Below are 57,671 nucleotides of genomic sequence, written 5' to 3'. Positions count from 1 at the left end.
ACAATGCAGCGATCAAAGTTAGTATTATTCTGGCTGTGGCTAGTTTGATTGTCTTGGGGTTTAGAATTTTTTGGGACTGGCGTTATAGTCGTCTGGCAAAACAGCTATCTACCAATGTTACTGTGCAACCAGAAAGAGCAGAGATAATTCAGGTTTTACGTATTGGTCTGTCAGTAAGTTTCTTAGGGTTAATCTTAGCTTTTTTGGCTTCTGAAACTACGGTAATAACTATCATTGCCGAAGCGATCGCTCAACCGCAAGGAGGAAGAATATACGAGCCACAACAGGCAATTGAAACAGCCGATTTATTTTTAGATTTTGTCAACATCACAATTTTGGGCGCACATACATTAGGAGCTATTAATTCTTTGGGACTACTTAACTGGATTACAAGGGAATAAATCTTATATGTAAAAACATGAATAAATCAGCAACATCAAAATTACCCGATAAAAGCAAATTCGCCAACACTTTTCGCATTTTAAGCCGTATCAGCTATTGGATTCATATACTTCTAGGTTCTATATCAGGAATTACGCTCTTGCTCGTCTTTTTTAGCCGAAGCGCAACCAATAATGGGGCTGGGGTAGGTATTTTTATTGCGCTCTTTAGCTTGATTGCTTTAGGTTTTCGAGTTTATTGGGCTTATCGTTACCGCCAACTAGCTAAACAATTACAGCGGGTTAATCCAGATGCACAACCAAGTAGAACAAAAATTATTCAGTTTCTCCGTATCGGCTTATTAGCAAGTTTAGTCGGTTTATTGTTGGCTTTGGTCGCTTCAGAGATTAGTTTAGTTGCTTTGGTAGCCAATGCGATCGCCAGACCTCAAGGGGTTGCTGTATATGAAAGAGAACACGTAATAAGAAGTGCAGACTTATTCTTAATCTTGGCGCAGCTTAATATTTTGGGCGCACATTTTTTTGGTAGTATTAACTCTCTAGGATTGCTCAGTTGGATCTCAAAGGAAGAAGTATAGTTATAGTTTTTTTATTATTCCGTATCAATTAAATAAATATTAGACAAAATTTGTAGAGGGCAATAACTATACACCTCTACATATACATACAATTTCAATTGGCAACCAAAATTATGGTGTTTGCCAAATACGTTGATGGTAATCTTCTAACTTGGCATAGGGGTCATTGCTACCATGATGGTGTCCATGATGGTGTTCGTGTCCGTGTCCATGTCCGTGTCCATGTCCGTGCATATCTGCGGCTGCAAGACGAAACTTACACATTTCGCAGTTCATGGCTACTTGACCCAACTGTGCCTCTATCTCTCTGGCGCGAAATACCTCTAACAATTGAGTAGCTATACCCATCTCTGGTAAACAAGCAAAATCAACTTCGGGATGTTGTTCTTCTTGTTGAGCAGTAAGATCAAATATCTTCTCCATTAATGTGCCAGTAAACAAAAAATAGGGCAGGACAATGACCCGTTTTGCCTGATGCAGATATGCTCGACGAAAACCCTCTTCTAGACGGGGATGAGTAATACCAACAAAACAAGTTTCTACTGTTTTGTACCCACTACCTTCCCACATAATTCGAGCTAGTTTGCAGACATCTCCATTAGCATCAGGATCACTAGAACCTCGACCAACAAATAGTAAGACTGTATCTTCACGGGAAATATTACGAGGATTATGTTGAGGCTGATCTAATTCCTGTAGACGATCGCGCCAGAGTTCAATAATTTTAGGTGTGATGCCAAAGTGACGACCATAACTAAAGTTGATCTGAGGATAGGGAGATCGCGCACTATCTAGTGCGTTGGTTACATCAAACTTATTATGTCTAGCAGCAAACAATAAAATTGGCAGGGCTGTAATATCTGTATACCCTTGTTGGACACAAGTTTCAACACCCTCTTTAATTGTCGGTTCAGTCAATTCTAAAAAACAGGGAATTACAGGACGAGAAGTGTCTAATTTTTGATAAATCTCAACAAAATCAATGAAAGTTTGTCTGCCGCGATCGTTTCTTGTCCCGTGACCAATTGCCAGTAAAGGTCGTTGATATGGTAAGGACGGTAATTGTAGAGAATTAAGATTGTCTTGAACTAAAGCGTTGACCATGATTATCTGTACCTCGCAGAATTAATTTAGTGAACTATGGCGATCGGTGGGCATCCTGACTGAGAGATAACTTGCGTTATCTCATCACAGTTGCGGGACAGCGTTGGACTCACACCAAACTTTCCCCATTATTTCTAAATACTTAATTTAGAACCGAATTATAGCTATGCTGGTAATGTTAACCGATCTCCAGCTTACTTCTGCCAAAAACTTAGCTTTAATTTAGATAACCAAAGAATTTACGCATTTTGGGCTAAGGAAGTAAAAAATTTGCTTAATTTTAATTGGTTAAAATTAATTCTTTTGGTAGACACTTGATTTTGATTATTAAGGCATAATTAGCTAAAAATATCTCCAACTGCTTTGTTGAGTAGCTTTGATTTTAATTGTTTAGTATTTTATCTTAGAGCTTATGAATCGTTCAGCCTGTTTAATCTTCAATCCTGTTGCTGGACAAGGCGACTCAAAACAAGAGTTAGCCACGATAAAACGTATTTTAGACCCAGCATTTGATCTCGATATTCAATACACTACCCCAGAAATTAGTGCAGGAGAATTAGCCTTGAAAGCGATCGCGAACAATGCCGAGATAATTATTGCCTCTGGGGGAGATGGGACGGTTTCAGCCGTAGCTGAAGCTTTAATTAATAGCAATATTCCCTTGGGGGCGATCGCCAGAGGTACAGCCAATGCTTTTGCCAACGCTTTGGGCATTCCCGACACTATTGAAGCGGCATGTAAGGTAATTGTTGATGGTGCGACTAAAAAGGTAGATGCAGCAACCTGTAATGATAAGCCGATGATTTTATTGGCAGGAGTGGGTTTTGAAGCCGAAACCGTAGAAGATGCCGATCGCGAAGCGAAAGATCGCTTAGGAATGCTAGCCTATGTTCTGTCTGGATTAAAGCAGCTAAGGGAATTTGAGAAGTTTACCACCACAATTGAAACCGATGATAAAATCATCGAAGTTGAAGCTAACGCCGTGACAGTTGCCAATGCTGCGCCACCTACTTCAGTCTTGGCTCAAGGCGCAGCCGGAGTAGTTTATGATGATGGGTTATTGGATGTTACCATTATCGCTGCCCAAACTAGAGCAGGAGCGATCGCCATTTCTTATCATCTGCTTCAAACCGCCAGCAACAAAGAAGCAGCCGAACGAGACGATGTTGGCTATTTACGCACTAAATGGGTCAAAGTTACTACCAATCCACCACAAAAAGTAGTTTTGGATGGAGAATTGATTGGTTCAACTCCCATAGAAGTTAAGTGTATTCCTGAAGGCTTAACCGTATTTACTCCTATTGATCAGGTTCTACAAGCACAAGAAAGACTCGATCATCTGCCTGGGATTAAAATTACCACCAAACAACCTGTTGTGGAAGAACAACCTCAGTCGTTGAGTACGATGATCAAGGATGGAGTAATAATAGAGGGCGAAGAGTTTATTGATGGTAATTAAAGACCAATAGTTAGATGTATATTACGAAAGGTGGCTTTGTTGACTCACATTGACTAGATTAAAGCTAAAAACGCCAAAAATTCTTAAGATAGGCATCAATTAGAGCATCACCAAAAAACAAGCTTAATACGCCACCTAATGCCAAAAAAGGACCAAAAGGCATAGGCTGTTTTTTACCAATAATTCTCAAAGCGATCGCGCCACCGCCGACAATTGAACCCACCCCACAGGCAATAAAGCTAGATAGCAAGACATATTTCCAGCCAATCCACGCACCAATAGTTGCCATTAATTTACCGTCTGCATCACCCATTGCCTGCTGTCCCATGATCATTAGACCGATGAGGGCAATAATTTCTAGCAACCAGATGCCTGCAACTGCCCCCCCAATACCAAACATCAAACCATTGGCGACACCTTGCCCTTGACTCGCTTCCCAGCCGATAACCACCTGAAAAACTAATCCCAAGACTAAACCTGATTTAGTTAGAGAAGAGGGTAAAGTCATGGTATCCAAATCGATCAGTGACAATGACAATAACCAGGACAAAAAGAGACAGTAGCCAACAGTTTCTAGACTGTAGCCAAAACGCCAAAAAACTGCCATGAAGATCAAGCCCGTGACTGCTTCGACAATTGGATAACGACTGGAAATTTTAGTTTTGCACCAACGGCAGCAACCTCGAAGCCATAACCAGCCAAGCACAGGAACATTTTCTGTAACTCCTAATGGATGCAGACATTGAGGACAACGAGACGGGGGATAAATTAGAGATAATTTTGCGGGAATACGATATATAACTACGTTGAGGAAACTACCAATACATACGCCAAAGGTCAAAGCTGTGGCAAATCCCATTGCCATCACCAGTGTTTCCATAATTTAATTTACATTAATTTGTAGTTTAAATAAATAAAAATAATTAGCAATAATTCAAGTTTTTTAATATACTTCTGCTTCAATTTGCTTGAGAGGAATAAAACACTCTCTAGGCAACAATATGGGCTTAGCATTAAACGCTAATTGACCTCGATGGTTATCTCGATTAATTACTATTCCCCTTGGTTTATTTTCCGTAGCAACATTCAAATTACAGTAACTACGATAAATATTTCTGGCGGCTTTAATCAAGCTTGGATCGAAAAATATCGTATTCGTTTGAGTGTTAACTGAATCCTGATTGCGCGTTGATGATTTCAAATTCACAGAAAGATCCCTCAAAAGACAACTCCAAATTTAACCTAATTTTTTCCAGACGGAGAGGAGAATAAATAAATTTTTGTTACGAATATTGGCAATTGTTTAGTTGTCAAGAGTAATAACCAGTTAATACAAATGAACTTTTTGGCTGACTGCATATTTGATCTGACTTTAAATCTATAAAGATGAGCAAGCGATCGCTATTACCAAAAAGTCTTAATCTCAACCTTTTGTTTAGCAATATTACAAGTTGCTTTGATTACATTAAGTAAATCGGTTGGGTTATCGTTGTCTGCATTAATTTCTAGCAAGCCGACACTGGTATTAATCGGATATTCATTACCTTGCCACTGAAATGAAAATTTATTTAAATCTTTTCGTAGTTTGTTAATTGATATAGATGCTTGGTCTAAGGAACAGTTAAGTACTAATGTGACCAATTCGCGATCGCTTAGACGAGCTACATAATCTGATGATAAATGCAACTTAATTTTAGCTGCAATCTGATACATCAAAATTTCACTAAGTCGAGGATCTTGTTGTAAGTTAGAAGTTGCTTCTGAGTTAAAGTCTATAGTTAAATCGTCAATAACCAAACAGCAGATGACGTGATGGTAATCGTTTTGAGCAATCTGTTCTAAAGTCAATTCCAAAATTTCTGCTAATTCTGGTTCACTTAACAAGAAAATTGTATCTTGACTGCTATGATTTAATGAATGCTCTGAATTGACTAAAATTTGATTTAAATCATAAAGCTGACGAATTATAATCAATACTTCCGCCATCCCAATAGAACTAATTCTTGCTTCGTAATATTGTCGCCCACCATTATCTAAAGGTAGATCAAAGCGGTGGGAATGAGTTAAACCAGATTTTAAAGATAGCTGAGCATACTTGATAAACCGTAAGGCTATTTTAGGATCTAAAAACTCATTAATATGTTTGTCAATGATTTCTCCTCTGATTATAAACGAGTTAGCGTCTTTAGCTGGAATATAGCTTAAACAAATTCCGCCTTCGGTTATTCGCAACATAGAATCAGGAATAGCTCTAAGTATAGTCGCACTTTCACTTTCAGAGTCTTCAAGTTGAGGCTGAATTTCTTGCTGTTCTTGCCACTCTTGAATTAGTCGTTCGGCTATAAACAAAGCAGGAAGAGTGAAAACAATAACAACAATTGATAATGAAAGTAAAATTGTTGATGTTGCCAAAGAAAGAATAACTAGAAATATTAAGGAGAAAATTATAATTACATTACGGATTTTTTTTCGCAGCAGTGCAATATTATCTAATAAAGTTAGAGGAGATTTAAATGCTTGTTCAACTGGAATCAAAGAAGAAATCAGTTCATTTTGAGATAATGATGTTTGAGCAGTAATTAAACTAGTTTCCACACCTATGATAGATAATAAAATTAAGCTAAAACCCGTTACTAATGTATAAGAGATTCCAAGAATCGTTGTCAATGGAGTTCCTGTGTGTAGAGACAAAAATATTGCTGTTTGTTGACTAGTTAGATCTAACCAATCTGTTCCCAATCGATAAGCTACACCAGTCTCTACACAAACACCTAAAGGAAAAACTACCATTAAAGCTATAATTTTGTAGATATTAACGGCAAGGGATTTAGTTCTTTTAGATATGAGAATATCTCTAACTTTAATGAGAATGTTTAAACCAATTATCAGCACTCCTAAACCTAGAAATAAAACATAATAAGGAGTTATTTTTTCACCTAAAAATTTGCCTTGATGAATTACCAAGAGAGCATCAATCACCACTGTCGGCAAAATTCCTAGACGATTACCTAAGCCTAGAATTATTCCTGTTAATGCAGTTATTAACAGGGGAAACAAAAGTATTGGAGCAATCTGGAGGTTAAGTTTGCGAAATACTCTATTCATATTTGGGTATGTATCTTTATTAGTAGAAAAACTTTCGGCAACTTTTTTTAAAAAGTCTAAAAACAAAAGTAATTTTTAATTAAAATTAATAAATATTAATGTTTAATAGACTATAGGCAATCACTTACAACATAACCTCTACATACCTAATATTTGAAATGTCAACAAAATTTTGTTAATACTACACTATTTTTTGCAGACAATATTCATGCTGTAGCTATATCTGCTATTGATCGAGATAGACAATCAACTTTAAGATTCAATAACATTAGTGATCTGCTCAAAGCTGGAAATAACCCAAATACATTAAGCTCATTAATTCCTGGTGCGCCAATTTTCATCCCATTTCTATCAGGAATCAAGCATGAAGATTATCCTTCAATACCAGCAGGAGATGCAGTTCCTTGGCGGATACGATCAAAAGCTATAGGGGGCATCTCTTTTAATTTACTTGCTGCTGCAACAGCTTTTGTAATTTGTAGTAGTAATCTTTCTCTTCCCTATTTTTTTAGACTTTTTTGTCAAGCTTTTACCGTTGCCAATTTATTAATTGCTTTTTGTTCTTGGACAGATTTTTATACCTTGGCTACAGGAATAGGTGAAAATTTTTATTGTGGTAATTTTGGCTTTATTTGTCAACGTCGAAAAGATGACGAAGATCTACTTTTGTCTGAAAGGATGACAAACATTTATTATCAAATGGGGCGAGAAACGGAGATACGCGGAGAACAAGCTGGTGGGGGGTTGGTAATAGCCCAAAACCAAGACAAGCAGCTTGTTTTTGTCGGTGATAAACTTGTTAATCGTAAACGAGATAACCTGACTAATTCTCTGGAGAGAGCTTTCGCGTTGGTTCGACAAAAATCTCAAAACAACGGTATTGCCCCTTTAGAAATGACAACTACGGGAGTATGGCATTATCGGTTTGGCACTAGTGGCCCTCCTGCGATCATAGAAACTCACTGGCATGAATGGATGAGCGCTAGGGTTGAAAGAGTTTGGGAATTTACAGAAGGTCAATGGGTTTGTCGAGACAAAAATATTAATCATCGTATTACCCACAACGGAGATTTTGATGCTTGGACGCTATATAACCAAGAGGTATCTAATGAGGCGTTGGGATTGTGGTTAGAGCGGGCATTGCATACATATAATTATGCCTTGGGAGATTCCCCCAAAATTGCGGGAATGATCGATCTTTTGGTAACCAAAGGAATGTGGTATGCTTCGGCGAGATTAGCGTATCATTTGGCGGGTGCTGATTCCATCGAATCTTCCTTTGAGGGACAAACTCCCCATCGAGATGCTCCTAATACGGCTGCAACAATATTAAAACTGAGTAACTGGGCAAAAGTATTTGAAAATACTTTTATGCTGTACCGTAAATTATTGTCAGCACCCGATTCTCCTGCCTGTAACCAATACTTGTACCGTTTAGAACAAGATGTGCTCCAGGTAATTGCCAAGGACGATATGATTAGTCAATGGTCGTGGCAAAAAAGGGTCAATTTTGTGAGAACTGCAATTCACGCTTTCTTCCATAACGATCTCAATCTAGCGACTAAAACCTTCATGGCTGGAGCGATCGGCACTTTTGGCTTAGTTGTCGTCTCTACTTTAGAAAAAGAACGACTGGTGATCGGCGCAAAAGGGCAGCCAATGTCAATTGGCTTTAATAAGCAAGACAATTATATGGTTTATGCCTCCGAACCAGCTGCTGTTGATGCAGTGCTTTTAAACCTTCCACAATCTCTGCGTTTAGATTTAAACCAAAAAGAAGGAGAGATTGCTTTGGTGAGTGCTAACGAAATCAGCATCTATTCTCTGGAAAAAGGCGAAGAATTAAATTATTTGCAACTAGAAGATAGATGGATTTCTATGGAAAATCATCCTTATTTACCTCATGTAAAATATCCTACTTGCAATACCCAAGATCCGATTGCTAGCGATAATCAAGAAATTCCAGCTATTTTTGAAGAAATAAAGTTAGATTGGAAAAATCCTGACTCTCTTAATTGTCAAAGTGCAGATTATTTAGTTCAACTATTAAGCGAAAAAGCTCGTAACTTCGATCAGCAAAGGCAAAAAATGCTGAGAGCAGGATTATCTAAGTTGAGTAGACAATTGCCCACAGTTGATTTGCTAATTATTGGGATAGAAAATAGCCTTTGGCTAGGAGAGAGATTTTGCCAGGATTTAAGAATTATTTTTCCCTGGCTGAATGTTCGTAGTGTTTCCTCTAATCAAATTTTGCAGCAATTAAAACATAATTTTGGCAGTTTACAATTGGGGAAAGATTCAATCATCTTAGCTGTTACTCAATCAGGTCAAACCTTTCCAACTATTCAGGCAATCAATGCTTTAGATCAGCTATATCGTCAAGGAGAAATCAAGGAGCTTTTTCTTTTAACTGGAGAATTGGGCAGTTTTTTGGGTTCGCCTGTAATTAAAGTCAAAGAAGCTAAGCTGGAAGAACATTATCACAAAATTTTTGTTAATGGTAGTGGACGCAGAACGTCAGAACCAGCAACAGTTGCTGTGGCAGCAGCCCAGCAGACTTTGACTGAGTTGTTATTGTATTTAGCTAAAAATATTAAGCAAGCTTTGCCCAATTCAACACCACCTTTTGGCATGACTTTAACATCCCAAAGCATTGCCGTGTTAGAAAACATGAAGGATGACTTTGTTGAGGTTAGTGTAGTGCAAATTATGGGAGCAACCCCAACAGGGAAAAAAATTGATTCTTCGATTGAAAAAGAACTAATTAAAAGTGGTCGTAAGTGGGCTTGGCATATTATCGAAACTCCTACTGCTTGGGCAATACACGCTTTATATATTTTAATAACTGTGGGCTGGGCAATTCCCTTTGGCTATACAATCCCTTTAGCAAAAACACTCTTAGCAAGTTTACTTTGGCTACTTCCAATACCTCAAGATTCCTTTGTTCTTCAACTGATTAATTCTGTTGTCACTTTAATCGATATCGGAATCTATATTTTTGGCTCATGGTTATGGACTCTGGGAATACGTTACGTTCAGGGTAGAGAGCTGCTAGCCAGAATTGGCAAGAGAAGCTTGGTTATTGGCGATGTTCCCTGGGTAAATCAGCTTCTGAAGAACTATGTCAGCAAATTGTTTTCTCTCAGCTACGGCATACGGCATCGCCTCTCTTGATGTGCATGGAGCTAATCCAGAGGACGATTTGTTACACGATTTTGGACATCGAGTTGTCAGAGGCACTTTAATGTTTCTAGGGGTACCTGACGGGAGAAAAAGCGATAAGCTCAAACATCAAGAAAATGCTGTAATTATGACTGGGAAACAAGCTGATGGTGTTCGAAATATTGATGTTGGACCAGAAGTAGTGGTGATGGGGTCTAATCCTGAAATAGCTCATAAAGGTTTTACCAACGCGATTATTCTCAATAGCGATGATGAGCATTTCCATCTGCGCAATGATTCTGTCTACTTCCAAAGCGAACATAGTAAAGAGCAAAAGGCTTTAATTGAAGAGTTAAGAGAATCACGCTTTACTGCATTTGAACGACTGTTGGCAAGCTATGTTTTCTTTTGGGCATTGGCGAAGAAAGTGGCCTCTTTCCCCATCTTGGGCTATGAGCATTGGAAATCTCAAAGCCGAACTAAGATTATGACTACTGCTGCGCCAGTTTCAGGAGTGATCCAAACTCAAGCAGTTCCACAAGCAAACCAAGTCATCCAGTCACTAACTCGCCTCCAGTCAATAGCGGGAAACAATAGCAGAAATCAACAAAATAATGAACCAAATTCTGAAGAACAAGGCTAGAGAAATAATTAATCACTAATTCCCCAGTTCTTTAATTAAATTGTTAAAAAAGAAGTATTGAAACAATAATCACAACAATTGAGGACGCAAACACCAATAAATTAAAGCGCCAAATAAAGGAATAAAGGCGATCGCCTTGAGCCAGCCTTTAACTCCCCTCCGTTGCATGTCGTCCCCTAAAATAGCAGGAAATAGAAGACTGAGGAGGCAAAAATCGATACTCATGACGTGAATAAATTGACTGGTTTGCCATTGAGCAACATAGTCTGACCAATCTCCCTGGGTTAATCCCCCAGGGGCAACGCATCTTAAATTGAGCGATAGTTAGTAATTCTGAAAAAGAGCTAAAAAAGTCAAGAAAGAAGAGAAGTAGTATTCAAAGCTTCTATAGAATGACTTAAATTAAAATGAGCTGAGAAAATTCATTTTAATGATGGATGGTATGATCACTATAATTACCGAAAGATAAGGGTTTTCAATCTTGTAGTGAAATTACGCCCCAAAACCACAATAGAAGAACATTTTTCAGCGATAAAAGATCCCAGAATAGATAGAACTAAACGGCATAAGCTAATTGATATAATTACAATTACCCTTTGTCCTAAAGGATTCCTAAAGGATTAGCTCGCTTCGCTCCCGTCACCGCTCCGCATATGCGGTAATTAGCGGAGCCGAGACATGGGATGATATAGAATTATTTGGCGAATGTAAATATGATTGGTTCAAATCATTTTTAGAATTGCCAAACGGAGTTCCATCACATGATACCTTTAATCGAGTATTTGCACGTTTAGACCCGCAACAATTAGAAAAATGTTTTGTGAATTGGATTAAATCTATTAATTCGTTAATATCAGGGTCACAAATTGCTATAGATGGTAAAACTTTACGTCATTCGTATGACCATAATTCTGAACAAGCAGCAATTGTAATGGTCACTCCTAAAGGATACCGCTCCGCATATGCTTGGGCGAAAGAAAGTGGTGCGGAATGCACTGCCGCTTGCGAGCCTGAATGCATTCAGGCTCGGTCGGCAGATTAGTTCTAGCACAAAAAAAGGTAGCTAAAAAATCAAATGAAATCACAGCAGTTCCTGAATTATTAAAAATTTTAGAATTATCAGGAGCAATTGTAACCTTAGATGCAATGGGCTGTCAGACCAAAATAGTAAATCAAATAGTGAATCAACAAGCTGATTATTTGATTACATTAAAAAAGAACCAAGGCGGATTGTATAAGCGAGTAGATGACTTATTTAAAGTAGCTTTATCTGAGAATAAAAATGACTTTTTCCCTAGTAATTATATTGTATATGAATCAGGTCATGGTCGTACTGAACAAAGATGTTATCATGTTTTAAATGACATCCAAGAACTTGTAGATTCCCCAAAGAAATGGTCGAACCTAAATTCAGTTGTTCATCTTGAATCAATTCGCCAATTGAAGAATGGTAAAATAAAGCATGAGAATAGATATTTTATCACTAGCTTGTCTCAGGATGCTCAACAATTAGCTGAATATATTCGAGGACATTGGGGGATTGAAAATCAGCTTACCCTGGGTATTAGATGTAGGTTTTAATGAAGATGGTTCTAGAATAAGAAAAGATAATGCTCCTGAAAACTTGGCGGTTATTAGACATATAGCTTTGAATTTAATCAAGCAACATAAAAGTATTAAAGGCAGTATTAAAGGCAAGCGAAAAAAAGCAGGTTGGGATAATAATTATCTTCGAGAACTATTACTTAATTAGAAATATCTCATCAAAATTCAATCCAGAATGAAGAAGAAAACAACTCTTCTTTATTTCTGGTATCTCAACTTTTCTTTGTTCAGATAAAAGTAAGTCATGTTTACTATTAACGAGTTTTCATGCAGATATTAAATTTAATTTGAAGCTTAAAACTTTTTAAAGTTCTTTTTCTGTCTAGCTTTGGGGATTTAGATGCGTTGTCCCTGGTTAATCCCCAGATCATTAGGGCAATAACAGCAACGCTAGCCGCGATCGCCGTCAGGCGAGAATCTAGTATTTTGAGTAACCAATTCTTTGACTTGTTCACCGTAATATCAGTCTGACGCAAAGCAAGATAGGGCAACAGCGCAAATGCCCCCAGTCCAAATGATACAGCAGAGAAAGGGTAGGGGGAAATCTTTTGATTACTGTCAAACAAAATAAATGCTGCATAAACTACAGGGAAAATGCCCATGATATAGAAGATAGCAATAATTATTGGGTTGATTCCCGCAAATTCTCCCGTAGACAGCTTGAGAATTAACTCAAAATCTCCTTGCTGTGTTTTTGTAAAAGAAGAGGCGATCGCGTAGATGGTAAAAGCTAACCAAAGCAATCCTAAAAAAAGTTTACGCGCCATTTTGTAATTCAAAGCTCAGTAGGAGGAAAAACATTACCTTGCCCGTGCAGAGGTCAAAAAGTTAATAACTACCTCGATCAATTTAGGTTTAGTATGAAAATATATTTTATTAACCATTCAAATCTAGGGAATGTTCTTTAAGCACTTCTAGGGGAATAAAGTTCAGCATTGATTCATGAGTGGCTTCCAAATTAATGGGTGGTGCAAAGCCTGCATCTAATGCTTCTTTCCAGCGTAAAGCACACAAACACCAACAGTCTCCTGGTTTTAAACCTGGAAAATCGTACATTGGCATTGGTGTACTCAGATCATTTCCTTGTTTTTGGCTAAAAGTCAAAAACTTAGCAGTAACTTCGGCACAAACGATATGTAAACCTCGATCTTCTGCCCCAGTATCACATTTACCATTACGATAAAATCCTGTCATGGGAGAAATGCAGCATGTTTTCAATTCTCCACCTAAAACATTCTTGGCATTCATGGCTAAATTCTTCGGTCAATAGGGACTTGTAAGCATAAATAAATTTTAGCGAAATTGAGCTACAAAAAGACGCTTCCTTGCCAACACCTTGAAAATTGTTAGTTTTTATCTGTTAGTCTTTATCTATGAATTCTGCATCCCCTGCTTTGGCAATAATATCTTGTAGTATGGAAGAAAGATTTTCATTTAATTGACCTGCTCTGATAAATTCGGCATAGGTATCGGCTTCAATATCTAATAACTGCTCATTAAGCTGTTCCATAGTAAGCGATCGCAAATCATCATACTTTTGCTGCATATTGTCAATTTTTTCTTTAATGTTTTTGAGTTCTCCTTTAACCAATTCTTGTTGATAGCGATAGTATTCAGGATCAATTTCTAAAGCTAATTCATTGTTAGCTAAATAGTTTAAAACCCTCTTCATGGCTACTTTGCGAGCTAATAACTCGGAATACTCTTGACGCTGAGGCTGATCGTCAACCAGATTGAGAGTGCTTAACAGCCACTTCATACTCAATCCTTGAACTAAGAGACTAAATAGCACTACCCCAAAAACTGTATCAATAATTTCTTGTCTACTCGACAATATTTCAGGAACACTTAATGCTAGAGCAATGGATACAGAGCCTCTTAAACCACCCCACCACAGTACGGTTTGTTCTGGCAGATTAGTTTTAGTTTTACTAAATAAATTACTAATATTACCCAAAGCAAAGATCATTATTGCTCTAGTAACTGATACAGCAGCGATCGCCATGACAATTAGACCAAAATTGCTTTTAAGACTAATAAAATTTATTTGGTCGCCAATTAATAAAAAGACAATAGAATTGACAAAAAACGCCAGAAAATCCCAAAATTCCGAAACTAATTGTCTAGTACGGGGATTCATCCCAATCCGAGAACCAAAATTGCCCAAGATAATACCAGCAATCACAACCCCAATTACCCCAGATCCACCTAATTCTTCCGTGATTAAGTAGGTTCCATAAGCTGATACCAAGGTCAAAGATTGTTCTACCAAAGGTAAATCAAATCTTTGAGTTAGATAAGAAATCCCAAATCCAATTAAGCCACCAACACTAAAACCAATACCAGCAAAAGTTATAAAACTAATCGCAATGGTTGAAAGGTCAAATTCGCCAATACCCAGAGGAATATTAACCAACAGCAAAAATGCAACTACTGCTACTCCATCATTAAAGAGACTTTCTCCTTCTATGAGAATTGTTAAACGTTTACTTGCTCCCAATTCTCGCAGCAAAGCTACTACAGACACAGGATCGGTAGAAGACAGACTAGCACCAATTAAAAGAGCTGTAGCCAACGACATATCAGTAAAATAATCGAGGGGAAAGGCTACCCCAACTACAGAAATAACTACACCGACAACCGCAAACAAACTCACAGGAATCAGACTGTTCTTGAGACTGCGCCAACGTATATTCCAGGCGGCTTCAAACAGTAAAGGAGGCAGAAAAATTTCCAAAATCAACTCTGGAGAGAGACTGACTAACCGAATATCTACAAAAGCTAAACCAAGTCCGACGATCACTAGCAACAAAGTATAGGGAATTTGGCGAAACCAGCTAAAGATACGTGAAATAGTTGCCACGCTTAAAGAGACGGATAAGACGATCAAAAATTGTTCTAGATTGTCCTCGATAGAAACCTCCGTTACGCTGGGTTCTATCGTCAAAAAGATTGTTTCCATAAAGTCACTTGCGAAATACGGTTTTAGGTAGACTGCATTATTTAGTTAATCATGACGTAGATTTTCATGATGGTTATTAGAATAGAATAGACCAAATCAACTAGTTTGATTTTTCGAGAATCACCCAAAATTTTTATAGGTCGGGATAATTATTGTTATTCCTCAGCTAGACTCAAGCAAAGACTTGTATACTATTTAGAACTTATTTTAAGGTTATTGTATTTATATATAACACTACAAAAAAATCTATAATAACAGCTTTTAATCAGCGTTTTCTTGAATATTGATGCTAAATAATTAAACGAATAAATTAGAGATTGTTTAATATTTAATTACTGATTTTGATAGTTGTACAAACCTTCTTTACAAACAGTTTAAGAGTTGATATGTAATCTTTTTTTTTTCTCTCGATCTATTAAGATAATTTGAAATATAAATTGGCAACTTGCTTGGGCAAGAATATAAAAATTTAAAATTATTTAGGTATATTGAATGATTACTGTTTTATTAGTAGACGATCAAACTCTGCTCTGCGAAATCCTTAAAACTTGGCTGGATGTAGAAAAAGATATTAATGTTTTGGGTGTTGCTCATAATGGACGGGAAGCGATCGCTAAAGTAGAAGAGTTGCAGCCTGATATTGTGCTGATGGATATTGATATGCCCCAGATGGACGGATTAAAAGCTACTAAGATTATTTCCCAGCGATTTCCCAAAGTGAAAGTAATTTTTCTCAGTGGTCATGATGATGATGTTTATCTAGGCAAATCTCTGCGTTCTGGAGCAAAAGGATATTTGCTTAAAAATACCAGAGCCGAAGAACTGGTAAAAAAAATCCGTTCTGTTTACACAAATGTTAACTTATTAGAGTCATTGCAAAACCATGATTCTTTAATCCCCTTACAAGTTCAAGTAGAAGAATTAATTGAAACCTATCGTCTTAAATTAGAAGAGCTGATGGCCGCACAAAATGCTCACTATTCATCAGATAATTTGGCACAAATCGAGCAAAAATTAGAGCAACGCCTTGATGAATTAGAAGACAAAATTGATGCTAATCAGGGCAACAAATTTAATCAGCTAGAAAATAAAAATCAATCAAGCTGGAGATCGATTCGTCAAGAATTAATTAATGTTAATAGCCAATTTAATCAAGCAAGCCGTAGTTTGAGTAGCCAATTTAGTCAGCAAATTGTTAATTTGCGACAGGATCTTGAGGCTAAACTAATCGAAGCTTTAGATGATTGGTCACGTCAGCGGGCAGCACTACAGGAATGGGCAGTACAGCGAGATGAGATGCGCCCTGATTTCGAGGATTATGAGTTAAAAAATCGTCAGGAATTAATATCTGTGCTTAATCCTTTGCGAGCTTCATTAGAGGAAACAGATCAAAAGCTCAAGGCCACTCGTAATTGGTTAAGAGCTTGTGGATTATTGGCTTTATTAGCCCTAGGGGTTTCAGGGTATCTCCTGTTTCAGATTAACTCAGGGAGTTTAATTAATCCTACTAAAGGCACACCAGATAGTAATGTTGAAACCAATACCAATTCTTAAAAGCGGATTTAAGATTATTTTCAACTAATGGTATAAGTAGTCAAAAAGACCCAAGATAGGACAAGGCGGTGCCTTGCCCGTATAATTTTATTTAGCTATTTTTAACCTATTCAATTTCAATTTTTGGTGCAGTTAAAGACATCATTGAATAACTATGAGCAGAAATGCGGGTTTGTTGAGCCAAGCTGGGTACAGAAGCACGCAATTTGGCTGTGAGTTGACTGATGCTGGAATCATAAATTTGGGTAACTAATTTAGGATACAAACCAATCCCAATAATGGGAATTAATAAGCAAGCGATGATAAACACCTCTCTGGGTTCAGCATCAACTAAATTAGTGTGATCGACCAATTCTTTGTTCTCAGGGCCATAAAGCATTTCCCGTAGCATTGACAGCAGATAAATTGGCGTTAGGATAACGCCGATCGCCGCCAAGAAAATGATACACACCTTGAAAGTAGAGTTGTAAGCATCACTAGTAGCAAAGCCAACAAAGACCATTAATTCTGCTACAAAGCCACTCATGCCTGGGAGGGCTAAAGAAGCAAAGGAACAAGTCGTCCACATGGCAAAGATCTTTTTCATCTTTTGACCAACACCACCCATCTCATCGAGCATTAGGGTATGGCTGCGGTCATAGGTAGCACCCACCATGAAAAAGAGGCTAGCTCCAATCAGACCATGAGAAATCATTTGCAGCATTGCCCCACTAGTACCCAAATCGGTAAAAGAAGCAATCCCAATCAGGACAAATCCCATATGAGAGATCGATGAATAGGCAATTTTGCGCTTGAGGTTACGCTGGGCAAAGGAAGTTAAGGCTGCGTAAACAATGTTAACTACTCCCAAAATTACCAGAGCGGGAGCAAAAAAGGCATGAGCATCGGGCAGCATCCCCGCATTCATCCGTAGTAGAGCATAGCCCCCCATTTTTAACAAGATACCTGCAAGCAGCATATGGGCTGGGGCTGTTGCCTCTCCGTGAGCATCGGGAAGCCAGGTATGGAGAGGAAAAATCGGCAGTTTAACCCCATAGGCAATTAAGAAGCCAGCATAGAGAAATAACTGTAGATTAAAGGCATAATCTTTAGCAGCGATCGCCCTCATGTCAAAGGTCACGACATCCCCATAGAATGCCATGGTCAAGGCAGCGATTAAAATAAACAGCGAACCTCCTGCGGTATAGAGGATAAACTTCGTTGCCGCGTAAAGACGCTTCTTCCCACCCCAAATGGACAGGATGAGATAGACAGGAACTAATTCTAATTCCCAAACCAGGAAAAACAGCAGCATATCTTGAACGGCAAAGACGGCAATTTGTCCGCCATACATTGCCAACATGAGAAAATAAAATAGCTTTGGCTTATAAGTAACTGGCCAAGCGGCCATCATGGCGAGGGTTGTAATGAACCCTGTCAGCAAAATTAAGGGCATGGAAAGACCATCTGCCCCAACTGACCAATTGAGGTCTAGCTGAGGTATCCAAGCATAACTTTCGACTAGCTGGAGGTCAGGATTACTAAAATCGTAGTCTTGATAAAAGCCATAAACGAGGATGACGAAATCAATTAAGCCAATAACTAAAGCGTACCAACGAACGGTTTTACCTTCCTTGTCAGGGATAATCGGCAAAAATAAAGAAGCGACGATGGGAAATAAAATACAGGTAGTTAACCAAGGAAAGTGGGTCATAGAGAAAAAAGCGAAATTTTAGTGATTCTACTAGGTCGTTTTACTTATAAACTTCCTTTCTTGTTTATATGTTCTGAGGTATTTCAGCTTACCACTAGCATTCTTAACAAATTGTTTATAGGTTGATTAATTTTGGTGAGGGGATCGCTCTTGTTACTCTACAATACTTAACCTAATCCCAAGTATTCACCCCGAATTAGCCTAATTTGCGCCAGAGTAAACACAATTGGAATAACACGCCCATAATTAGTGGCGATCGCTTTCCAACCCAAATCGGCGACAAAATAGCCCCAAGCCACTGGGCCGAGGATACTAAAGATTCCTCTTGCTGTTCCATAGCGAGCCGCATTTGTCACCATTCCTTTTTTGGCTGCTTGTAATGCTAGCTGATTACCCAATCCTGCTACTGCGGTGGTGCTGCCTTTGATCAAGGCTATTTTAGCTGCTTGATAAGTCGCAAAATGAAGGGCAAACTGCCGAGCAATGTGTTTAAGTAGCCATGATTTCAGCACGGTATTAACTGTCACAATCCCTGTCCCTTTCAGCAGAATTTTCAGAGGATTGTGTTGTAAATGTACTGGTAAAGGTTCTGGAGGATGGGCTGTAGTTAGGGAATTGCCCACCTGCGCTTGAAGAGTCTTCTGTTCTTGGAAAGGCAATTTATCCCAAGCTTTGCTAACTAAATGGAGAAAAATTTCGGCTTCAATATCCGTCGTTCTCATCTGATTAGAGTAAGGAATTTTTAGATAGTTACAAACTTTAGTCAAAATATCTCGATAAGATACTTCTTGGGTTCGCCCTCGCAATACCGTCATTCCGTCTGCTGCTAAATAGCGGAATCTTTGGTCTAAAGAATCGAGCCATAAGTCCAAATCCTGACTCTGAATCTCAATTGGCTCAGGTGTCTGCCAGTAATCTAGGGGATTGAAACGACGGTTAAACAATATCTGCGTAATCTGCTGTAATTCTTCCTCGGTGGCCAAAGCTAATCCTGCCCTGAGTTCGTCCAATGCCGTCTCCTCCACAACACTGTCTAGGTTATTTAAAATGCTCTTGATTATTCCATCTTGAATTATAGCTAAGAGTCTTAAATGTGTTTAATAATTGCTAATTACTTAAGTTTAAACCTAAAGTAATGCCGATCGCGATCGCACCTAGCCAACAGCCTCCTTGAGCTAAATTACCCATTTTGCTGGGTAGCTGCGCCCAAAAGTAAGAAAGTAACAAAACTTCAGCTATGGCGATCGCGCACGAGATTGCTACAGCTGAGTTCATCCCCCAAATCAATCCACTCACAGCGACTAAGATACTCGGCATAATCACACCCAAGGCTATTCCCTGAGTTTTGGTCTGAGGATCTAAGCTAACTATTATGGCTGCGCCTAATTGAGTAATAGCGATCGCGATCGTCGCTAACATGGCGATCGCGATTGTGGTGACCCTTAATTCAACTTGACTAGTAGTAAAGCCTATTGCCCAAGTAGCAAATGTTGTAGCTACAGAAATTGCCACTCCACCAAGAATTTTCGGTTTATATGTATCCCTCGATGCAAGAGTAGCTAGATCTTTAGATGCCACGACGGGTAATTCTATCTTGAGCAAGGCATTTTTGGCAGTTTGAGCATCCGAGAAGCGTTGACTGACTTTCGCCTTGGTCATCTTTTCCAGCCAACCCAAAAACCGACGATCTAAGTCTGGCAAAAGCTGCTTGAGGTTTAGCTGATACGGATCATCAGCCGAAGTAAAAGTATGAACTGCTGTAATGTCTTTGTGGGCTAGCAAACAAACTAAGCTCACTCCTAAACTGTAAATATCCGATGCCATAATTGGTTTGACAATTTGTTCGGGAGCAATAAATCCTGGTGTCCCGCGAAAAACGCTGCTAGCAGCAACTTCCTTACTTCCTAGGCTGGCAAAGCCAAAATCGATCAGGTAGACATTTAAAGATTCATCCAGCAAAATATTTTCGGTCGAAAGATCTCGATGTAGGATTGGCGGAGTTTGTTGCTGTAAATAAATTAAGATATCGAGCATCTTTACGGCTATTTGCTTAACTTCATCTAAAGTTAAGAGTCGAAAGCTACTACAGGGAACCGCCGTAATATATTCTTGAACCAAACAAAAACCATTGTCAGTTTCAATACTGTTTAAGTACTGAGGAATGTTAGGATGGTTTAGATTTTGTAACAAGGTAATTTCTTGAGTATAAGCTTTGTATCCTGACCAGCTTGAGTTAGCTTGAGCAAAACAAAATTGTTTAACCACCACAGTTTTTTGAGTTTTGATTTCAATCGCTTTCCAAGTAATTCTGCCTCCCTCACGATTACGACCTAATTCTGCTTCGATTTGATATCCATAGCTAGTTAAATCCAAATAATCGCTCATTTTAAACTTTTTATATTAATGCTTATTTACTATTGATAACTTTAAATGAAGACTAAGTAAACTTAGGTTATTTTTGTATATTATAAGCTGGCGCTTTAAATCTAGAAGCAAACAAATAAGCTATAAACTTTACAGTATGAAAATTTAATAACTATCTTTAAAAGTAGATATTTGCTAAAAATAATACTTTTTTAAGAGTTTATCTTCTGGCAAAATTATTTTGACAAAAAAATACTCTTGAAGTCTTGCTAATGAGCTCTTTAATGTGATAAAAGATACAGAACAAGAAAAAACTGAAGTATCTAAACTGAAAATGTCCAGCTCAGAGCGTATTTTGAAAATTAAAATATTGATTTATAAATTGATTTATAAAAAAGATAAATATTATTAATAATTAGTCAATAATCACGAACTAATTTTATCAATATTAAAAATTATTTATAATAATGCCAACTAAAAATATCTTGTTAGTAGAAGATAATGCTGACGATCGCGAGTTGATGAGGCTTGCTTTCGCTCAGGGGGAAATTTCGCATAACTTAATTGTGGTAGCCGATGGAATTGAAGCTTTGAACTATCTTCAAAGACAAGCAGATAATCAAAGTCAAACAGCAGAATCAGGAAATTTAAGCATGACAACAATGCCCGCTTTAATCATGCTGGATTTAAATTTACCAAGAATCAACGGTATCGAAGTTTTAAAGCGCATCCGCGCTAGTTCTTACAGTAAAATTATTCCTGTAGTCATAATAAGCTCTTCAAATGAGCCACAAGACCTCATTGACAGTTATATTAATGGTTGCAACAGTTATATTAGAAAGCCAATTCACTTTACTCAACTCCAAAATTTTGTGAAAGAGATAAGTACATATTGGCTGACTGTCAATCAGCTTCCCACTGTTTTTGGAGTCCCAAATGAGTAAACTTCTGCGAGTCTTAATTATCGAAGATTCAGAAGACGATGCCGAACTATTAGCTATTACCCTCAGGCGTGGTGGTTATCAAGTAATTGATCAGCGAGTTGACACCAAGACTGATCTCGAAATTGCTTTGTCCACTCAACCTTGGGATATTGTTTTAGCTGATTATTCTATGCCTCAGTTTAGCGCGATCGCTGCTTTGGAGATCTTAAAAGAACGGGGATTAGATTTACCTTTTGTCATTATATCAGGAAAAATCGGCGAAGATACCGCCGTAGCAGCTATGAAGGCAGGAGCGCACGATTATTTGATTAAAGGGCAATTGTCGCGGTTGCTTCCTGCCGTGGAACGAGAGCTAAGGGAAGCTATCTTTAGAGAGGAATATCGAGCAGCCCAAAAAAGGCTTAGATATCTTGCTTACTATGATAAGCTGACTAACCTGCCCAACAGAATTTCATTTTTAGACCATCTCAACAGTGAAATCGCTCAAGAGCAAAAAGAACTCAATTCCACTCAAATTTTTGCTGTATTGCTATTGAGTATTGATCGCTTTCACAGCATTAAGCGTAGTCTTGGGTATGAAATTAGTGACAAATTGTTAATCGCGATCGCCCGACGGTTAGAAAATTATGTAGTTAATATTAATGCAAATGTAATTGCCAGAATTGGCGAAGATGAATTTGCGCTGCTAATCAGCAAACTCAATAATCAGTATGAGGTAGTTGATCAAGCTGAGGATTTATATCACGAACTAATTAAACCTTTTGAAATTAACGGTGCAACAGTTTGTTCGACAGTCAGTATTGGCATTTCCTTAAACCAAGAAAACAATCGCGAACCAGAAAAAATGTTGCGCTGGGCTGATACTGCCATGCAGTATGCTAAAGTCAACTTTGCCAAAACATCGGTACTGTTTGATGAGACAATGCAGAGTCAGGCAGTCGAGAAACTCAGGCTAGAAAACGATTTGCAAAGGGCGATCGATAATCATCAGCTATATTTGAACTATCAGCCGATTGTTTCTTTAGACACAGGCAAGATTCATTGTTTAGAAGCTCTCGTGAGGTGGAAACACGATTCTTTGGGGACAATTTCTCCAAATAAATTTATTCCCATTTGTGAAGAAACTGGGCAGATTATTGCCCTTGGTCAATGGGTATTGTCAGAAGCTTGTAGTCAGCTAGTAACCTGGCAAGAATCTTTTGTGGGTGACTCACCCTTAACAGTCAGCGTAAATCTTTCACGAATTCAGATTTATCATCCCGAATTAATTCCCCAAATAGATAATTTGCTTGAATCTTTAAATTTAAACGGACAAGACCTTAAATTAGAAATTACTGAAAGTACTCTAATGGAAAATACCTCGGCTGTTACCAAGGTTCTCGAACAGCTAAAGGAACGAGAAATTAAGCTATGTCTCGATGACTTTGGGACAGGCTATTCTTCTCTAAACTATTTACGCTATTTACCTGTTGATACGGTCAAGATAGACCGCTCCTTTATTGGGCCTGAGATCAACAACACCAATTACGATATTATTAAAGCGATTATTAACTTAGCTCACAGCTTGGGCTTAGACGTTGTTGCCGAGGGAATTGAAACCGCAGCCCAATTAAAAATACTGAAGAATTTAGGTTGCGAATATGGGCAGGGATATCTTTTTGCTCCTGCCCTGAATGCCACTGATGTCATGGATATATTGTAGCCTCGTATGAAGCTAGAAGTTAGCAGTTAGAAGCCGTAAAATATCTATGCTCATGCAGTTAAATTACTAGTAATTAAACAATGGATTCAATTCAAGTTAGTGGTATTCGCGCTTATGGTTACGTTGGTTATTTACCCGAAGAGAAAGTATTGGGACAGTGGTTTGAAGTAGATTTAACCTTGTGGATAGACTTGAGCGCTGCGGGAAAAAGTGACGAGATTACAGATACTTTAGACTATCGAGAAGCGATCGCCATTGTCAAAGAGCAGATTACTACTGCTAAATTCGATTTAGTGGAAAAGTTAGTTAGTGCGATCGCCGACAAGATTTTAAGCCTAGAAAAAGTCAATCAGGTTCGAGTCCAACTATCAAAACCAGCAGCACCGATCCCTGATTTTAGTGGTCGTATTACTCTCGATATTACTCGCAGCATAGCTTAAAATATACAGATTTTTGCTGATTTGACAACTAGTAAGAATACTGAAAGTACCTTGATCCCCACGAAAATTTTAGGCATTTCCGAGCATGGGGAATCAAAGCCAATTGGGCAAAATTAATAATATAAGGCAATTCCACAAGTTGATTAGCTCCAGTTGAATTCTGCGATTAGCTAATAGCTTAAAACAACTTTTAATTATTAATTAAGGATATTGGTTGATGAATAGAAAAATACAGCTCATTACTTTATTAATTTGGCAATATATTAACCAGCAGCTAGGTCATCAATATTCTGTTTGGAATATTAGACATTTTTGGTATTTATATCAAATCACTTTATTTAAAAGATGCTGGGAACAAGAATGTTCTCAAGAGAGCCATCCACATTGTTAATTGTTAAATAGCTTTGTTGGTCAACATTTAATCAGCCTGATGTGAAAAAAAATCTTAAAAGGTATTAGCTATTAGCTCAAAACTAGTAAACTAGAATGAAGCTAATCCACATTAGGCGTTATTCAATTTTAAACCCAAACCTTAAGATTATTTGACTAAACACGGTTTAATCTTAAAATGCTTTCTTGCAGGTCAAGATTATTCGACTTGAAGGTTCACTTCCATTTAAGCCACCAAAATCTTGAAGTTCTAGACTTCCTCCCATAGTTTCCACAAGAGTTTTTGACATCAGCAATTTCATGTTGGCAGATAAACTAATCTCTTGTAAAAGTTCGCGAATTTCTGATAAGTCATGAGTTTGAAAATTTGGCTCAGGAACAGTAGATTCTTGCCAAAGAACAGCAGGACAATCTAAATCGATTTCGATTTTAACGCTGTCGCTAGTTATTTCTGTAGTTGATAGTTTAATTACTCCTTTTTTCATTAGAGCAATTCCGCTATCAATGAGGTTAAAAATTAGCTGAATTAAACGAGAGCGATCGGCAAAGACACAAATTTGAGGATCGGGATTAACAATCTCTAAGTTTAAATTACGGTTTGCTGCCTGAAGGTAGGTAAGACGACCTATCTCGGTAAATATCTTGGATAGCTCAAGGGACTCTAAATACAGGCTATTACTCCCATATTCTGTCTTAGAAACAGCAACAATCTCGTCGATCAACTTCATCAATTTGAGAGCTGAATGATAGGCTTGAGCAATAAATTCTTTTTGTTCTTCAGGACTTTCACATAGATCGGACAAAATCAACTGATGTAACCCAATCATACTGCTAAGAGGCGATCGCAATTCATGAGAAGTTCTGGCTAAAAACCCTGCCTTAAATTGACTCATCTGCGCTGCCATTTGATAAGCAAGCTGTGCCTGTTTGAGTTCTTCCTTTAGCTCGTCGATTTCGTTCATAATTTCAGAAGATAAGTTCCAAAGCAAAGCTGACTAGAGATACTCATTGACCACTTTTATTATAGCCACTGATAGCTTCGCTGATTCGCACCTAGCGTAACACAGCATTTGTTAAACTAAGCCCACCTATCATATAAGAGACTTGGCTCTAGTGGGCAGCATGACACATTTATCTCACTGCGCCACTTTCAAATTAAGCTTTAGTTATGAATATCAGTTAGATTAAAGTGGGAAAGGGAACATAATCATTTTCCCATATCCATTTTGACTTTTCAAACTGTTTTGAAAATCTATAGCTTTCTTAAATGACTCCCTTCGTCCGCTCAATCAATTTCTAACCATTAATAACGGCTAAATTGGGCATTATTTTCATTTCTATAGGTGTATAATCCACAGGTTCTCCATCAACTACTAAAATACCTTCGTCGGTTAAAGGCTCTAGCTTAAAAGCACTGACTTTGTAATATTCCATATGGGGTAAATTGAGGTGTTTTCCTTTTCCGCAGCGTAACAAAGCCTGTAGCAATTCCCAGCGGGATGTTCCCTGGCGCATGACTAAGACATCGATCGCCCCATCGTTTAAGCTGGCATTAGGGGTAATGTTCATATCATGGGCTGCCCAAGGGGTATTCATTGCCCAGAGAAAGATAAAATCGTCTTCCATTACTTGCCAACCTGTAAGCGATGAGTTTTCCTGTTTCTGGATCTGCTCAAAATCAGGATGGGGAAGATAAGAAAATCTACCTTTGTAGGTACGCAGTAAACTCAGCAGCATGACGGCATAAACATCGAATCTTAATGCACCTAAAAACTTGAGCTTTTCTGACTCGATATCGACATCACTAATTAAACCCCAAGCGAGGGACAAAAAACTATAATACTCTTGACCATTTTGAGTAACGCTAGCTAGATCAAAACTCTGTTGTTTACCCTTGGCGATCATAAAAGTAGCAGTAAGCGGATTGTAACTCTCCCTCGCCGATTCCAATATAGACTTACACAAACCGTTGCCCGTACCCCCAGGAATTATCCCCAGAGGTAGTTTAATTGCGGTTTCGCGATCGCCACGACTCATCAAACCAGCGATCGCATCATGAATCGTACCATCTCCCCCCACAATTACTAACCCGTCTAGTGCCGATAGATTGAGATTACGCACTAGGTTTTTGGTATCCGCAGCGCTGCTAGTTTCCGTGACGGTATAGGTTAAGTTACTACGATCTAATAATGGACGCACCTGCTCAAATACCTTACTAGCTAGTTTCTGACCGCTATTCGGATTGATCACAATCTGTAACTTTCGACATTTAATATCTGCGTCGACCGCTTTACCGACTAAAGTATTATTAATTGCTTTTTGCCATTGCGATCGCTTTGGTAAATCTTCACAGGTAAAATAATATTCTCGCAATATTCGGCGCTGTTTTTTAACGAGCAGACCAACTGTTTGCTTCGGATAAGCAGACACAACGAGACAAGGACGGTTATTATCTCCCTGATTTATTAGTGTAGTACCTACTACATCATCTAGACAAAGCTCCTGTTTAATCCCCTGATGCTGCCAAAACAAATGATTTTTAGTTAAGAAACCTAATTCCGTTGCCGTCTCAGGATAGCAAGCTAGCTTGCCTTGAAAAATGACACAGTTTTTCATTCAAATCAACATAATCAGTAATTAAGTAGCTGGGTGGAATTCAATATAAAATAACGGATTCTTATTTTTCTCCCCTATCTCCAGTACTCCACTACTTCACTACCTCACATCAGTCTTTAAATTAATTATGCCTAGCTACTTGGCACGGTTCAACCGTTTATGCTCGTCATTTTGAGTACATCGAGTAATCATTTCTCTTGCCAGTTAATCCAATCTTGAGGCTTCAAAAATGTCTCATACAATTCTGCTTCAGGAGTATTTGGTTCAGGTTGATAATTATATTGCCAGCGAACTAAAGGCGGCAAGGACATTAAGATCGATTCAGTCCGCCCATTAGTCTGTAAGCCGAAAATAGTACCGCGATCATAAACTAAATTAAATTCTACATAGCGTCCACGACGGTATAGCTGAAAATCCCGTTCTCTTTCGCCATATTCTAGATCCTTGCGTCTCTCAATAATGGGTAGATAAGCAGATAAAAAGCTTTTGCCACAATCCTGAACAAAGTTAAAAATATCTGACCAACTGCGGTGATCCACTTCCCCTAACTTGTTGCTATACTCTGCGGCTGCTTTGTTTGGATGAGGTCCTTTGTATAGTTCACCTGTACCATCTTGATAGTCGAAAAATAATCCGCCTACCCCTCTAGTTTCCTGACGGTGTTTGAGATAAAAATACTCATCGCACCAGTACTTAAACACAGAATGATATTCAGGATGATGGCGATCGCAAGCTTCTTTATAAGTCCGATGAAAATGGGCAGCGTCTTCGGCAAAAGGATAGTAAGGAGTTAAATCCGCACCACCACCAAACCACCACACTGGGCCCGCCTCAAAATAACGATAGTTGAGGTGAACTGTCGGCAGATAAGGGCTGCGGGGGTGTAATACCATTGATGTACCTGTAGCATAAAACCCATGTCCTTCTGCTTCGGGGCGTTGTTGAAGGATTGAGGGAGGCAACTGACTACCCCATACTTCGGAGAAATTTACTCCACCCTGTTCTAAAATACCTCCATCTGCCAAAACACGCGATCGCCCGCCACCGCCTTCCTCTCTCTCCCAACTGTCTTCTTGAAACTTGCCACCGCCATCAACTGATTCTAAGCCAGCACAAATTTCATCCTGTAGCTGTTTCATAAACTGACTTACTCTTGCTTTAGAGTCGGCAGGAGGTTGGTCAGGTCGATTTTTGGGGAGATTAGTATTTATGGCGGTCATATAAAAGATTGGAAATTTTAGATCATAAAACTACTCAGTTTACCCTATCTTGATTAGGTGTAATCACACCAGCACTGGTAAGCAGTAGCAATTATATCTTTACTAATTCGTAAATTTTCTTAATATATATATAGCGAGCGCCAAGTTTTTAATTAGCTGATTAATTCCAATAGAAACTGAAGCCAAAGCGATCGCTAATTGATTAGCAACTTCAACTTTGATTACTTTACCTCGATTGAATAGCCACAGCGATGTTCACCATCATTGATCCACTGAGTCCTTTGCACGATACAGTCTGGCAATACCGCCGCAAACATCTCCAGTTCGTGTCCACAAATGCTGGGGTAAGATTCTGCCACATCAGAAATGGCGCAGTTATGCTCTACTAAAACAAATCTTTGCTTGTGTTGAGCAGAGGCTTGGTGTAATTCTGCCATATAGCCTTCTTCCTGTCGTAGCTGCACCAATTTGGCGATACGCTGCTTGAGATTGCCATTTCCTAAGCGATCGCGATATACTGCTGCTTTACGCTGCCACTGCTTTTCCAAAACTTTGCTAACCTGCTCTTGTCCTGCTGTTTCGGCTAGAGTATCCAAAAAACTTACGGCAAATTCACTATACTTTTGTGGACTAAGGCGATCGCGTCCTGCACTACTAAGCTGATACAAATGCTGTGGTCTACCCATACCTTGCTGTACCGAATGATATTCAATTAAGCCATCAGCTTCTAATTCATGCAAATGACGACGAATAGCTTGGGTACTAAGATCTAAATCTTGAGCTAGTCGACTTGCTGCTGCTTGACCATGCTTAAATAGAGCCTGGAGGATATTTTGTTTAGTAGACGGTAAACCAGTGGTCGTCATCGTCTTGAGGGGTATTTAAAAAATAATAGAGATTAGCCAAATTTATTTGACTTAAACAACAAATTTATTGTTAATGTAACCTACAATATACTTAAACAACAAATTTATTGTTAAACTCAGACGAAATATTTCGTCAAACCAATCTTAAGTTAATTTTACCGAAGCTGTCACAAGATTTACTGATAACAGCTCGCCAAAATTGCCGATACCACCAACAATACAGTCTATTTAATTTCTCATCATGAGTGCTAACGTCAAAACTCTAGTTAATCAGCCCTACAAATATGGTTTTACCACTAATATTGAAACGGAACAAATTCCTCGTGGTTTAAGCGAAGATGTCGTGCGTCTGATCTCGGCAAAAAAAAATGAGCCAGAATTTATGCTAGAGTTTCGTCTTAAGGCCTATCGTCAGTGGCTCAAGATGAGCGAACCAGACTGGCCTCATGTTAGTTATCCAGCGATCGACTATCAGAATATTGTCTATTATTCTGCACCAAAAAAGAAGCAGCAAAAAAAAGGTAGTCTGGATGAAGTAGATCCAGAGATCCTGGCAACCTTTGAGAAATTAGGTATTTCTTTATCAGAACAAAAAAGGCTAAGTAATGTCGCAGTGGATGCTATTTTTGATAGTGTTTCGATTGGGACAACTTTTAAAGAAAAGTTAGCTGAAGATGGCGTGATCTTTTGTTCAATTTCTGAAGCAGTAGAAGAACATCCTGAACTAATTAAGCAGTATTTGGGTAGCGTCATTCCTGTAGGAGATAATTACTTTGCCGCTTTAAACTCCGCCGTGTTTAGCGATGGTTCGTTTGTTTTTATTCCTAAAGGCGTAACCTGTCCGATGGAACTGTCTACTTATTTTCGGATTAACGACGGTGATACAGGGCAATTTGAACGTACTTTAATTGTGGCGGAAGAAGGGGCATCCGTTAGCTATCTTGAAGGCTGTACGGCACCGATGTTTGACACTAATCAACTTCACGCTGCGGTAGTCGAGTTAGTGGCGTTAGATAATGCTGATATTAAATACTCTACAGTGCAAAATTGGTTTGCTGGAGATGAAAACGGTAAAGGTGGAATTTATAACTTTGTGACCAAGCGTGGCTTATGTAAAGGAGTTAACTCGAAAATTTCTTGGACGCAAGTAGAAACAGGTTCAGCAATTACCTGGAAATATCCTAGCTGTGTTTTAGTCGGCGATAACTCCGTAGGCGAGTTTTATTCCATCGCTTTGACCAACAATAAGCAACAAGCAGATACAGGAACAAAAATGATTCATGTGGGCAAAAACACCCGCAGCACAATTATTTCTAAAGGTATCTCCGCGGGAGACTCTCAGGGTAGCTATCGTGGCTTAGTTAAAATTGGCAATAAGGCGACTGGTGCGCGTAACTACTCTCAGTGCGACTCGATGCTAATTGGCGATAATGCCGAAGCTAACACTTTTCCTTACATTCAAGTGGGTAACAATACCGCCAAGGTAGAACACGAGGCCTCTACTGCCAAAATTGGTGAAGAACAGCTATTTTACTTTGCTCAACGAGGTATTTCTGAAGAGGATGCGGTTTCTATGTTGGTAAGTGGTTTTTGTAAAGACGTGCTGAACGAATTACCAATGGAGTTTGCGGCGGAAGCAGATAAATTGTTAAGTCTTAAGTTAGAAGGAACAGTGGGTTAATTAAAAAACCAAGGTTAAAAATCTTTTGTAAAAAGCGATCGCTCTACTTTTAGAGCGATCGCTTTTTTGTAGATAATTTAATTACAGTCAATAGACTGGTTGGAAAATAGTAATCAAAACCACTGAAAAGCTTATTCAGTCTAGATTTCAAGGATTTTTGCGCTTATTACCCAACAAGTCTAATAAATGCGATCGCCTTTCCAATAAACATTAATGAGATCGGCGATCGCTCTTTGATCTTATAAACTTTCGTCCCAAGCTGATTGGGTGATTTTACCTTGAGCTTCAAATACAACTTCTATCTGTTTTTTATCAGCATTAAACTGTAATTGTTCTGCTAATTCCAAACAAAATAGTTCTAGATTCAATTTCTGTCAAATTACACTGAAAAGTATCTGATTCGGTTTGTCCAACCAACAGCACCTCATCCAAAAGCTATACCATGTTTTTAACTGGCATTGCGCAGCATTTGAAATAAAATTTTTTATCTTGATGAGTCGAGAAACGATCAAACTCTATCTCTAGGTTGACTAAACTTCATTCTCCAGACTTCATTTTCGAGAAAATCTTAGTTCAGTAAGATTGCCTATCGGCGAAAAAAGTTACGGATATTCAAACACCAAAGTAAAATGACAACATCAGTTTATTTACGCAAGTAACGTCATTATCAAAGTTTTCATCTCATTACGAGGGATTTATGAGTCGGATTAAAACACTATTGTTAATATTAATTATCGCTGCCTTGAGTATTGTATTTATTCAAAATAGAAACCCAATTGCTTTAAAGTTACTTTGTGCTGATAGTTCCCAAAGCTGCCTCTATCAGACTCCCCCCTTACCTCTAGCAGCCTGGATTGCTCTAGCCACCTTAACAGGAGCGATCGCTAATTTACTGGTACAGAGTCTTAATCGATACGGCTACAGCGATCGTAAAAAGCCTATCCTTAACGATGATTTGTATCCTAATAGTGATACAGCTTGGAACAATGATCGTCCGAGAAAGTACTCTGAAGTTGACGGCATTAGAGATTCTTTTCCTAAGCAGGTATCTGAGGGGAAAAGTTATGAAGTAAAGCAAGAACCCCAAAATGTAGAGCGTTCAGGTTCTACATATTCTTATAAATATCGAGAATCAAGCGATCGCCCAAAAGACAATCCAGACAGAACGCCAAAAAATTCATTTGAGCCTGAAACTAATTCTAGTGTGAACCGCGAATCATCAAATGAAGAAGACTGGATTTAAGAACAGTTTCTACTGGCTGCAAATATCTCTTTTGATTCTTGTCTAACTATTCCCAGCATTGTAGCCTGTTGTAAATTGATAAAGGCTTCTAAATCTTCTAGATCGTATTTGTTCTCTAGCATTTTTTTGAGCTTTTCTTCTGCTTCTAAGGTTAAATACCCCGTATTTAGAGCCTGCTTAACTATTTCGCGAATTAGTTTCATGAAACTTTACCAATGTTCTATTCGATGATTTTAAAAGGTTTTTTTTAATTATTTTTATTACTTGAGATAGAAGATCTAGATGTAAGAGATGATTTCTTAGACAAAATCATGTTTTCCTGAGATATTTACTTTAATGTAGTTAAATTTTAGATGAACTTGTGTGTTTTTTCTGTAATTTGGATCACTTTTATTTTCATAGTTTACTAGTAAATATGATGCTTTATGATGCTTTGACAAACTAGTCAGTAATTTTACTCATAGATTATAAAGAGCAATATAGACAATATTTAGCTAATTTATGACCAATATTCATTACGGAGGCTTATTTTTAAAACAATTAATGAGTTTATTTTGATTAAGATTAAGTCAGTATTTATACTGAGAAAATCGATTAAATTGAGTCAATTGGTCATCAGGATTGATAACTAACATTAGTGTAAAAATTCATTATAGATTGTACAAAACTCGTTACTCAATCATCGTGGCAATCCTTATATTTTTTGCCACTACCACACCAACAAGGTTCGTTACGCTTGGGTACTGTTCCAGGTAAGATATCCCCTTCCACATAAAACCATTGACCGTCAGTTTTAATAAACTTAGAACGTTCGTGAAGTTGTCCTGGTTCATCTAGCTGATAAACTGCTTCAAATTCCACATACCCAGTCACGTCATGCTTTTTGCCTTTCTGGGTATCAATAACTTTCAAGCCTAGCCATTGCGTATTGTTGATATTTTCAGTTAATTCTTGGCGATCACCAAATTTTCTTTGATCTGGATGTAGAGTAGCAAGGAGATAATGAACGTTACCCCGACTAAAAGCAGTGTAGCGCGATCGCATTAATTTTTCTGCTGTTTCTGGGGTCTTTTTACTAGATAAATACATCCCACAACAGTAAGAATATTGCTTTTTGCTCCCACAAGGACATAATTCTTTGGACATTTTCAGGTGATTAAACCTTCAATAGCTATATTCTAGATGTTATCTCAGATGGAAAATAAAAATCTGAAATTGGTGGTGCGATAGGATAATAATATACAGATGAGAAGATGAGCAAACCTTTAACCAAATTCAACTAGTTGAAACTGTGACCGAAGCAAAAAGCTACGAACAGCACGAGCGTCTAAGGAAACCTCAGACGACGTGTTCTTATAAAGAAACCGTAAATCTGCCCCAAACAGCATTCAATATGCGGGCGAATGCCGTGGAACGAGAACCAGAATTACAGCAATTTTGGGCGGAAAACAAAATTTACGAGCAACTGTCGCAGAATAACCCTAAAGACTCTTTTATCCTCCATGATGGCCCTCCCTATGCTAATGGTTCGTTGCATATGGGTCACGCGCTGAATAAAGTTCTTAAGGACATTGTCAACAAATATAAGTTATTGCAGGGACACAAAATCGACTACATTCCAGGTTGGGATTGTCATGGACTCCCTATAGAATTAAAAGTACTTCAGAAAATCAAATCAAAAGAGCGTCAAGAATTAACACCCCTCAAGCTACGTCAAAAAGCCAAAGAGTTTGCCATCCAAGCACAGCAAGAACAGTGTGAGAGCTTTAAACGCTATGGTGTCTGGGGCAACTGGTCACACCCTTATTTAACCCTTACGCCTGAATACGAAGCAGCACAAATTGATGTCTTTGGTCAAATGGTGCTTAAAGGTCATATTTATCGCGGCTTAAAACCCGTCCACTGGAGTCCTAGTTCTCGTACGGCGCTAGCTGAGGCAGAATTAGAATATCCTGAAGGGCATACTTCTCCGAGTATATATGTAGCTTTCCCTGTTAGTAAGTTGGGAGAAGGTGCAGCAGAATTAGAAGAATATTTGCCCAACTTAAGCGTAGCTATCTGGACTACTACACCCTGGACTATCCCTGGTAATTTAGCTGTGGCAGTCAATGGCGAATTAGAATATGCAGTAGCCCAAACCAGTGAGGGGCGATATCTAATTGTGGCTAAAGATCTGAGCCAACAATTGTCTACAACCCTAAAAACCGATTTAACCGTCAAAACTATTTTATTGGGTAAAGAGTTAGAGAATACTGTTTACCGACATCCTTTATTTAATCGCGAGAGTAAAGTAGTTATCGGTGGGGACTATATTACTACTGAATCTGGTACGGGACTAGTACATACTGCCCCTGGACATGGGCAAGAAGACTATATCACAGGACAAAAGTACGGTTTGCCGATTCTTTCCCCTGTAGATGATGGTGGCAAGTTTACCGAGGAAGCAGGTAAGTTTGCAGGTTTGCAGGTAGTTGCGAAAGGAAATGAAAAAGTTAGCCAAGGTAATCAAGCAATTATCGATGCGCTGCAAGAGGCGGGGGCATTGCTTAAACACGAGGAATACCCTCACAAATATCCTTATGACTGGCGCACAGGTAAACCGACAATCTTCCGTGCTACTGAACAGTGGTTTGCTTCGGTGGCAGGATTTAGAGATGAAGCCTTAAAAGCGATCGCCGAAGTTACTTGGATTCCCGCTCAAGGAGAAAAACGCATCACGCCTATGGTAAGCGATCGCTCTGACTGGTGTATTTCTCGTCAGCGTGCTTGGGGAGTGCCGATTCCTGTGTTTTATGACGAGGAGACAAATGAGCCTTTATTAACTGAGGAAACTATCAATCATGTTAAGGCGATCGTGGCTGAAAAAGGTTCTGATGCTTGGTGGGAGTTATCCGTAGAAAAATTGCTACCTGAGTCTTATCGTCAGAATGGACGCACCTATCGCAAGGGTACAGATACGATGGATGTCTGGTTTGATTCTGGTTCATCTTGGGCTGCGGTGGCAAAAGGTAGAGGCTTAAAATATCCCGTGGATATGTATCTAGAAGGTTCGGATCAACATCGGGGTTGGTTTCAATCGAGTTTGCTTACCAGCGTCGCTACCAACGGTATTGCACCCTATAAGACAGTCTTAACTCATGGGTATGTAGTGGATGAGAAAGGCTTTAAAATGAGTAAGTCTAAGGGTAATGGGATCGCTCCTGAGTTAATCATTGAAGGAGGCAATAACCAGAAGCAAGAACCTGCTTATGGTGCTGATGTACTGCGTCTTTGGGTAGCTTCCGTAGATTATACTTCTGATGTTCGGATCGGCAAAAATATTATCAAGCAAACTGCCGATATGTACCGCAAGGTACGCAACACGGCTCGTTTCTTACTGGGTAACTTACATGACTTTGACCCTAAAAAAGATGCTGTAGCTTATGCAGACTTACCAGAATTAGATAAATATATATTGCACCGCATGACAGAGGTATTTGCTGAAGTTACTGAGGCTTATGAAAGCTATCAATTCTTCCGCTTCTTCCAGGCTATTCAAAACTTCTGCGTGGTGGATTTATCTAACTTCTATTTAGACATCGCCAAAGACAGACTATATATCAGCAGTCTCGATTCTTTCCGTCGTCGAAGCTGTCAAACAGTGTTAGCGATCGCAATTGAAAACATTGCCAGAGCGATCGCACCAGTATTGTGTCACATGGCAGAGGATATCTGGCAAGCTTTACCCTACGACACAGGTTATAAATCCGTGTTTGAATCTGGTTGGGTAGAAATAAAAGATGAATGGCAAAATCCCGTAGGGGCGTTTCGCGCGATGCGAAGCGAGTCCTTTAGGGAAACGCCCCTACAATGGGACATAATCCGCGATTTACGAGATGAAGTAAATAAGGTCATGGAACAGGCGAGAACAGCAAAAGCGATCGGTTCTTCTCTTGATGCCAAAGTGTTGCTTCATGTTTGTGATCCAGAATTAAAAAATAAATTGGCAGCTTATAATTCATCAGATACTTTAAGTGAGAAAAACATTGATGAATTGCGCTATTTTTTCCTAGCTTCTCAAGTTGAATTGGTCGATTATCTTCCTGATTCAGAATATAAAAGTGAATCAGATATTGCCAATATTGCTGTAGTTAAAGCTGATGGAGAAAAATGTGAAAGATGCTGGAATTATTCCTTGTCTGTAGGTAGTTTTAAAGATGATCCGACAATTTGCGATCGCTGTAATGCTGCGTTAAAAGGTGAGTTTTAATTTAAGTCAGTGGGTGAATAATCAAATTATCTCAATTGGCATCATGACTAAAAGCTAAAAGCTTTCAAAATGATCTTCGGTAATTGCGATCGCCAATTGCGTTAGTGAATAATTACGGAGGAGATGCTTTCTTTAGTGCAGTCCCTCTGGTAGATTAATCCTAGCCCCAAATTTAAAATTCAGCTGAATTTATCTTTAGACTTGGGTAATTTTTTTAACTTATTTAACAAGCAATTAGGAGGAAAGTCGCAGTGGCTAAGAAGACTGTCGCGAATTTGACCGAAGCAGATGTCTCGGGAAAAAGAATTTTAGTAAGGGCCGATTTTAATGTGCCTTTAGATGATAGTGGCAATATTACCGACGATACTCGTATTAAAGCTGCGTTACCGACAATTAAATATTTAGTTGATAAAGGCGGAAAAGTAATCTTGTGTAGCCACATGGGTCGTCCTAAGGGGGAGGTGAAAGAAGAATTACGTCTTACTCCAGTTGCCAAAAGACTTTCTGAGCTATTAGGACAAGAGGTTACTAAGTGTGATGATTGCGTTGGCGACAGCGTAGCTTCTATTGTCAATGCCATGAGCAATGGGCAGGTTGTGTTATTAGAAAATCTCCGTTTTCATAACGAAGAAGAAGCCAATGACCCTGAATTTGCCCAACGCTTAGCTGCTAATGCCGACCTCTACGTTAACGAAGCATTTGGAACTGCTCACCGCGCTCACGCTTCCACTGAAGGGGTAACTCATTATTTAAGTCCTAGTGTTGCTGGTTACTTGATCGAGAAGGAATTAGACTATCTTCAAGATGCTGTAGATAATCCTAAACGTCCTTTGGCAGCGATTATTGGTGGGTCTAAAGTTTCCAGCAAAATTGGCGTCATCGAAACTTTATTAGATAAATGCGATAAGTTGCTGATTGGTGGCGGAATGATTTTTACTTTTTATCAGGCTCGTGGTTTAAAAGTAGGTAAATCCTTAGTTGAAGAAGATAAGCTTGAGCTTGCTAAGTCTTTAGAAGCCAAAGCCAAAGAACAGGGTGTAGAATTGCTGTTGCCGACTGATGTTGTGGTAGCTGATAATTTTGCTCCTGATGCTAATGCTAAAACTGTCAGCATCAATGATATTCCTGATGGCTGGATGGGACTAGATATTGGCCCTGATTCTATTAAAGTATTTCAAGATGCTCTAGCTGATTGTAACGCCGTCATTTGGAATGGACCAATGGGTGTATTTGAATTTGATAAATTTGCTGCGGGAACAGAAGCGATCGCTCATACCCTAGCAGGTAAAACCGATGCTGTAACCATTATTGGCGGTGGTGATTCTGTAGCTGCGGTCGAAAAAGTTGGGGTGGCTGAAAAAATGAGCCATATCTCAACTGGTGGTGGTGCAAGTTTGGAATTGCTTGAAGGGAAAACTCTACCTGGTATCGTCGCTTTGGATGATGCTTGAATTAGTTTTAAGCTCTAAGCTTTAAGCTGATAGAAAATAAGTAGTAGGTAAAGAAAAAACTTATAGTCATTTCAATTAATTTCAGAGATAGTTATTTTGTATTAATGATTATGGTGAATCTGAACTTGCTACTGCGATGCGAAGCGAGTCCTTTAGAGCTATTTCCTACTCGATACCGAAGGGAATCCTTTAGGGCTACTTCCTTATAAGATCGAATGGTTGCTATTTGAGATGACTATACTACCTAGTCTTAGCAGATTGATTAGTGTGTGACATCTAACATCAGTTATCTATCTAACTGCGTTAGCGCGACAGTCCCTCAGCCACAATTGAACCCCACGACCAATAATGCCGTTAGTTGTCTCTCTTGGTGGTGCAGGAGGCTGATTGTTGTCAACATTACCCAAGCGAGAAAAGAGCATCACTGTACGCCAACCGCTGTTGGTTTGAGTTAAAAATAGCCAGTGATAGGTTTGAATCTCAACTATTTTGCCCTGAATATATTGTCTTTCTAAAACTGTAAAAAAGACTTGTTCGGGATCTTGACCGTTTTGGTGATCATATTGTAGTCGAGGCAAGGTTAACGGTTCAAACTCGGCTTTACTTGCAGTGATGATATAGTTTTGAATCCCTGCTGCCTGATTAAGATTTTGAGTTCGTTGAATAATTCGATTGCTATAGGCGGGTAAGTCTTTTAAAAGTAAAGCGGTTAATTCTGGGAGATTATTTGGGCAAGTAAAGTTTTTTGGGGTTGAATTTTTTGGCTCATCAGCAACCAATATAGGCATAGAGTAGATTGGACGGCTAAACATAGGCTCAAACAGAACAATTGATAAGACAGCAGTTATGAATAGGCTTAAACGCCATTGCCCAAAATTAGGCTTCACCACTAACATCATCATTAGGAAACTAAGCGAATAAACTTTTTCTTGCCTACCTGTAGCACTTTTCCTGCTAGTTCCTCAGGGGAATTGAAAGTTAGGTTAACATCAGTTTGGCGATCGCCTTCTAGACGCACTGCACCCCCTTGAATCTGTCGGCGACCTTCACCACTGCTTTGACACAGACCACTTGCCCCCAAAATATAGAATAGCTTGGCGGGAAACTCGACTTTTGATAAGGAATACTCGCTAATATCTCCTCCTGTGGTATTACCCTGGAGTACTATCTGTTCCGCAGTTTGCTGTGCCTGCAATGCTGCCTCTTTGCCATGAAACTGAGTTGTGACTTCAATCGCCAGTAATTTTTGCGCCGATCTAGGGTTTTCGGGTATTTGGGTAAGATCGAGATTGGTTAAAAGCTCAAAGTAGTCTGGGAGCAAATTATCAGGAGTTTTTTCTAGTTTTGAGTACATAGATAGAGCATCTTCCTGTAGTCCAACGTAATTATTTAAAGACTTGGACATCTTTTGTACTCCATCAGTACCCAATAAAATCGGCAACAGCAAACCAAACTGGGTTTTTTGACCGAAGTGCCGCTGTAAATCTCGTCCGACGGCAATATTAAATTTTTGATCCGTACCACCCAACTCCACATCAGATTTAACGGCAACAGAATCGTATCCCTGCATCAAAGGATATAAAAACTCATGGAGAAAAATTGGTTTTTCTTGACTATAGCGTTCTGCAAAACCTTCTTTCGCTAACATTTGTCCCACGGTCATTGTGGCTAGCAACTGCTGGATTTGGGGTAAGTCTAGTTGACTCAACCACTCAGAATTGTAACGAATTTCCAAGCGACCTGGAGTGTCAAAATCCAAAATTGGTTTTAGCTGTTCAAGATAGCTTTGAGCATTGGCTTTGACCTGTTCTGCGCTTAATTGACGGCGCACCTCAGACTTGCCCGTAGGGTCGCCAATTTGGGCGGTAAAATCGCCAATAATCACCACAGCGGTATGACCTGCATCTTGAAAAGCCCGTAGCTTACGAAAGGGTATACTATGACCCAAATGGATATCTGTGCCTGTGGGATCGATACCTAGTTTGATTCTGAGGGGGCAGTTGCTTTGAATAATGCGCTGACTCAAGTTTTCATCTGGATTCTCTGAATCTGGGCGATCGGGAAAAATCTCGCTAGTACCTCGATGAAGCCAATCTAAATTATTATGGTTAGCCGAATCAGACATTACCCAATCACCTGTTGAAGAATTTACTGTAAGTAAGATTACCAAAGTATTAAACTCTTTGCCTTATTTTCTCTTCCCTTGCCACTGTGCATTATCTTAAAAGTCCTTTACCCTAACAAGATAAAAAGATAAAGTTAATTGCTCATTTGATCGCTGAATTATGCCTTCAGGAATCGTACACGATCGCATTACTATTAAGCTCTTACCTTGGGTAGGAGGAATTACTTACTGCTTAACTAACCGCAGCGCTGAACTAACTTTGATTTTAGCTTGTGGATATTTATTTAGCGGGATGATGTTTGGACCCGATCTTGATATTCATTCGCTGCAATATAAACGCTGGGGGATAATTCGCGGTATTTGGCTGCCCTATCGTCGCTGCTTGCGCCATCGTTCGCTCTTTTCTCACGGATTGATTATCGGTACTTGTGTCAGGCTACTTTATCTATTTTGCATTATTTCTGTGATTAGTACTCTAGGAGTGGCGATCGCTCAACTTTGTTTTGGTTTTGCCTGGAATTGGCAAGATTTTGTGCGAAATCAACTACATTTATTAATTAACAAATATCCCCACGAAACAGCAGCCTTCTTGATTGGTTTAGAAATTGGCGCTATGAGCCACAGCATTAGTGATTGGCTTAATTCTTACCGTAGGCAACGCCTGAAAACTAGACTGAGCAAAGTTAAGACCAAATCCTCAAACATGCGCCAGGCAAGAATTTACCAAAAGAAAAAATAACTAGCAATAACTTGCCGACTTTTTCCGACTTAAAAACTCCCGACTTTCCCCGACAGACAAACTACGGGAATTTACCTAAGCTGTATCTCAAGTCAGTCAAGAGGAAATAATATGGATCGAGCAACTAGAGATTTAGCGGGAGAGGTTTGTTTTCACCCTAATTTTTTTCAAACTAAAGCGAGGATTAATTATTTAATCGATCGATATTTAAGTTACGACCAATTAGGCGATCGCCTAGAAGATTTACCTCGGCAATTTGAGCATCCGCAACCCCGTAAATGGTCAATAATTAATTGGCAAGATATTCATCCAGAACAGATTGTTGGTCTTGAACTGGATATTTTTTTGTCTATTATCAAAGGTGCGTTGGATACGGAAGCACCGATCAGAGACTATACCCAAACCAGTAGACAGTATCTTGAACCAATTCATCCTAGTATGGCAAGGTTTGTCGGGGGTGTGGTGGAAGCAGACACCATCATTGAATTAGGTTTGTGGGAAAAAGAAGAGCGTCAGCATAGTCCAGCCTTAATCAAACTTTATCAACTGCTAGCCAACAAATCAGTTACGCCTCAAGCCAAAATTGCTAAAAGTTATCAACCTTGGATCAATGCCTATCAAGATTTATATCAACATGGACTACATCGGGTAATTACCGAATATGGTGCAGTTTGTTTATATCTATGGCTAATGTCTCATACGACGGGAACTATCCAACAAGTACTAGGAGAACTATTGCAGGACGAGGTAAATCACCTGACAAAATTCTGGGGGATGGGAATGTGGCTCTATCCCGATAGTACGGAGCAGTTAATTCGCTATCTTCTTAGCCAAATTCATACTATCTTGCCTGTATTCTATAAGTCGTCAACAATTAAATCTCCAGCAAATATTAAATCTACATTTCAACGTATGATGTCCGTTTTAAATTGGCAATCTTGGTCAGTTTTGGAGCGAGGTGAATTGATTTACACTTTTATGTGGATTTTAAAACGAATGTGGGATTGGAGTGGTCAATTAACTCCAGAGTATTTACACTCATGTTGCTCAACTCCAAAATTTTTTGGGAACAATAATTTTGAACGCCATCAGCCTAAAATAATTATTTCCTAAGTAGCACTACTCTTGCTTTTTAAATTTAATCTCTGATAATCTTTGAACTTAAAATAATTTTTTATGACAGCTCAATTAATCACCAAATCAACCCAAGTCAACCAAGCTAAATTGCCGAACCACGTTGCTGTGATCATGGATGGTAATGGTCGTTGGGCAAAACAAAGAGGATTACCCCGCATTGAAGGACATCGCCGAGGTGCTAATGCCCTCAAGGAAATATTGCGCTACTGTAAGGATTTAGGGATAAAAACCTTAACTGCTTATGCCTTTTCAACCGAAAACTGGGGTCGTCCCACAGGGGAAGTTAGCTTTTTGATGAGTTTATTTGAAAGGCTGTTGCAGAAAGAATTAAAGGAGATGGAAGCAGAAGAAGTCTGCATTAATTTTATTGGCGACTTGACTCCTTTACCCCCCTCCCTACAACAGGAAATGCATCACTCAATGGAGCGCACAAAGCATAATCAAGGAGTCTTTTTTAATGTGGCAATTAACTACGGTAGTCGTCATGAGATGATTCATGCCTGTAAAGCGATCGCCCAAAAAGTACAGCAGGGTGAACTATCCACCGACTCCATCAACGACCAGACTATCTCTCAACATCTCTATACTTCTGCTAGTCCCGATCCCGATCTATTGATTCGTACTAGTGGGGAAATGCGCTTAAGTAACTTTATGCTATGGCAGCTAGCCTACACAGAAATATATGTTACCGAGACTCTCTGGCCTGATTTTGATAATGACCAGCTCGATCGAGCTATAGTCGCTTTTCAGCAACGCGATCGCCGTTTTGGTAAAGTTAAGTAGTTATACTAAGCCATATGAGTACAGGTTTCAGGCGATTACTCCCAGTAAAGCGATCGCCTCTTATCTGAAAGTACCCCACTACAGTTTAGAAAGCTTAACCCAAAATATTGTTCGTCGTCGTGGTTTGGACTTGTGGTTAAATTGGTGAGCATTTTTTCATCAGTAAACAGTGACCAAGAAGTTGATGACTGATGACTGATTACTCCAGCATTAAGGCTCGATAACCTGCTTGCACAAAATGACGATCTGCTGTGAGAGCATCAGTTAAATTCTGGTCTTGCATAACTACAAAAGAAATACAATCAGTCAAACCCCAACTTTTATCGCCCCTTGAACTGTATAGTTCCAAAGCACGTTGTAAAAGTACGGTGTCAACACTGACTAATATGATGTTGGGAGTGTTATAACACTGCTGAATAAATGTGGTTGCTGCTTGGCGATTTATTGCACTTAAAGCATTGCCTACCTCTACTAAAATAGCTTCGGTTAGCCAAACTTCAGACGCAGCTTTAACCTGAGTTAGAAGTTGAAGTGCAGATTGATGATACCAATCTCGTTTGTTGAGTAAAGCCTGAATAAATACGGTGTCTAGAAAATATCTTTCGCTGGTCATTAATACAAGCTAACTAGTTTTGTTTGGGACTACCGTACAAATAGTGATCGTGTTCTATCGACCAATCGGCAGGAGCTTCTACTGTTCCAGCAAGGGCTTCTATTGCTGACCAACCGCTTTCAGGAGTCTGAGTTTCTGTTTCTGGTTGAATGGTGATTAGATAACGTTGGTTGGGCTGAAGGTCTACAGGATTATCTGGACGTAAATATTCGCCGTCAAAGGTGGCAGTTATGGTTTTAGTCATTAAATTGGTTGAAAAGCGAGCTTTATATCATCTAGGTTATCAGTTTTATTTGGTTGAGCAGTTCTAAGTTTCGGTAGAAGCGATCGCTTCTGCATACGCAACTGTGTAATCGCCTTCAAGGTCTGAGTTTTACCACTGCCCGATGCACCGATGGCGACGATATGACTGTTGGGTACGGTTTCAGGATTCCAATAGAGCCTTCTCCTAAGTAGCTTATATGATTAGTAAACGTCACAGTCTTTAATCTCTATATCGTTAATATCATCATAGCTAGTAACAGGTTTCTCTAATTCACAGATTCGGCTTGAGTATTCGCCATTATCATAAATTGCTAAACCAAAAAAACCTGAGAGTTGTTCATATTTTTTCTTAGGATCGGCGGTCATTACTGCTCCTTTTGGGCTGACATCACGAATATTGAAATCATAGTATTTACTTGATGCTACGGAAAAATTAGCGAAGAAGCATTAGAAACTAAAAAGTTGCTAGATAAACTTCAGACTAAGACAGAAGTAGGCATCAACCAAATTGAATACGGGAATTCGCTTGCAGATCTAAAATATGCTTACAAACAAATAGAGGATGAAAAAGAGAAAGAAGCCTTTGAAAAACTAATCAAAATACATGAAGTTACCTATACTTTTTGGAAAGAGTGTTATTCATCTGAATATGCTTATAACTGTCCTACTGAAGGTCAACCAATGCAACTTGTTTTAACATCGTTTCCAGAGATCAAAGATAAACAAGATGATTACACGATGTTTTTACTAGGAGCTTATCAGTGGAACACAAATAGTGTATTAAGTGAACTATGGACAATTGCCGATCGCGAACTGGAAAAAATTGAACTGTAGTTTGCATTTTATTTAATTCTTTTTACACTTGAAAAAGTATAGTAGATGTAGATACAAGCTTATTTTTTTCTATGTCTTGGGAAAACTGTAACCAAGTTTGTCTTTCTACACGTTTAGAACAATAGTGCGATGCCATGCTGAGAAAACAATGTAATGTAAAGTACAAATCTTCTATTAGATTAGTAATTTCTTGTTCTCGCTTTTCACCGTATGAGAGATAGATGGCATCGCGGTAATTAGCTTTTCCTCGAAAGCGAAACGCCTGATGAAGAAAACTAACTTTTTTCTTTTGTAGACGATAATCTCTTATTTTTCGAGCTTCAAGCTTCCGAAAGTTAGTAAATCCTTTGTTTTGAAACTCTGTACATTTGAGAATTTCGGTTTGTTTTTTTTCTCTGTACCAATCCGCAGAGCCTTTTAAAAAGGATATACAAACGCTATGAGCAGAACCTTCATCGATTGGTGACTCATGCACTGAAGATGCGTTTCCTTGCCGAAGTTTTTCTACTTCGACCTTATATTCTTTTTCTACCAAAGTTGGTAAGTACAGATTAAATGGGTAAACAATTTTCTTGGTAATTACAAAGTGTTGAGTCCAAGCATTGGCGGTGCTTGCATGGTCTTGAGGATAAGAGCCATCGCCAGCAGTAATCATCGCACTAGCTGCAAAGTAAATTCCGTAATACCAATTTATTATTGCCGACTGAATTAGATTACAGTGGTAGTCTTGATTTATCTTTATTGCTTCGAGTCCTGCCAGGTTATGAAAACTCATAAATGCTTGTTCAAAAACCAATGTGTCGGCAGTTCTATTTACCGTTCGACGCTGAACAGATTTATAAAATTCCGAAAGTTGAATTTTTTCAAAGCTATTAATTTCGCACAATAGAGCAATAGCTCGAAGCCAATTGCAGGTAGCATCAAAGGAAAATTGGGGGTTTGCACTAGGATTTTCTTTTTTTAATCGTTCGTACAACCAACGTTCTTTACTTATCTGTAATTGATTCACTTTTTACCGCTTGAACTATTTATGACACTATGCGTATAGTTCCCTATTTTTTTCAGAAGCGATCAATCAATTATAGTTACTTAATTTCTACAATCCTCACCACTAAATTCCCACTCGCATAATAATCCCTAACAGCCTCAATACTTCCTGTGAAGTAGCAGCGATCAACCGTGCATAGGCAAGATCACTGTAAACCTAATGCCTGGTTAAAATTTATAACTATACCTCCATTAGAATTAATCTAAATACTGAAAATGGCAAAAATTACCAAGATAAACACTTCAAACCATTCCACACTAATGCTAGTAGGCAATCTTAGTGTGAAAAAACTGAAGGAAAAAAGATTCTCCTGTTACTGGTTCAACAGCTTTTATTATTTAATTTTTATTTAAATTATGGGCAGATATATCTTACCTGAAGTTCCTTCTACCGTATCTTCTGAGTATAGGTTTCAGGTAATTACACCCAGTAAAGCGATCGCTTCTTATCTGAAAGTACCCCACTACAGTTTAGAAAGTTTGACCCAAAATATTGTTCGTCATCGGGGTATGGGAGTTGCTTCAGCGCTATTAAGTCGGCGTTTATTGCAAAATGCGGTGCGGGAAGTAGTTGATACTAATGATATTGAAGGAACAGCGAAAGCTTTTTTAGGCACAATTAAAGAGCTGTTTCGTAGTGGCGTTGAGTTGACGAAACTACAGACAAGTTTAGAGCCACGGATTCAGCAGTTGGGTAATCTGGCTGCTGCTTATCGCCACCAGTTGCGACAAGTTAAACGCGTTGATGCAGCAGAGTTATATTGGCAGGGTGCGATTCATATTGCTTACCAGAAAGCCTATGTTTTTTATGGTTATTTTACTCCTGGGCAAGATGAATTAGCGTTAATTAATGCGATCGCCAAACAAGATAGTATTTTAGTATTACCCTTAGATGATTTATATCCTCAAAATTACCAGGCTTTAAGTTGGTTGCAGTCTCAGGGATGGGAATTATTAGCGGGTAAGTCAGCAAATATTACAGCAATTAATCATCAGCTAAGACAGTGTTTTAGAGATTTTCAACAGACGTCGCTTCTGCCTTCAAGAGTCAAGTTAAATGTTTATCCTAATTTAGAACAAGAAGTAAGAAGTGTATTAACTCAAGCCAAAGTTTTGCAGTCTCAAGGGGTTGCTGCTCAAGATATTGTCTTGGTGACAAGAGAACCACAGTTATATGGAGAGACTTTAATTAATCTTGCCTGGGAATACAGTTTATCAGTGCAGTTATCCTATGAAGTTCCTTTGCAGCAAACTCGTCTGGGTGCTTGGATCGAGCTATTGCTGGAGGTTGTTCGAGATAACTTTCCTTTTGAAGCAACGGCTAAATTACTGTCTCACCCTTTAGCTAAGTATCTCTCGGCTCAGATCTGGAAACGAGCTAGAGAAACCCATCCTCAAGGCTTGAATGCTTGGCAGGAGTTAGGAGTAGATTTAAGCCTGCTCGATTTGAAAACTAGTCATCCTCGCAATTGGGTTAATCGTCTATTAGAAATCTTGTCGGCTTGGAATGTTTTAGAAAATGCCAAATCTTGGGCGCGAGAAATATTAGCTTACTATCGATTACAGTCAGGATTAAAAGAATTAAGCAAAAATGGATCGCATCATTCTAGTAAACAGGCTTTTTGCCAGGAAATTAGCGAAATATTAGCTTTATTGACTATTCCTGTTCAACCTGGGCAGGGAGGAATTGAGCTACATTGCCCCACATCTATATTAGGAACGCATTATTCCTATGTATTTATCTTAGGTTGTGGTGCGGGGATTTTGCCAGCAGCGATCGCCGATGATCCTATTTTAGATTTTCATCATCGTAAGCAGTTAGCTAAACAGGGGTTAAATATATCAACAGCGGTAGAGCTTGCTTCAAAAGAAACTTTTGATTTTTACAATCTGTTAAATGTGCCGACGGAGCAAATTAGCTTTTCTTATCCTGAATTAATTGAACGCAATTGTGTGATCGCAAGTCCTTATTTAGCATGTTTAGGCTTAAAACCAAGTCCAGTCGAGAATTTGCCCATAGCAAGTATCGAGCAAGCGCGTCAGCTATATCTGCGCCAACCAAATTTATGGCAGTCAGATAGCTCATGGTTAATGCCAGAAATTGCTCATGCCTTAAAAGTAGAGAATAATCGAGAAAGTGCGATCGCGCCCGATCAGTATGATGGTGTCATCGGTATTAGTATCGATCCCCAAAGTAAAATTTTCAGTGCTTCTCAATTAACCCAACTGGGGCAATGTCCCTTTAAATGGTTTAGTAGGCGCTTACTGAGGCTAAAAGAATTAATTGAAGCAGAATCAGATCTCGTGGCTGCCATGCGGGGGAATCTCTACCATCGTTGTCTAGAATTAGCTTTGACGGGGATTAAAACCGCTAGCGACTTAGCTCAATTTAATCAAGAACAATTAGCCCAAGCCTTTGCGACTAGCGAACAGGAATTAAAACTGACTGAATTATCAGGATGGAAATTTCAGCGCCAAGAACATTTAAACTTGCTTGCCCTTAACCTTGCTAGCGTCGAATTTCTACCTCCAGCCAGAGAAGTAATGGCGACTGAAACTAAGTTTGCAATGGAGTGGCATGGTTTGCAGATCAAAGGACAGGTAGACAGAATCGATCGCACTCCCACAGGTTTAACTATAATTGATTACAAAACTAGTGGAGCAACTCCCGCTGGGGTCAAAGATGCCACAGGCAAAGCTAATCTAGATATTCAACTAGCAGTCTATCAAGATGCGATCTCCCAGCGATACCCCGAAGCAGTGATTGACACAGCAGCCTACTATTCTCTGACTAAACAAAAAACCATTAGTCGTCCGCAAAAAGATCCTGCCGAATTAGCCGCTTTTGCCCAACAGGTAAAAAATCATTTGAGCCTAGGACATTATCCCATTGCCCCCGATCTAGATCGTCAAGCCTGTCGTTATTGTGATTATGACTTAATTTGTCGCCAAGGCGATCGCTTAAGCCGTAAGTAGAGCTAAACTGAGATTAATACTGGCATTAATAATTAAAATTGGTAAATTTTCTGAATCAGCAGAGGCTTTTCTGACACAATGATTCATTGCAGCAGTATCATTACCTAGTATTAATATTTTTTTATGTTCAGAAATATTTTATTCCCCATCGAATTAAGTAGAGAAGCGCGCAAAGGAATTCAACTGACGGCGGATATGGTTAAAACTCATCAAAGTAGACTAACTATTCTTTCTGTAGTCGAAACCAAAGAGGATGGCGTGATGAGTTCAGAAACGCAGGTAGCAAAACTGCTGCAAGAAGCCAAATTATTTTTTGCTAATCAGGGAATCTCTGCCGAAACTTTGGAAAGAGAAGGCTTACCCGCTTTTACTATCTGTGATGTTGCCGATGAAATCAATGCCGACTTGATTATTATGAGTTGTCGGGGTTTAGGCTTAATCGATGAAGAAGCTGCTGCGGAGAGCGTCACCAACCGCGTAATTAATCTTTCTTCTTGCCCTGTATTGGTTACAAGTTAGAATGTTCGGGATGGATCAGCTAGGTTTAGATTGACTGGTTTTACCCTCGGCTGAAAAAAGCTTTTATAGTAAAACTAGACAATGTTAGGACATTTTTTTACTAATATCTACTACCTACTACCTACTACCTACTACCTACTACCTACTGCCCTTGAGTAGCGCGATACCTAGCAGCTTTAGTTAATAAAGACTCAGCAAAGGCGATCGCATCTTCGGCGGAATGTCCTCCTGTAATTTGAGCTAACTCTTCTGCTCGTACCTGATGATTAGCTAAAGCTTTAACTCTAACCACTGTGCGAATATCCACCAGGCTATTACCATTTTGTCCTGGAGATTTGCTACCCTCTTCAATAATGGTTTTTTCGACTTTGAAATGCCCGTTTGCCATCGCAGCAATTAGTGGCTGGTGAGTGACACACAACACCTGATGCTGTTGACCAAGTTGGTGGAGTTTTTCGGCGATCGCTTGAGCCACTTTTCCCGATACTCCCGCATCAATTTCATCAAAGATTAAAGTCCCATAACTTTCTTCTGCCCCCGAAAAACAGGCTTTTAATGCCAAAAGAAAACGGCTCATTTCTCCCCCCGAAGCAATGACGGAGAGGGGCTGAATCTCTTCTCCCGCATTGGGGCTAAAGTAAAATACGATCCTGTCTGCACCCATTGCCGTTGGCGAACATTCAATCAAACGACATTCAAACACCACCTTATCCATCGCCAGGGGTTTCAATTCTTTGACTAGCTGCTTTTCTAATTTAGTTGCTGCCTTTTGCCTAAGTTGAGTGAGTTGCTTAGATGCTGTAGTAAGCTGTGCCAAAGCCTCTTGATATGCTGATTCCAAAGTGGCAATGGATTGTCCACCCCCAGTAATTAGAGCCAATTCAGACTGTAGCTGTTCGTAAAGAGCGATCGCATCACTTAAATCTGGGCCATATTTGCGACAAATACTCTTTAACTGCCTAATTCTGGCTTCAATCTCTTCTAACCTCTCTGGATCAGCCTCCAATCCCTCGCTGTAGCCATTGATTTGCTGCCCTGCTTCAACAATCTGCACTAATCCTGACTGCACCATTTCTAAAATCGGGTTTAACTCAGAATCATATTCCACCATCTCCATTAAACAAGATTCCGCCTGACCCAATAGATCCGCCCCTGCTGGTGCATCATCGTCTCCTTCATAAAGCAGTTTATAAGCTTGATTACCCAATTGCTGTAGCTCAACCACATGAGATAAGCGATCCCGTTCTTGCTCTAGTTCATCTAATTCATGCTCATCCCTCAATTCTGCTTCGTCTAAATCCTTAAGTTGAAACTTAATTAAATCTTGTCGTTGCAATAATTCCTGTTCCGACTGAATCCGCTTATTTAATTCTCGCTTTGCCTGCTGGGTTGCCTCATAAGCTTGAGCAACTAGAGTTAACTGCTTACCTATCCCCTTGCCACCATAAGCATCTAATAAATGCCGTTGCTGTTCGGCAATTAATAAGTTGACCGTTTGACCCTGGGCGGTAATTTCCACCAACCGCGATCGCAATTGAGACATTAACGGCAGATTTACCAACACTCCGTTGACGCGACTGCGGGAGCGCAAATTAGTCTTATTAATCACAATCTCGCGACTGCAAACTAAAGTATCTTCCTCTAGAGGATCGATCTCCTGCGCCGCGAGCCAAGCACTCAAACTAGGATTAATTTGGAAAGTAGCTTCAATCGTCGAGCGATCGCTACCTGTGCGAATCATACGGCTATTTGCTTTCCCTCCCAACACCATGTCAATCGCGTCAAGAATAATCGATTTACCCGCTCCTGTTTCCCCAGTCAAAACGTTTAATCCATTGTCTAAATTAAGTTCTAAGGAATCAACTAGAGCAAAATTATTAATTTTTAGATTAACGAGCATCTATATAAGGTTAGGGCTAGCTGGAACTAATAGTCAATTACTGCACCGACAAGCGGATGCAGCTTGTAACTACACCAAATGATGCGTTACGTTCGGACGATTGACAAGACAACCAAAGTTGCCACACCGCGTGGTGTCACGCCCTGCTCTTCCGACCCAAAGGTAGAAGAGAGAATTAGAGTTTTTTACGCTCACGCTAAAGTTTTTACCTGTCGGACGTATTCTTCGACAGAACCTCTAACTTTAAGTTTTCATGGTTCGACTACAATATCGTTGTTACGCCTCTGTAAGGGAGCTACCCGTCGTCGCTTACAATTCCTCTTTCCCTGTTGGGATGCCATGTATCAGAACGGACTCTTTCATTTGTAGTTATTGTATTATTTCAGATTTTGATTTTAAGTTCAAGTTCTCGATTTAAGCGGTATCCTTCGGATGTTTGTTTCCTGGTCGGGCTTTCATCTCAAGGTACAAGACGCATGAGTTTTCAGCCCGACATTAATTTATAAAAATCTTTTTTATTGATTAGATTTATTTTGCATTTGAAGATTACGCTTCAGTTTTTGCGCTAAAGCATGATTTAACTTTTTCGATGCTTCAGGATATTGAGGCTCTATTTGCAGTACTTGACTATAAGTTTTGACCGCCTTGTCCCAATTTTCCAGCTTTTCCCATTGAAGGGCCAATAAATAATATGATTCGGGATTATGTGGATTTTGCCTAATTCCTTGTTCTAACAATGCGATCGCCTGTTCGTGTTTTCCTTGCCTACTTAAAAGATCGCTTAAACGATGATATGAAGAAGAAAATGTAGGATCGAGAGTTATTACCTGATGATAAAAACCAGTTGCCTGTTGTTCTTGATTCTGCTCAACCAAGGCATCTGCCAGAGAGAATCGATCTATTGCCGTGCCAATATTGGGCTGTAAAGCCAAAGCTAGCTGCATCTCCTTAACAAATTCTTGCTGCTTGCCAGCTTTGAGTAAAGTTCTGGCTAAACCTAGGTGTGCATTAGGATATTTAAGGTTTAACTTAATCGCTTGATGATAGCAGGCGATCGCTTCAGAGAACTTATTTTTTTTAGCGTAAAGATTGCCAAGATCTGTAAAAATTTTAGGAGAGCTAGGCTGCAACTTTGCTTGCTGATGATAACGTTGAATTGCTTTGTCTAATTGACTGAAAACATCTTTTGTTTGAGGCTGCTGTGAAAACGAAGGTATTTGAGATAACTCTGGCTGATTGTGAGTTGATTTAGACGCAGCTAAAGCAGGGCGTGACATACTTAAGTTGACAGCTTGCCGATAGTATTTTGCTGCTAGTTGCCACTGGTTATTTTGCTCCAACTGCCTTGCTGCCTGACAATAAGACGCTACAGCCTCTTCAATATTATTGTGGTTGATTGCTACTAATTCTGAATTGGGGGTGTTGCTAGTTGAGCTGTCAGATAACTCCAATTCTGAAGCCCGATCAAGACTAAACTCTGCTTTCTCAGTTTCACCAACTTCTTCCCAGATTGCCGCTAGTTTGCGATGGGTTTTGGCACTGGGCTTGATAATAATCGCTTTTTGATAATGCTTGATTGCCTGCTGCCATTTTAATTGTTGAGCATAAATATCGGCAATACCCGCGTATACATCAGCTAAGTTAGGTTTCACCTCTACCGCTCTAGCATAGCAAGCCATGGCTTCTCCAGTTTGACCCATTCTTTGGAGAGCATTACCCCAAATTTTATATGCTTCTGCCATCTTAGGCATGATTTGCGTGGCTTGTTTACAAGCTAATGCTGACTGTTCCCATTCTTGCTTTTCAAGATGGTCTAGTGCTTTTTGGAAGTAAACCTGTGCCGTTTCCCAATCTATTTGTTTTGCCTGTTCAGGATTAATTGCCTTAATGCGGGGCGAAAAACTTGGAGTGGGGTCAACTACTGCTTCAAGGTTAGGCAAGCTTGGGGATAGCGATCTCACTCTAGCGATCGCCAAATTGTTAGTCAAGGGCTGAAAAGAAAAGGCAGCTTCCTTTAAACTAGCAACAGGAATTGGCGGTTTTTTGACAGGAGCAACATGAGAACCTAATAATTGATTTTTAGTATTTCCTGTTAGGGCTTTAAGACTAATTGCTTGACGATAGTAATTAGCTGCTTGTTCAATTTTGCCCTGTTTTTTTAAACTGATAGCTAATTTTTGGTAAGCGATGGCAAGATCTATCTGGTGCTTCATACGCCCTGCCAAACGCTGCTTAATTTCTGGCAGGTGAGGATGTTGTTCAATTGCTAAATCATAAATTGCCACAGCTTCGCTTATTTTTCCTTGTTCCCAGAAAGTATCCGCTTGAGCAATTTGCGCCTCCCATTTGGAGACATCAGACTTAACGATAGCCGTCTGCGTTGACTTGGCTTCGCTGGAAAAAAGATTTAGAAATAGCTTTAACATTAGCTAGTTAAAAAATATATAAATAATTTTACTTAAGTTAATTGACTGAGATTGAAAATTTACCATTCAAACAAGCTAGTATTTACCCCAAGCATTTTCTAAATTTTAAAGGAAATGTCTGTAATTTTATCTAATCTTCATTTTTCAAGGAAATTCTCTTCATAGAGGATTATTATTGTTTTTACTTTACCTACAAAAAAAGAGGTAGTCTAATCCAAAGAACTACCTCAAAATATTAAATTATTAAACTTGTGACTCATCTAATTAGATAGAGTAGCGGGCATTACATCATGCCCATTCCAGGCATACCGCCCATACCACCCATGCCACCCATGCCACCCATACCGCCCATGCCCCCAGGCATACCACCAGGTGCAGCAGCTTCGGGTTCGGGTTTTTCTACCACCAAGGCTTCGGTAGTCAATACCATGCCAGCAATAGAGGAAGCATTTTGAACTGCGTAACGAACTACTTTAGCAGGATCGATGATTCCTCCTGCAATCATGTCGACAAATTCACCAGTCAACGCGTTGTAACCAACGTTAAAATCGGTTTCTTTCACTTTTTCAACTACGACAGAGCCTTCTACCCCCGCATTGTTAGCTAGCTGACACAATGGAGCTTCTAGAGCTTTGGCAAAAATATCGGCAGCTACTTGCTCTTCCACATCTTTAAGGGTGTTTTTAAATTCAGCTAGTTTTTGAGCTAAGTGAATCAAAGTTGTGCCACCACCAGGAACAATACCTTCCTCAACGGCTGCTTTGGTAGCATTTAGAGCGTCTTCAATACGTAACTTACGATCTTTTAGCTCAGTTTCGGTAGCTGCACCTACTTTAATTACAGCAACGCCACCTGCTAATTTAGCAATCCGTTCCTGTAGTTTTTCCTGATCATAGTCAGAGTCTGTTTCTGCTAACTGTTTACGTAGCTGCTCAACTCTTTTTTTGATATCAGCACTATTGCCAGAACCAGAGACAATCGTGGTATTTTCTTTATCGATGACAATTTTGTCAGCAGTTCCCAGCATATCGGTATCAATCTTATCAAGACTTAAACCAACTTCTTCAGAAATTAGCTGACCACCTGTTAAGACGGCAATATCCTGGAGCATTTGTTTACGGCGATCGCCAAAGCCAGGAGCTTTAATCGCAGCAACATTAAGAACTCCTCTAGCTTTATTGACTACCAAAGTAGCTAAAGCTTCACCCTCAAGATCTTCGGCAATTACTAATAAAGGTTTACCCTCACGAGCCACTTTTTCTAGTATGGGAACTAAATCGGCGATCGCGCTAATTTTTTTATCGGTAATCAAAATCACCGCACTTTCAAATTCAACGAGCTGTCGTTCTTGATCGGTAACAAAATAAGGTGAGATATATCCGCGATCGATCTGCATCCCTTCTACTACATCTAACTCAGTTGCCAAGGATTTGGATTCTTCAACGGTAATTACACCATCTTTAGTAACTTTATCCATTGCCTGAGCAATCATTTTACCCACTTCTTCATCATTACCTGAAGAAACAGTAGCTACCTGAGCGATCGCATCTCCCGCCACAGGTTGGGCAACAGCAGCAATTTCCTTGATTAAAAAGGCAGTAGCTTTATCTAAACCTTTTTTTAAGGCTACAGGATTAGCTCCTGCGGCCACGTTTTTTAAACCTTCCTTAATTAGTGCTTGGGCAATGACGGTGGCGGTAGTTGTTCCATCCCCTGCATTATCTTTAGTTTTAGAGGCTACTTCCCGAATTAATCTCGCGCCAGTATTTTCTAAGGGATCTTCTAATTCAATTTCTTTGGCGACGGTAATTCCATCATTGACAATTTGCGGTGCGCCAAACTGCTTTTCTAATAGAACGTTACGACCTTTTGGTCCCAATGTAATTTTCACCGCATTGGCTAGGGCATTTACACCTCTTTCCAATGCTCGTCTTGACTCTTCATTAAACGAAACAATCTTCGCCATAGGATTTTCTTTTCCGTCTCGCTACTTTCATTTGCAAATTTAGCACTCTTCAGTAGTGAGTGCTAAAAAACATTATCTAAATTATTAAATTAATTAGTCTTGTAGGGATTACCGAAACAAGTAGCAAAATCTTGAGTCACTAAATTGCAATTAGGCAAAGCCTACGCGGATCGCATTGCCAATAAATCTTTAAACAAATCCTATTTTAATTGAAAACCAGAACACTTACGCCCACGATAAAAAAAATAATGCTGAGAAAGGTCACAAAATAGCGCAATATGTAAATTTGATTTTCCAGTTTTCTAAGAGCTTGTTTATTACCTGCAAAGAGAGTGTTAATATACCTTTGCTGTTCCAAATTACGATGGTCAATCTGCATCTCCACCTTATACATATCTGGTGCAGAACGGTTTATTTGAGAGCTTGCAGCTTCAATTCCAGTTTGTAACTGCTGACTTACCTGCGACTGGAAATTGCCTAATCCTAAGCGAAAATCTTGTTTGATATTAAGTATCTGAAGCTCTAACTCTTGATACATTTCTTTCCTTGAGGCTTCATTTTGTGCTAAAACCTTTTGCTCTAACTCGACGAGCGATCGCGCATACTTACTGTGTAAGTCGATTAAGTTCTCGGCAGCCTGTTCTTTTTCTTTAATTAAATGGGACAATAGCTTTTCAAATAATCCTGGTCCAAGTTGAAAATAACCTCGCTGTACAGCACGAATCGTATCCCCAATTTCTTGAGCTGAGGTATTTTTTAGCAGATAACCTCTTGCACCTGCCTCTACTGCAGAGTTGATCTGATCTTCATGGTCATGACTACTGAGGATGATTGCTTTAGTTTCAGGAAAACGTTCACTAAGTATTTTAGTTAGGCTTAAACCGTCCATCTCAGGCATTTCTAAATCGACAATGGTAATATCAACCCTATTTTGCTCTAAATACTTAATTGCTTCGACCCCACTAGTAGCTTTCTCCACCACTTGAAAATCTGGCTCATTTTCGAGAATTGTTTGCAAAGCTTGCCTGGTGAAGTTTTGATCGTCTACTACTAGTATCTTAATCACGAATATACCCTGAGCTTGAATAATTATAATAAATGTTGATTAATAAAAATACATATATTTTGAGCTGGAATGATTACTAAGTAAAAAATACGAACCTATAGCAATCTTATTTGAGTCCTAAAAATTTGAATAGTAGTTAAGTAACTTCAAATTGCTACACAACCAATCAAACCCTAACAATTCAAATTGCAATCAAGCTTATAATGAGCTGCATCACCAATTTAACCTAAACAAATCACTACATAACTGTAAAATATTTTACAACTTCTGTCTAGTAGATAAGTAACAAACTATTAATAATAATTAGTAATTAAAACAGTTAGTATTTTTAGATAATTAATTCTTAAAAGGTTAGATAAAGCTTAAAATTAAATACTAATCTCAGCAACACCACCATTTTTGAGATCACTCAAATTGTCAATACTACTTAATAGTTCGTTTTCCGTATATCTCATCACAACCCTGTGAGTTCTAAAGCTAAATATAATTAAGATACAATAAGATGTTTTTTTTAAACCAGTTTAAAATTGTTACTATCATATCTCTGTTAACTTTCGCTTCGATACCAGCGATCGCCCATAATGTTGAAGTATCTGAAGAGGTAGCTGCAACATTTCACATTGAACCTAATCATAATCCCCAGGTAAATCAACCAACCACAGCCTGGTTTGCTTTAACTCGTCGTGGTGGAAACAGCATTCCCTTGTCCCAATGTCACTGTATTCTTCGGGTATATCGCACTCCTCGCGCTAATGATGCCACACCTTTATTTGAACCTGCATTAATCCCTATTAATGTAGAAAAATATCGGGAAATACCTGGTGCAAAAATAACCTTTCCCCAGGGGGGAGCATACGAGCTAGAAATCAGCGGTACAGCTAAAGATCAGAGCTTTGCGCCTTTTAAATTAAGCTACACTGTAAATGTAGTGCCGTAATCTGCTTACTGCCACATAAACTTTACCGATTAAAAATTAAGCCAACAGATTTTGTCCGTGAATTGCGATCAAATATATAAAATATTATGGGTAGAAAAGCCAAGCTCAAAAAATTAAGGCAGCAAGCCACTGTTAAATCGAATAAATCTAACCAAAAATATAGTGCCACAGAGTTTGTTGAACAATTCGAACACATGGGGTACCAAGTCAAGGTAGATCCTAAATTGCAGCCAAAAACCAATCGAGGCAATATTGCTCCAGAGCTTCCTCAAACAAGAATTGAACCCCAGCTATAACAAAATATTATGCAAACTTTTGCGGCTTAATTCCCAGCTAGATACGGGTAAAACAATTGGCCAAAATAAAGACGCAATCAACAGAACACACCAAGAAATTAGATCGAGTTTAGAGGTGCTGTAATCTGAGTAAAAAAGGCTAAACCAATAGACAAAGACCATCAAGCAGATGATCCAATACCAAGTAACTATGTTTGCTGACATTATTAACAAGCCAAAGTGAAAATTTTTGACTTAATTATCATTGATAATTTTCAAAAATGTAAGGAGTAAAAATACTTAAATTAGTCGCTCAATTATTATATAGTCTCACATAATTAGCTTAATTAATCTGAATTCCCAGCCCAATTCCCAGAAAATAATTTAAATAAACTGGTTTAATTAGTTGCTCAAACAATGATTTATTTTCTCGTAATGTCACAGACAGCAGGCGCAGTATTAACTTGAATCTGCTGATGTCCAGTACTATTTAAAAGCTGTGCGATCGCTTCCTTTGCCTGAATATTTGCCTGCTCTAAAATATCTTTTTGACAGGGCGTTGCTGAATAAAAGGTGGATTAAGTAAAAATAGGGACTCGTTTAAATCTTAAGTAATGCATCAAAAGTCGAAT

At 39.0% G+C, this 57,671-nt stretch carries 50 protein-coding genes, 2 pseudogenes and 1 riboswitch (1 of these 53 running past the window's edge); of the genes and pseudogenes, 25 read left to right on the top strand and 27 right to left on the bottom strand.

What is annotated here, in order from left to right:
* Positions 1-401 carry the 3' portion of a DUF3611 family protein gene (locus C7B62_RS05825; RefSeq protein WP_233219827.1) on the top strand. Its footprint begins 169 nt before the window's first position, so the window shows 401 of its 570 coding nt (coding positions 170-570); the start codon falls outside the window, past its left edge; the stop codon is at positions 399-401.
* A gap of 17 nt (positions 402-418) precedes the next feature.
* Entirely contained in the window at positions 419-979 is a 561-nt protein-coding gene (locus C7B62_RS05820) for a DUF3611 family protein (RefSeq protein ID WP_106233676.1), read from the top strand.
* A gap of 111 nt (positions 980-1,090) precedes the next feature.
* Here C7B62_RS05820 and C7B62_RS05815 read toward each other — a convergent pair whose 3' ends face one another.
* Positions 1,091-2,083: a sirohydrochlorin chelatase gene (locus C7B62_RS05815; RefSeq protein WP_106233675.1), complete on the bottom strand. Its 993-nt coding sequence runs from the start codon at positions 2,081-2,083 to the stop codon at positions 1,091-1,093.
* Positions 2,084-2,110: 27 nt separating this feature from the next.
* Positions 2,111-2,256, bottom strand: a riboswitch (cobalamin riboswitch).
* Between the two features lie 239 nt (positions 2,257-2,495).
* Between C7B62_RS05815 and C7B62_RS05810 the strand changes: the two genes are divergently transcribed.
* On the top strand, positions 2,496-3,542 hold the full coding sequence (locus C7B62_RS05810; RefSeq protein WP_106233674.1) for a YegS/Rv2252/BmrU family lipid kinase: 1,047 nt from the start codon (positions 2,496-2,498) through the stop codon (positions 3,540-3,542).
* A gap of 64 nt (positions 3,543-3,606) precedes the next feature.
* Here C7B62_RS05810 and C7B62_RS05805 read toward each other — a convergent pair whose 3' ends face one another.
* The 3 genes from C7B62_RS05805 to C7B62_RS05795 all read right to left on the bottom strand — a co-directional run bounded on the left by C7B62_RS05805 (position 3,607) and on the right by C7B62_RS05795 (position 6,647).
* On the bottom strand, positions 3,607-4,422 hold the full coding sequence (locus tag C7B62_RS05805) for an A24 family peptidase (RefSeq protein ID WP_106233673.1): 816 nt from the start codon (positions 4,420-4,422) through the stop codon (positions 3,607-3,609).
* A gap of 63 nt (positions 4,423-4,485) precedes the next feature.
* Positions 4,486-4,743, bottom strand: coding sequence for a hypothetical protein (locus C7B62_RS05800; protein WP_106233681.1), 258 nt, complete (start codon positions 4,741-4,743; stop codon positions 4,486-4,488).
* A gap of 203 nt (positions 4,744-4,946) precedes the next feature.
* A complete protein-coding gene (locus C7B62_RS05795; RefSeq protein WP_146132050.1) occupies positions 4,947-6,647 on the bottom strand; it encodes a diguanylate cyclase domain-containing protein in 1,701 nt (566 codons plus the stop codon).
* A 153-nt stretch (positions 6,648-6,800) separates the two neighbouring features.
* Between C7B62_RS05795 and C7B62_RS05790 the strand changes: the two genes are divergently transcribed.
* A complete protein-coding gene (locus C7B62_RS05790; RefSeq protein ID WP_199194081.1) occupies positions 6,801-9,821 on the top strand; it encodes a hypothetical protein in 3,021 nt (1,006 codons plus the stop codon).
* Positions 9,769-10,452, top strand: coding sequence for a hypothetical protein (locus C7B62_RS26070; RefSeq protein ID WP_199194080.1), 684 nt, complete (start codon positions 9,769-9,771; stop codon positions 10,450-10,452). The genes C7B62_RS05790 and C7B62_RS26070 overlap by 53 nt, the downstream gene beginning before the upstream one ends.
* A gap of 69 nt (positions 10,453-10,521) precedes the next feature.
* Here the strand turns inward: C7B62_RS26070 and C7B62_RS05785 are convergent.
* Positions 10,522-10,743, bottom strand: a pseudogene (locus C7B62_RS05785) (DUF2834 domain-containing protein); the annotation flags it as partial.
* Positions 10,744-10,938: 195 nt separating this feature from the next.
* On the opposite strand from C7B62_RS05785, the pseudogene C7B62_RS05780 reads away from it, so the two are divergent.
* Positions 10,939-12,205 (top strand): annotated as a pseudogene (locus tag C7B62_RS05780) (ISAs1 family transposase).
* A gap of 106 nt (positions 12,206-12,311) precedes the next feature.
* Here the strand turns inward: C7B62_RS05780 and C7B62_RS05775 are convergent.
* The 3 genes from C7B62_RS05775 to C7B62_RS05765 all read right to left on the bottom strand — a co-directional run bounded on the left by C7B62_RS05775 (position 12,312) and on the right by C7B62_RS05765 (position 15,004).
* A complete protein-coding gene (locus C7B62_RS05775; protein ID WP_106233671.1) occupies positions 12,312-12,824 on the bottom strand; it encodes a hypothetical protein in 513 nt (170 codons plus the stop codon).
* 109 nt (positions 12,825-12,933) lie between these two features.
* Positions 12,934-13,305: a DUF2237 family protein gene (locus tag C7B62_RS05770; protein WP_106233670.1), complete on the bottom strand. Its 372-nt coding sequence runs from the start codon at positions 13,303-13,305 to the stop codon at positions 12,934-12,936.
* Between the two features lie 112 nt (positions 13,306-13,417).
* Entirely contained in the window at positions 13,418-15,004 is a 1,587-nt protein-coding gene (locus C7B62_RS05765) for a Na+/H+ antiporter (protein WP_106233680.1), read from the bottom strand.
* Positions 15,005-15,511: 507 nt separating this feature from the next.
* On the opposite strand from C7B62_RS05765, the gene C7B62_RS05760 reads away from it, so the two are divergent.
* The gene (locus C7B62_RS05760; RefSeq protein WP_106233669.1) at positions 15,512-16,573 is read left to right on the top strand and encodes a response regulator transcription factor; all 1,062 of its coding nucleotides are present in this window, start codon (positions 15,512-15,514) and stop codon (positions 16,571-16,573) included.
* Between the two features lie 106 nt (positions 16,574-16,679).
* Here C7B62_RS05760 and C7B62_RS05755 read toward each other — a convergent pair whose 3' ends face one another.
* From C7B62_RS05755 to C7B62_RS05745, 3 genes are all read right to left on the bottom strand, one after another.
* Positions 16,680-18,266: an NAD(P)H-quinone oxidoreductase subunit 4 gene (locus C7B62_RS05755; RefSeq protein ID WP_106233668.1), complete on the bottom strand. Its 1,587-nt coding sequence runs from the start codon at positions 18,264-18,266 to the stop codon at positions 16,680-16,682.
* Positions 18,267-18,433: 167 nt separating this feature from the next.
* Positions 18,434-19,276: a YaaW family protein gene (locus tag C7B62_RS05750; RefSeq protein ID WP_106233679.1), complete on the bottom strand. Its 843-nt coding sequence runs from the start codon at positions 19,274-19,276 to the stop codon at positions 18,434-18,436.
* Positions 19,277-19,373: 97 nt separating this feature from the next.
* The gene (locus tag C7B62_RS05745; RefSeq protein ID WP_106233667.1) at positions 19,374-20,651 is read right to left on the bottom strand and encodes a serine/threonine-protein kinase; all 1,278 of its coding nucleotides are present in this window, start codon (positions 20,649-20,651) and stop codon (positions 19,374-19,376) included.
* A gap of 446 nt (positions 20,652-21,097) precedes the next feature.
* Between C7B62_RS05745 and C7B62_RS05740 the strand changes: the two genes are divergently transcribed.
* The 4 genes from C7B62_RS05740 (at position 21,098) to C7B62_RS26065 (ending at position 24,107) form a co-directional block, all read left to right on the top strand.
* On the top strand, positions 21,098-21,574 hold the full coding sequence (locus C7B62_RS05740) for a response regulator (RefSeq protein ID WP_106233666.1): 477 nt from the start codon (positions 21,098-21,100) through the stop codon (positions 21,572-21,574).
* Complete coding sequence (locus C7B62_RS05735) at positions 21,567-23,276, top strand: bifunctional diguanylate cyclase/phosphodiesterase (RefSeq protein ID WP_106233665.1); 1,710 nt, start codon at positions 21,567-21,569, stop codon at positions 23,274-23,276. Before C7B62_RS05740 ends, C7B62_RS05735 begins: the two co-directional genes overlap by 8 nt.
* A gap of 80 nt (positions 23,277-23,356) precedes the next feature.
* Positions 23,357-23,716, top strand: coding sequence for a dihydroneopterin aldolase (gene folB, locus C7B62_RS05730; protein ID WP_106233664.1), 360 nt, complete (start codon positions 23,357-23,359; stop codon positions 23,714-23,716).
* 217 nt (positions 23,717-23,933) lie between these two features.
* Positions 23,934-24,107: a hypothetical protein gene (locus C7B62_RS26065; RefSeq protein WP_199194079.1), complete on the top strand. Its 174-nt coding sequence runs from the start codon at positions 23,934-23,936 to the stop codon at positions 24,105-24,107.
* 172 nt (positions 24,108-24,279) lie between these two features.
* Here the strand turns inward: C7B62_RS26065 and C7B62_RS05725 are convergent, their stop codons facing one another.
* The 4 genes from C7B62_RS05725 to sufR form a co-directional block, all read right to left on the bottom strand.
* Positions 24,280-25,068, bottom strand: coding sequence for a sensor histidine kinase KdpD (locus C7B62_RS05725; RefSeq protein WP_106233663.1), 789 nt, complete (start codon positions 25,066-25,068; stop codon positions 24,280-24,282).
* 334 nt (positions 25,069-25,402) lie between these two features.
* Entirely contained in the window at positions 25,403-26,722 is a 1,320-nt protein-coding gene (locus tag C7B62_RS05720) for a diacylglycerol kinase family protein (protein WP_106233662.1), read from the bottom strand.
* A 188-nt stretch (positions 26,723-26,910) separates the two neighbouring features.
* Positions 26,911-27,942, bottom strand: a complete 1,032-nt coding sequence (gene hemF, locus C7B62_RS05715) for an oxygen-dependent coproporphyrinogen oxidase (RefSeq protein WP_106233661.1) — start codon at positions 27,940-27,942, stop codon at positions 26,911-26,913.
* 221 nt (positions 27,943-28,163) lie between these two features.
* Positions 28,164-28,808 carry an iron-sulfur cluster biosynthesis transcriptional regulator SufR gene (sufR, locus tag C7B62_RS05710; protein WP_106233660.1) on the bottom strand — a complete coding sequence of 215 codons (645 nt, stop codon included), beginning with the start codon at positions 28,806-28,808 and terminating at the stop codon, positions 28,164-28,166.
* A gap of 241 nt (positions 28,809-29,049) precedes the next feature.
* Between sufR and sufB the strand changes: the two genes are divergently transcribed.
* Positions 29,050-30,489, top strand: coding sequence for a Fe-S cluster assembly protein SufB (sufB, locus tag C7B62_RS05705; RefSeq protein ID WP_106233659.1), 1,440 nt, complete (start codon positions 29,050-29,052; stop codon positions 30,487-30,489).
* A 697-nt stretch (positions 30,490-31,186) separates the two neighbouring features.
* Positions 31,187-31,732: a hypothetical protein gene (locus C7B62_RS05700; RefSeq protein ID WP_106233658.1), complete on the top strand. Its 546-nt coding sequence runs from the start codon at positions 31,187-31,189 to the stop codon at positions 31,730-31,732.
* Here the strand turns inward: C7B62_RS05700 and C7B62_RS05695 are convergent.
* A complete protein-coding gene (locus C7B62_RS05695) occupies positions 31,729-31,935 on the bottom strand; it encodes a hypothetical protein (protein ID WP_106233657.1) in 207 nt (68 codons plus the stop codon). The genes C7B62_RS05700 and C7B62_RS05695 overlap by 4 nt on opposite strands.
* A 472-nt stretch (positions 31,936-32,407) precedes the next feature.
* Positions 32,408-32,878, bottom strand: a complete 471-nt coding sequence (locus C7B62_RS05690; RefSeq protein ID WP_106233656.1) for a YchJ family protein — start codon at positions 32,876-32,878, stop codon at positions 32,408-32,410.
* A gap of 247 nt (positions 32,879-33,125) precedes the next feature.
* On the opposite strand from C7B62_RS05690, the gene ileS reads away from it, so the two are divergent.
* Positions 33,126-35,981: an isoleucine--tRNA ligase gene (gene ileS / locus C7B62_RS05685; protein ID WP_370303800.1), complete on the top strand. Its 2,856-nt coding sequence runs from the start codon at positions 33,126-33,128 to the stop codon at positions 35,979-35,981.
* Positions 35,982-36,232: 251 nt separating this feature from the next.
* On the top strand, positions 36,233-37,432 hold the full coding sequence (gene pgk / locus C7B62_RS05680; RefSeq protein WP_106233654.1) for a phosphoglycerate kinase: 1,200 nt from the start codon (positions 36,233-36,235) through the stop codon (positions 37,430-37,432).
* Between the two features lie 290 nt (positions 37,433-37,722).
* Here the strand turns inward: pgk and C7B62_RS05675 are convergent, their stop codons facing one another.
* Positions 37,723-38,220: a hypothetical protein gene (locus C7B62_RS05675; protein ID WP_106233678.1), complete on the bottom strand. Its 498-nt coding sequence runs from the start codon at positions 38,218-38,220 to the stop codon at positions 37,723-37,725.
* Positions 38,221-38,333: 113 nt separating this feature from the next.
* Positions 38,334-39,557 carry a tyrosine--tRNA ligase gene (tyrS, locus tag C7B62_RS05670; RefSeq protein ID WP_106233653.1) on the bottom strand — a complete coding sequence of 408 codons (1,224 nt, stop codon included), beginning with the start codon at positions 39,555-39,557 and terminating at the stop codon, positions 38,334-38,336.
* Between the two features lie 160 nt (positions 39,558-39,717).
* Here tyrS and C7B62_RS05665 point away from each other — a divergent pair, with 160 nt between their 5' ends.
* The 4 genes from C7B62_RS05665 (at position 39,718) to C7B62_RS25605 (ending at position 42,364) form a co-directional block, all read left to right on the top strand.
* Complete coding sequence (locus tag C7B62_RS05665) at positions 39,718-40,296, top strand: metal-binding protein (protein WP_106233652.1); 579 nt, start codon at positions 39,718-39,720, stop codon at positions 40,294-40,296.
* 111 nt (positions 40,297-40,407) lie between these two features.
* Entirely contained in the window at positions 40,408-41,409 is a 1,002-nt protein-coding gene (locus C7B62_RS05660; protein ID WP_106233651.1) for a hypothetical protein, read from the top strand.
* Between the two features lie 63 nt (positions 41,410-41,472).
* Entirely contained in the window at positions 41,473-42,216 is a 744-nt protein-coding gene (locus tag C7B62_RS05655) for an isoprenyl transferase (RefSeq protein ID WP_106233650.1), read from the top strand.
* The gene (locus C7B62_RS25605; protein WP_158260633.1) at positions 42,200-42,364 is read left to right on the top strand and encodes a hypothetical protein; all 165 of its coding nucleotides are present in this window, start codon (positions 42,200-42,202) and stop codon (positions 42,362-42,364) included. The genes C7B62_RS05655 and C7B62_RS25605 overlap by 17 nt, the downstream gene beginning before the upstream one ends.
* A 51-nt stretch (positions 42,365-42,415) precedes the next feature.
* Here the strand turns inward: C7B62_RS25605 and C7B62_RS05650 are convergent, their stop codons facing one another.
* From C7B62_RS05650 to C7B62_RS25600, 3 genes are all read right to left on the bottom strand, one after another.
* Positions 42,416-42,829 (bottom strand): type II toxin-antitoxin system VapC family toxin, encoded by a 414-nt coding sequence (locus C7B62_RS05650; protein WP_106233649.1) that lies wholly within the window; start codon positions 42,827-42,829, stop codon positions 42,416-42,418.
* A 13-nt stretch (positions 42,830-42,842) separates the two neighbouring features.
* On the bottom strand, positions 42,843-43,073 hold the full coding sequence (locus tag C7B62_RS05645; RefSeq protein WP_106233648.1) for a hypothetical protein: 231 nt from the start codon (positions 43,071-43,073) through the stop codon (positions 42,843-42,845).
* 221 nt (positions 43,074-43,294) lie between these two features.
* A complete protein-coding gene (locus C7B62_RS25600) occupies positions 43,295-43,459 on the bottom strand; it encodes a hypothetical protein (RefSeq protein ID WP_158260632.1) in 165 nt (54 codons plus the stop codon).
* Positions 43,460-43,555: 96 nt separating this feature from the next.
* Between C7B62_RS25600 and C7B62_RS05640 the strand changes: the two genes are divergently transcribed.
* Entirely contained in the window at positions 43,556-43,927 is a 372-nt protein-coding gene (locus C7B62_RS05640; RefSeq protein ID WP_106233647.1) for a hypothetical protein, read from the top strand.
* 22 nt (positions 43,928-43,949) lie between these two features.
* Here C7B62_RS05640 and C7B62_RS05635 read toward each other — a convergent pair whose 3' ends face one another.
* Positions 43,950-44,936 carry a hypothetical protein gene (locus C7B62_RS05635; protein ID WP_106233646.1) on the bottom strand — a complete coding sequence of 329 codons (987 nt, stop codon included), beginning with the start codon at positions 44,934-44,936 and terminating at the stop codon, positions 43,950-43,952.
* Between the two features lie 395 nt (positions 44,937-45,331).
* On the opposite strand from C7B62_RS05635, the gene C7B62_RS05630 reads away from it, so the two are divergent.
* Together C7B62_RS05630 and C7B62_RS05625 are read left to right on the top strand one after the other, a co-directional pair.
* Positions 45,332-47,950 carry a PD-(D/E)XK nuclease family protein gene (locus tag C7B62_RS05630; RefSeq protein WP_106233645.1) on the top strand — a complete coding sequence of 873 codons (2,619 nt, stop codon included), beginning with the start codon at positions 45,332-45,334 and terminating at the stop codon, positions 47,948-47,950.
* A 123-nt stretch (positions 47,951-48,073) separates the two neighbouring features.
* On the top strand, positions 48,074-48,469 hold the full coding sequence (locus C7B62_RS05625) for a universal stress protein (RefSeq protein ID WP_106233644.1): 396 nt from the start codon (positions 48,074-48,076) through the stop codon (positions 48,467-48,469).
* A gap of 142 nt (positions 48,470-48,611) precedes the next feature.
* Here C7B62_RS05625 and recN read toward each other — a convergent pair whose 3' ends face one another.
* Positions 48,612-50,369 carry a DNA repair protein RecN gene (recN, locus tag C7B62_RS05620; protein ID WP_106233643.1) on the bottom strand — a complete coding sequence of 586 codons (1,758 nt, stop codon included), beginning with the start codon at positions 50,367-50,369 and terminating at the stop codon, positions 48,612-48,614.
* 78 nt (positions 50,370-50,447) lie between these two features.
* On the opposite strand from recN, the gene C7B62_RS25325 reads away from it, so the two are divergent.
* Positions 50,448-50,738, top strand: a complete 291-nt coding sequence (locus C7B62_RS25325; RefSeq protein WP_146132049.1) for a hypothetical protein — start codon at positions 50,448-50,450, stop codon at positions 50,736-50,738.
* A gap of 146 nt (positions 50,739-50,884) precedes the next feature.
* Here C7B62_RS25325 and C7B62_RS05615 read toward each other — a convergent pair whose 3' ends face one another.
* The 3 genes from C7B62_RS05615 to C7B62_RS05605 all read right to left on the bottom strand — a co-directional run bounded on the left by C7B62_RS05615 (position 50,885) and on the right by C7B62_RS05605 (position 55,827).
* Positions 50,885-52,795 carry a tetratricopeptide repeat protein gene (locus C7B62_RS05615; protein ID WP_106233642.1) on the bottom strand — a complete coding sequence of 637 codons (1,911 nt, stop codon included), beginning with the start codon at positions 52,793-52,795 and terminating at the stop codon, positions 50,885-50,887.
* 283 nt (positions 52,796-53,078) lie between these two features.
* Positions 53,079-54,761, bottom strand: coding sequence for a chaperonin GroEL (gene groL / locus C7B62_RS05610; RefSeq protein ID WP_106233641.1), 1,683 nt, complete (start codon positions 54,759-54,761; stop codon positions 53,079-53,081).
* 205 nt (positions 54,762-54,966) lie between these two features.
* Positions 54,967-55,827, bottom strand: coding sequence for a response regulator transcription factor (locus C7B62_RS05605; protein WP_106233640.1), 861 nt, complete (start codon positions 55,825-55,827; stop codon positions 54,967-54,969).
* 502 nt (positions 55,828-56,329) lie between these two features.
* On the opposite strand from C7B62_RS05605, the gene C7B62_RS05600 reads away from it, so the two are divergent.
* Both C7B62_RS05600 and C7B62_RS05595 read left to right on the top strand, forming a co-directional pair.
* Positions 56,330-56,764: a hypothetical protein gene (locus tag C7B62_RS05600; protein WP_106233639.1), complete on the top strand. Its 435-nt coding sequence runs from the start codon at positions 56,330-56,332 to the stop codon at positions 56,762-56,764.
* Positions 56,765-56,850: 86 nt separating this feature from the next.
* Positions 56,851-57,060 (top strand): hypothetical protein, encoded by a 210-nt coding sequence (locus C7B62_RS05595; RefSeq protein WP_106233638.1) that lies wholly within the window; start codon positions 56,851-56,853, stop codon positions 57,058-57,060.
* The last annotated feature ends 611 nt before the right edge of the window (positions 57,061-57,671 follow it).

Origin of the sequence: Pleurocapsa sp. CCALA 161 (assembly GCF_003003995.1) — a bacterium.
Classification (GTDB): domain Bacteria; phylum Cyanobacteriota; class Cyanobacteriia; order Cyanobacteriales; family Xenococcaceae; genus Waterburya.
The sequence above is the reverse complement of the archived record's forward strand: the minus strand, read 5'-3'. Positions and strand labels throughout refer to the sequence as shown.

Excerpts from the sequence above, each read along its gene's own strand:
- C7B62_RS05665 (WP_106233652.1), top strand. The coding sequence starts at position 39,718 with ATGCCTTCAGGAATCGTACACGATCGCATTACTATTAAGCTCTTACCT.
- C7B62_RS25325 (WP_146132049.1), top strand. The coding sequence starts at position 50,448 with ATGATGCGTTACGTTCGGACGATTGACAAGACAACCAAAGTTGCCACA.
- C7B62_RS05810 (WP_106233674.1), top strand. The coding sequence starts at position 2,496 with ATGAATCGTTCAGCCTGTTTAATCTTCAATCCTGTTGCTGGACAAGGC.
- groL (WP_106233641.1), bottom strand. The coding sequence starts at position 54,761 with ATGGCGAAGATTGTTTCGTTTAATGAAGAGTCAAGACGAGCATTGGAA.
- C7B62_RS05660 (WP_106233651.1), top strand. The coding sequence starts at position 40,408 with ATGGATCGAGCAACTAGAGATTTAGCGGGAGAGGTTTGTTTTCACCCT.
- C7B62_RS05650 (WP_106233649.1), bottom strand. The coding sequence starts at position 42,829 with ATGACCAGCGAAAGATATTTTCTAGACACCGTATTTATTCAGGCTTTA.
- C7B62_RS26070 (WP_199194080.1), top strand. The coding sequence starts at position 9,769 with ATGTCAGCAAATTGTTTTCTCTCAGCTACGGCATACGGCATCGCCTCT.
- C7B62_RS05690 (WP_106233656.1), bottom strand. The coding sequence starts at position 32,878 with ATGTCCAAAGAATTATGTCCTTGTGGGAGCAAAAAGCAATATTCTTAC.
- C7B62_RS05615 (WP_106233642.1), bottom strand. The coding sequence starts at position 52,795 with ATGTTAAAGCTATTTCTAAATCTTTTTTCCAGCGAAGCCAAGTCAACG.
- C7B62_RS26065 (WP_199194079.1), top strand. The coding sequence starts at position 23,934 with ATGAATAGAAAAATACAGCTCATTACTTTATTAATTTGGCAATATATT.
- C7B62_RS05740 (WP_106233666.1), top strand. The coding sequence starts at position 21,098 with ATGCCAACTAAAAATATCTTGTTAGTAGAAGATAATGCTGACGATCGC.
- C7B62_RS05820 (WP_106233676.1), top strand. The coding sequence starts at position 419 with ATGAATAAATCAGCAACATCAAAATTACCCGATAAAAGCAAATTCGCC.
- C7B62_RS05755 (WP_106233668.1), bottom strand. The coding sequence starts at position 18,266 with ATGACCCACTTTCCTTGGTTAACTACCTGTATTTTATTTCCCATCGTC.
- C7B62_RS05700 (WP_106233658.1), top strand. The coding sequence starts at position 31,187 with ATGAGTCGGATTAAAACACTATTGTTAATATTAATTATCGCTGCCTTG.
- C7B62_RS05725 (WP_106233663.1), bottom strand. The coding sequence starts at position 25,068 with ATGAACGAAATCGACGAGCTAAAGGAAGAACTCAAACAGGCACAGCTT.
- C7B62_RS05805 (WP_106233673.1), bottom strand. The coding sequence starts at position 4,422 with ATGGAAACACTGGTGATGGCAATGGGATTTGCCACAGCTTTGACCTTT.
- C7B62_RS05735 (WP_106233665.1), top strand. The coding sequence starts at position 21,567 with ATGAGTAAACTTCTGCGAGTCTTAATTATCGAAGATTCAGAAGACGAT.
- ileS (WP_370303800.1), top strand. The coding sequence starts at position 33,126 with ATGCGGGCGAATGCCGTGGAACGAGAACCAGAATTACAGCAATTTTGG.
- C7B62_RS05675 (WP_106233678.1), bottom strand. The coding sequence starts at position 38,220 with ATGCCTATATTGGTTGCTGATGAGCCAAAAAATTCAACCCCAAAAAAC.
- folB (WP_106233664.1), top strand. The coding sequence starts at position 23,357 with ATGGATTCAATTCAAGTTAGTGGTATTCGCGCTTATGGTTACGTTGGT.
- C7B62_RS05775 (WP_106233671.1), bottom strand. The coding sequence starts at position 12,824 with ATGGCGCGTAAACTTTTTTTAGGATTGCTTTGGTTAGCTTTTACCATC.
- C7B62_RS05795 (WP_146132050.1), bottom strand. The coding sequence starts at position 6,647 with ATGAATAGAGTATTTCGCAAACTTAACCTCCAGATTGCTCCAATACTT.
- C7B62_RS25600 (WP_158260632.1), bottom strand. The coding sequence starts at position 43,459 with ATGACCGCCGATCCTAAGAAAAAATATGAACAACTCTCAGGTTTTTTT.
- C7B62_RS05625 (WP_106233644.1), top strand. The coding sequence starts at position 48,074 with ATGTTCAGAAATATTTTATTCCCCATCGAATTAAGTAGAGAAGCGCGC.
- recN (WP_106233643.1), bottom strand. The coding sequence starts at position 50,369 with ATGCTCGTTAATCTAAAAATTAATAATTTTGCTCTAGTTGATTCCTTA.
- hemF (WP_106233661.1), bottom strand. The coding sequence starts at position 27,942 with ATGACCGCCATAAATACTAATCTCCCCAAAAATCGACCTGACCAACCT.
- C7B62_RS05815 (WP_106233675.1), bottom strand. The coding sequence starts at position 2,083 with ATGGTCAACGCTTTAGTTCAAGACAATCTTAATTCTCTACAATTACCG.
- C7B62_RS05745 (WP_106233667.1), bottom strand. The coding sequence starts at position 20,651 with ATGAGCGATTATTTGGATTTAACTAGCTATGGATATCAAATCGAAGCA.
- C7B62_RS05770 (WP_106233670.1), bottom strand. The coding sequence starts at position 13,305 with ATGAATGCCAAGAATGTTTTAGGTGGAGAATTGAAAACATGCTGCATT.
- C7B62_RS05645 (WP_106233648.1), bottom strand. The coding sequence starts at position 43,073 with ATGACTAAAACCATAACTGCCACCTTTGACGGCGAATATTTACGTCCA.
- C7B62_RS05630 (WP_106233645.1), top strand. The coding sequence starts at position 45,332 with ATGGGCAGATATATCTTACCTGAAGTTCCTTCTACCGTATCTTCTGAG.
- C7B62_RS05655 (WP_106233650.1), top strand. The coding sequence starts at position 41,473 with ATGACAGCTCAATTAATCACCAAATCAACCCAAGTCAACCAAGCTAAA.
- C7B62_RS05695 (WP_106233657.1), bottom strand. The coding sequence starts at position 31,935 with ATGAAACTAATTCGCGAAATAGTTAAGCAGGCTCTAAATACGGGGTAT.
- tyrS (WP_106233653.1), bottom strand. The coding sequence starts at position 39,557 with ATGTCTGATTCGGCTAACCATAATAATTTAGATTGGCTTCATCGAGGT.
- C7B62_RS05760 (WP_106233669.1), top strand. The coding sequence starts at position 15,512 with ATGATTACTGTTTTATTAGTAGACGATCAAACTCTGCTCTGCGAAATC.
- C7B62_RS05595 (WP_106233638.1), top strand. The coding sequence starts at position 56,851 with ATGGGTAGAAAAGCCAAGCTCAAAAAATTAAGGCAGCAAGCCACTGTT.
- C7B62_RS05600 (WP_106233639.1), top strand. The coding sequence starts at position 56,330 with ATGTTTTTTTTAAACCAGTTTAAAATTGTTACTATCATATCTCTGTTA.
- sufR (WP_106233660.1), bottom strand. The coding sequence starts at position 28,808 with ATGACGACCACTGGTTTACCGTCTACTAAACAAAATATCCTCCAGGCT.
- sufB (WP_106233659.1), top strand. The coding sequence starts at position 29,050 with ATGAGTGCTAACGTCAAAACTCTAGTTAATCAGCCCTACAAATATGGT.
- C7B62_RS05720 (WP_106233662.1), bottom strand. The coding sequence starts at position 26,722 with ATGAAAAACTGTGTCATTTTTCAAGGCAAGCTAGCTTGCTATCCTGAG.